General features: G+C 35.8%; 46 protein-coding genes and 1 riboswitch (1 of these 47 running past the window's edge). Of the genes, 20 read left to right on the top strand and 26 right to left on the bottom strand.

The window, feature by feature from the left end; genetic code table 11:
* On the bottom strand, window positions 1-961 hold the 5' portion of the coding sequence (locus tag M0051_RS09805; protein ID WP_306741357.1) for a Gfo/Idh/MocA family protein. 17 nt of this gene lie to the left of the window's left edge; only the first 961 of its 978 coding nucleotides appear in the window; the start codon lies at window positions 959-961; the stop codon falls past the left edge of the window.
* A 512-nt stretch (window positions 962-1,473) separates the two neighbouring features.
* Between M0051_RS09805 and M0051_RS09800 the strand changes: the two genes are divergently transcribed.
* A complete protein-coding gene (locus tag M0051_RS09800) occupies window positions 1,474-2,787 on the top strand; it encodes a cysteate synthase (RefSeq protein ID WP_306741356.1) in 1,314 nt (437 codons plus the stop codon).
* A gap of 52 nt (window positions 2,788-2,839) precedes the next feature.
* Here the strand turns inward: M0051_RS09800 and M0051_RS09795 are convergent, their stop codons facing one another.
* The 3 genes from M0051_RS09795 to acs all read right to left on the bottom strand — a co-directional run bounded on the left by M0051_RS09795 (window position 2,840) and on the right by acs (window position 6,129).
* On the bottom strand, window positions 2,840-3,280 hold the full coding sequence (locus M0051_RS09795) for a C-GCAxxG-C-C family protein (protein WP_306741355.1): 441 nt from the start codon (window positions 3,278-3,280) through the stop codon (window positions 2,840-2,842).
* Window positions 3,281-3,348: 68 nt separating this feature from the next.
* Window positions 3,349-4,104 (bottom strand): patatin-like phospholipase family protein, encoded by a 756-nt coding sequence (locus tag M0051_RS09790; protein ID WP_306741353.1) that lies wholly within the window; start codon window positions 4,102-4,104, stop codon window positions 3,349-3,351.
* Window positions 4,105-4,215: 111 nt separating this feature from the next.
* Window positions 4,216-6,129 carry an acetate--CoA ligase gene (gene acs, locus M0051_RS09785; protein ID WP_306741352.1) on the bottom strand — a complete coding sequence of 638 codons (1,914 nt, stop codon included), beginning with the start codon at window positions 6,127-6,129 and terminating at the stop codon, window positions 4,216-4,218.
* Window positions 6,130-6,277: 148 nt separating this feature from the next.
* Between acs and M0051_RS09780 the strand changes: the two genes are divergently transcribed.
* The 3 genes from M0051_RS09780 to M0051_RS09770 all read left to right on the top strand — a co-directional run bounded on the left by M0051_RS09780 (window position 6,278) and on the right by M0051_RS09770 (window position 7,767).
* Window positions 6,278-6,502, top strand: a complete 225-nt coding sequence (locus tag M0051_RS09780; RefSeq protein ID WP_306741351.1) for a hypothetical protein — start codon at window positions 6,278-6,280, stop codon at window positions 6,500-6,502.
* A 572-nt stretch (window positions 6,503-7,074) separates the two neighbouring features.
* Window positions 7,075-7,548 carry a hypothetical protein gene (locus M0051_RS09775; RefSeq protein ID WP_306741350.1) on the top strand — a complete coding sequence of 158 codons (474 nt, stop codon included), beginning with the start codon at window positions 7,075-7,077 and terminating at the stop codon, window positions 7,546-7,548.
* An 18-nt stretch (window positions 7,549-7,566) separates the two neighbouring features.
* Window positions 7,567-7,767 carry a helix-turn-helix transcriptional regulator gene (locus M0051_RS09770; protein WP_306741349.1) on the top strand — a complete coding sequence of 67 codons (201 nt, stop codon included), beginning with the start codon at window positions 7,567-7,569 and terminating at the stop codon, window positions 7,765-7,767.
* A 205-nt stretch (window positions 7,768-7,972) separates the two neighbouring features.
* On the opposite strand, the gene M0051_RS09765 is transcribed toward M0051_RS09770, so the two are convergent.
* Window positions 7,973-10,456, bottom strand: coding sequence for a CoA-disulfide reductase (locus M0051_RS09765; RefSeq protein WP_306741348.1), 2,484 nt, complete (start codon window positions 10,454-10,456; stop codon window positions 7,973-7,975).
* A gap of 512 nt (window positions 10,457-10,968) precedes the next feature.
* Between M0051_RS09765 and M0051_RS09760 the strand changes: the two genes are divergently transcribed.
* From M0051_RS09760 to M0051_RS09740, 5 genes are all read left to right on the top strand, one after another.
* A complete protein-coding gene (locus M0051_RS09760) occupies window positions 10,969-11,565 on the top strand; it encodes an ATP-binding cassette domain-containing protein (RefSeq protein ID WP_306741347.1) in 597 nt (198 codons plus the stop codon).
* 23 nt (window positions 11,566-11,588) lie between these two features.
* Window positions 11,589-12,386 carry an ABC transporter permease gene (locus M0051_RS09755; RefSeq protein WP_306741346.1) on the top strand — a complete coding sequence of 266 codons (798 nt, stop codon included), beginning with the start codon at window positions 11,589-11,591 and terminating at the stop codon, window positions 12,384-12,386.
* Window positions 12,387-12,836: 450 nt separating this feature from the next.
* Entirely contained in the window at window positions 12,837-14,462 is a 1,626-nt protein-coding gene (locus M0051_RS09750; protein ID WP_306741345.1) for a thiamine pyrophosphate-dependent enzyme, read from the top strand.
* Window positions 14,463-14,667: 205 nt separating this feature from the next.
* Complete coding sequence (locus tag M0051_RS09745; RefSeq protein ID WP_306741344.1) at window positions 14,668-15,252, top strand: indolepyruvate oxidoreductase subunit beta; 585 nt, start codon at window positions 14,668-14,670, stop codon at window positions 15,250-15,252.
* A gap of 421 nt (window positions 15,253-15,673) precedes the next feature.
* Complete coding sequence (locus M0051_RS09740; RefSeq protein ID WP_306741343.1) at window positions 15,674-16,765, top strand: hypothetical protein; 1,092 nt, start codon at window positions 15,674-15,676, stop codon at window positions 16,763-16,765.
* Window positions 16,766-16,858: 93 nt separating this feature from the next.
* On the opposite strand, the gene cobA is transcribed toward M0051_RS09740, so the two are convergent.
* The 3 genes from cobA to M0051_RS09725 form a co-directional block, all read right to left on the bottom strand.
* A complete protein-coding gene (gene cobA / locus M0051_RS09735) occupies window positions 16,859-17,635 on the bottom strand; it encodes a uroporphyrinogen-III C-methyltransferase (RefSeq protein WP_306741342.1) in 777 nt (258 codons plus the stop codon).
* An 89-nt stretch (window positions 17,636-17,724) separates the two neighbouring features.
* Window positions 17,725-18,555: an NAD(P)H-binding protein gene (locus M0051_RS09730; protein ID WP_306741341.1), complete on the bottom strand. Its 831-nt coding sequence runs from the start codon at window positions 18,553-18,555 to the stop codon at window positions 17,725-17,727.
* Between the two features lie 13 nt (window positions 18,556-18,568).
* Entirely contained in the window at window positions 18,569-19,000 is a 432-nt protein-coding gene (locus tag M0051_RS09725; protein ID WP_306741340.1) for a hypothetical protein, read from the bottom strand.
* A 135-nt stretch (window positions 19,001-19,135) separates the two neighbouring features.
* Between M0051_RS09725 and M0051_RS09720 the strand changes: the two genes are divergently transcribed.
* Together M0051_RS09720 and M0051_RS09715 are read left to right on the top strand one after the other, a co-directional pair.
* A complete protein-coding gene (locus tag M0051_RS09720) occupies window positions 19,136-20,434 on the top strand; it encodes a hypothetical protein (protein ID WP_306741339.1) in 1,299 nt (432 codons plus the stop codon).
* Between the two features lie 130 nt (window positions 20,435-20,564).
* The gene (locus M0051_RS09715; RefSeq protein WP_306741338.1) at window positions 20,565-20,918 is read left to right on the top strand and encodes a DUF1971 domain-containing protein; all 354 of its coding nucleotides are present in this window, start codon (window positions 20,565-20,567) and stop codon (window positions 20,916-20,918) included.
* A 51-nt stretch (window positions 20,919-20,969) separates the two neighbouring features.
* Here M0051_RS09715 and M0051_RS09710 read toward each other — a convergent pair whose 3' ends face one another.
* From M0051_RS09710 to thiS, 8 genes are all read right to left on the bottom strand, one after another.
* Window positions 20,970-23,099 (bottom strand): tetratricopeptide repeat-containing sensor histidine kinase, encoded by a 2,130-nt coding sequence (locus tag M0051_RS09710; protein WP_306741337.1) that lies wholly within the window; start codon window positions 23,097-23,099, stop codon window positions 20,970-20,972.
* A 134-nt stretch (window positions 23,100-23,233) separates the two neighbouring features.
* Window positions 23,234-23,935 (bottom strand): HesA/MoeB/ThiF family protein, encoded by a 702-nt coding sequence (locus tag M0051_RS09705; RefSeq protein ID WP_306741336.1) that lies wholly within the window; start codon window positions 23,933-23,935, stop codon window positions 23,234-23,236.
* Between the two features lie 4 nt (window positions 23,936-23,939).
* Complete coding sequence (gene thiH / locus M0051_RS09700) at window positions 23,940-25,052, bottom strand: 2-iminoacetate synthase ThiH (protein WP_306741335.1); 1,113 nt, start codon at window positions 25,050-25,052, stop codon at window positions 23,940-23,942.
* Window positions 25,053-25,070: 18 nt separating this feature from the next.
* The gene (locus M0051_RS09695; protein WP_306741334.1) at window positions 25,071-25,847 is read right to left on the bottom strand and encodes a thiazole synthase; all 777 of its coding nucleotides are present in this window, start codon (window positions 25,845-25,847) and stop codon (window positions 25,071-25,073) included.
* Complete coding sequence (locus M0051_RS09690; RefSeq protein ID WP_306741333.1) at window positions 25,840-26,448, bottom strand: thiamine phosphate synthase; 609 nt, start codon at window positions 26,446-26,448, stop codon at window positions 25,840-25,842. The genes M0051_RS09695 and M0051_RS09690 overlap by 8 nt, the downstream gene beginning before the upstream one ends.
* Window positions 26,429-27,076 (bottom strand): thiamine phosphate synthase, encoded by a 648-nt coding sequence (locus M0051_RS09685; protein ID WP_306741332.1) that lies wholly within the window; start codon window positions 27,074-27,076, stop codon window positions 26,429-26,431. Before M0051_RS09685 ends, M0051_RS09690 begins: the two co-directional genes overlap by 20 nt.
* Complete coding sequence (gene thiC / locus M0051_RS09680) at window positions 27,060-28,862, bottom strand: phosphomethylpyrimidine synthase ThiC (protein WP_306741331.1); 1,803 nt, start codon at window positions 28,860-28,862, stop codon at window positions 27,060-27,062. The genes M0051_RS09685 and thiC overlap by 17 nt, the downstream gene beginning before the upstream one ends.
* A 107-nt stretch (window positions 28,863-28,969) precedes the next feature.
* On the bottom strand, window positions 28,970-29,173 hold the full coding sequence (thiS, locus tag M0051_RS09675) for a sulfur carrier protein ThiS (protein ID WP_171593941.1): 204 nt from the start codon (window positions 29,171-29,173) through the stop codon (window positions 28,970-28,972).
* Between the two features lie 24 nt (window positions 29,174-29,197).
* Window positions 29,198-29,287, bottom strand: a riboswitch (TPP riboswitch).
* Between the two features lie 585 nt (window positions 29,288-29,872).
* Between thiS and M0051_RS09670 the strand changes: the two genes are divergently transcribed.
* From M0051_RS09670 to M0051_RS09630, 9 genes are all read left to right on the top strand, one after another.
* Window positions 29,873-30,988 carry an AraC family transcriptional regulator gene (locus M0051_RS09670; RefSeq protein ID WP_306741330.1) on the top strand — a complete coding sequence of 372 codons (1,116 nt, stop codon included), beginning with the start codon at window positions 29,873-29,875 and terminating at the stop codon, window positions 30,986-30,988.
* Between the two features lie 757 nt (window positions 30,989-31,745).
* Window positions 31,746-33,617 (top strand): 4Fe-4S binding protein, encoded by a 1,872-nt coding sequence (locus M0051_RS09665; RefSeq protein ID WP_306741329.1) that lies wholly within the window; start codon window positions 31,746-31,748, stop codon window positions 33,615-33,617.
* 31 nt (window positions 33,618-33,648) lie between these two features.
* Window positions 33,649-36,648, top strand: coding sequence for a SusC/RagA family TonB-linked outer membrane protein (locus M0051_RS09660; RefSeq protein ID WP_306741328.1), 3,000 nt, complete (start codon window positions 33,649-33,651; stop codon window positions 36,646-36,648).
* Between the two features lie 28 nt (window positions 36,649-36,676).
* Window positions 36,677-38,107: a RagB/SusD family nutrient uptake outer membrane protein gene (locus tag M0051_RS09655; RefSeq protein WP_306741327.1), complete on the top strand. Its 1,431-nt coding sequence runs from the start codon at window positions 36,677-36,679 to the stop codon at window positions 38,105-38,107.
* Window positions 38,108-38,192: 85 nt separating this feature from the next.
* Window positions 38,193-39,731 carry a hypothetical protein gene (locus tag M0051_RS09650; RefSeq protein ID WP_306741326.1) on the top strand — a complete coding sequence of 513 codons (1,539 nt, stop codon included), beginning with the start codon at window positions 38,193-38,195 and terminating at the stop codon, window positions 39,729-39,731.
* A gap of 90 nt (window positions 39,732-39,821) precedes the next feature.
* Entirely contained in the window at window positions 39,822-42,173 is a 2,352-nt protein-coding gene (locus M0051_RS09645) for a zinc-dependent metalloprotease (protein WP_306741325.1), read from the top strand.
* Between the two features lie 94 nt (window positions 42,174-42,267).
* Complete coding sequence (locus tag M0051_RS09640; protein WP_306741324.1) at window positions 42,268-44,427, top strand: S46 family peptidase; 2,160 nt, start codon at window positions 42,268-42,270, stop codon at window positions 44,425-44,427.
* Window positions 44,428-44,464: 37 nt separating this feature from the next.
* Window positions 44,465-45,304 (top strand): hypothetical protein, encoded by an 840-nt coding sequence (locus tag M0051_RS09635; RefSeq protein ID WP_306741323.1) that lies wholly within the window; start codon window positions 44,465-44,467, stop codon window positions 45,302-45,304.
* Window positions 45,305-45,468: 164 nt separating this feature from the next.
* The gene (locus M0051_RS09630; RefSeq protein WP_306741322.1) at window positions 45,469-47,814 is read left to right on the top strand and encodes a TonB-dependent receptor; all 2,346 of its coding nucleotides are present in this window, start codon (window positions 45,469-45,471) and stop codon (window positions 47,812-47,814) included.
* 198 nt (window positions 47,815-48,012) lie between these two features.
* On the opposite strand, the gene M0051_RS09625 is transcribed toward M0051_RS09630, so the two are convergent.
* The 10 genes from M0051_RS09625 to M0051_RS09580 all read right to left on the bottom strand — a co-directional run bounded on the left by M0051_RS09625 (window position 48,013) and on the right by M0051_RS09580 (window position 57,520).
* Complete coding sequence (locus M0051_RS09625; RefSeq protein WP_306741321.1) at window positions 48,013-48,390, bottom strand: DUF2200 domain-containing protein; 378 nt, start codon at window positions 48,388-48,390, stop codon at window positions 48,013-48,015.
* A gap of 210 nt (window positions 48,391-48,600) precedes the next feature.
* Window positions 48,601-49,140, bottom strand: coding sequence for a GNAT family N-acetyltransferase (locus tag M0051_RS09620; RefSeq protein ID WP_306741320.1), 540 nt, complete (start codon window positions 49,138-49,140; stop codon window positions 48,601-48,603).
* A 35-nt stretch (window positions 49,141-49,175) separates the two neighbouring features.
* Window positions 49,176-50,411, bottom strand: a complete 1,236-nt coding sequence (locus M0051_RS09615; protein ID WP_306741319.1) for a DUF3999 family protein — start codon at window positions 50,409-50,411, stop codon at window positions 49,176-49,178.
* Window positions 50,395-52,773: a DUF2339 domain-containing protein gene (locus M0051_RS09610; protein ID WP_306741318.1), complete on the bottom strand. Its 2,379-nt coding sequence runs from the start codon at window positions 52,771-52,773 to the stop codon at window positions 50,395-50,397. Before M0051_RS09610 ends, M0051_RS09615 begins: the two co-directional genes overlap by 17 nt.
* A 317-nt stretch (window positions 52,774-53,090) precedes the next feature.
* Window positions 53,091-53,723, bottom strand: coding sequence for a hypothetical protein (locus M0051_RS09605; protein WP_306741317.1), 633 nt, complete (start codon window positions 53,721-53,723; stop codon window positions 53,091-53,093).
* A gap of 42 nt (window positions 53,724-53,765) precedes the next feature.
* Window positions 53,766-54,392 carry an energy transducer TonB gene (locus M0051_RS09600; protein ID WP_306741316.1) on the bottom strand — a complete coding sequence of 209 codons (627 nt, stop codon included), beginning with the start codon at window positions 54,390-54,392 and terminating at the stop codon, window positions 53,766-53,768.
* A 132-nt stretch (window positions 54,393-54,524) separates the two neighbouring features.
* Window positions 54,525-55,157 (bottom strand): hypothetical protein, encoded by a 633-nt coding sequence (locus tag M0051_RS09595; RefSeq protein WP_306741315.1) that lies wholly within the window; start codon window positions 55,155-55,157, stop codon window positions 54,525-54,527.
* A gap of 126 nt (window positions 55,158-55,283) precedes the next feature.
* Complete coding sequence (locus tag M0051_RS09590) at window positions 55,284-55,844, bottom strand: hypothetical protein (RefSeq protein ID WP_306741314.1); 561 nt, start codon at window positions 55,842-55,844, stop codon at window positions 55,284-55,286.
* A 296-nt stretch (window positions 55,845-56,140) separates the two neighbouring features.
* Entirely contained in the window at window positions 56,141-56,839 is a 699-nt protein-coding gene (locus M0051_RS09585; RefSeq protein ID WP_306741313.1) for a DNA-binding domain-containing protein, read from the bottom strand.
* Between the two features lie 222 nt (window positions 56,840-57,061).
* Window positions 57,062-57,520 carry a PPC domain-containing DNA-binding protein gene (locus M0051_RS09580; protein WP_306741312.1) on the bottom strand — a complete coding sequence of 153 codons (459 nt, stop codon included), beginning with the start codon at window positions 57,518-57,520 and terminating at the stop codon, window positions 57,062-57,064.
* Window positions 57,521-57,671: the final 151 nt, after the last annotated feature.

The following is a 57,671-nucleotide window of genomic DNA, read 5'->3' as shown; positions in this document are numbered from 1 at the left end:
ATTTTAATTTGATCTGATCTCTAATTTTATCAAGAGTTGATAATGTTTTTTTGCTCTTCCAAATAGGAATAACAGAACTTTCCAATCTGCCTTTTTTAATTAGTTCTCCAACTGCATAGGCTTCGTAGTTATAACCCATCTCTTTACTTTCATCTTCAAACTCCAATACTTCATCAGCAACAATTAGCTTAGATGTTTTTGCCATCCAAAACTTAGGAATCTCAATACGACCTTTGGTACCATAAATAACCGCTTCATTCTTCATATTAGAGAGAAATGAACTCGAAATTTGTGCTAACCCACCATTCATATACTTCAGCTGTATGCTATTGTATTCGTCAACACCAGTATTACCAATATGGGCTAAACTTTGAATGCTTTCTATTTTGTCATTAAAAACCAGCTCAGAAATCGCAACACCGTAAATTCCTATATCAAGTAATGCACCTCCGGCTAAATCAGGATTTGCCAGCCTGCCTTCTTTGTTCAGATTACCCACGAAGCCAAAACTTACCTGCAATTGTAGCACATCACCAATTTTACCCGAATGTATCCATTCCATTGTTTTTAATATGGCAGGTAAATAATAGGTCCATATGCCTTCCATAAAGAATAAGTTCTTTTCTTTTGCCAAGCGACTTAAGGCTTCAAATTCTTCGGAGTTAACACAAACTGGCTTTTCGCATAATACAGCTTTGCCATTGTTAAGACATAGGCTAGCATGTTCAAAATGAAAGTTGTGAGGAGTGGCTACGTAAACAACTTGAATATCCGGATTCTCCATCATCTTTTCGTAGGATGAGTAAGAGTGTTCGATATTATATTGACTTGCAAAATGATTTGCTTTTGCTTCTGAACGAGAAGCTATAGCAATGATTTTACCGTTTGGTACAACTTTAAAGTCATTTGCAAATTTGCCAGCTATCTTTCCAGCCCCTAATATTCCCCAGTTTACTGTCATTGTTCTTTATTTTGATTATTAAAGATATGATTTTGCAAAAAAATTAAGTATGAAATCCGAAAAAATATTTTGGTTCTATAAGATTTTTAGTGGTGAGTTACAAAATAGTACTTAAAATACTTAAAGTGCCTTAAGTACATAAAATGTATGGTATAAACATTACAATCACTCATTTAAGCTTGTATTGAATAAACTGATTAAAAAAAATTATCGTACTAATACTTTAAGTACTCCAAGTATTCTAAGTACTTTAGGCACTTTTTTAGAGTTACCCATTATAAATCATACAGCACCTTTTATTTTTAATAATTCTTCTAATTTAATCTTAAAAGTTTTGGAATATTGAAGATGAAGGAAGAAAAAGGCAAGATAAATTAAATGTAATTTAAAAAAACTGTTCATCAATTCGTTTTCCGAGTAATCCAGATCCAAGAACAGTAAAAAGAGGATAAAAACTTTATCAATACAGTAAAATCACTATTTTTACATCTTCAAAATCAATACAAGTAAAAATGGCAAAAGATTTTCGACCAACCGACTATATTTTGGAGTCGCTAGAAACGGGTAAGAGATTTGAGGACGAAGGATGGACTCTTGATGCTCCCGGTGAAGATAAACCTTGTTTAATTAGAGCAATTTACGATAAAAAACAGATTGAAGTAAAGGATAATTCTTTAGGGATTTATAAATTTTCCGATTGGTTGCCAGTTCACAAAACATTGGAAGGATCTTCTGCGCCTGCAACTTATAGGAGTGAAGGTTTGGCAAAGTACCTTGGTTTGAATAATCTTTACATCACTTTTAGTGGATATTGGCCTGAAAAAGGAGCTAACTTCAGAACTTGCTCCTTCAAGGAGACTGAAGCTTATTCGGTTGGTGGTCGTTTAGATGATGATAATAATATTTTGGTCGTTGCATCGGCAGGTAATACGGCAAGAGCATTTGCCAGAGTATGTTCAGATAATAATATTCCATTGTTATTGTGTGTGCCGGAAGATAACATTAATGCACTATGGTTTGATGAACCAATTAAAGACAATGTAAGACTTGTGGTAACCAAATCTGGAAGCGATTATTTCGATGCAATTCATCTTTCGAATTTAGCTTGCCAGCTTGATGGGTTTATTGCTGAAGGAGGTGCAAAAAATGTAGCTCGTCGCGATGGTATGGCATGTACAGTTAATTCAGCAGTTACTGAAATAGGGAAAATTCCTGATTACTATTTCCAGGCAGTTGGATCGGGAACAGGTGCCATTGCAGCTTGGGAAGCAAACCTACGTTTTATTGAAGACGGAAGATTTGGTTCTAACAAAATGAAATTAATGGTTTCTCAAAATACTCCTTTCTTGCCAATGCACGACGCATGGAAAGAAGATTCAAGAGAAATGTTGCCATTGGATGATAATTTGGCGAGAAAACAAGTTGAGGAAATTGTAGCCAAAGTATTGTCGAATCGTAAGCCTCCATACTCTATTATAGGTGGATTGTACGATGCAATGAAAGATGCAGGTGGAGATGTTCTTAAAGCTACAAATGAAGAAGCTGCTGAAGCTGCCAGAATTTTTGAGGAAACAGAAGGTAATGATATTCATCCAGCAGCAGCTATTGCAACAGCAACTCTTATCAATTATGCCAAAGAGGGCAAGTTGGACAAGGATGATTATGTAATGCTTAATATTACAGGAGGAGGAGAAGAACGCTTTAAAAGAGAAAAAGAGGTGGTTTATTTGAAACCTTCCCATGTTTTCGATATCAATCCTGACTTGAGTGATGTGAAGGATGTGATGGAAAAACTTTTCAAATTGAAAATTGACACTACAGTATAATATAAAGAAAGCAGGCTTTAAGCCTGCTTTCTTTATATGGATTTTTCTTCTTTTAGTTGATAAGAGAATGTACAATATCAATTGAATCGCTTATGCATTTTGAGCAAATGGATTCTTTGGTATTGTTATCCTTACAATATTGTTGGCCTTCTTCTGTATTTAAATCACATTTTATAATATCTCTACAATCCAAAGATTCATGCAGTTGTGTAAATCTGCGATTAAACTCCTGTATCATTGACCTGTTATTATCGGTTTGTAAGCTGTGATTGGAACACTTCTCGCAATTATGAATGCCGATAAGCATAAAAGCACCGGTTACAGCACCACAGGTTTTTTGCAGTCGTCCCATTCCCCCTCCAAAACCACTGGAGAGTTGAAAGGCCAAATTGTCGTCGAATTTGTATTGATCTGAGAATGCAAGTAGAACGGACTGAGCACAGTTCATTCCAGATTTAAAGCTTTCAAGCGCTTTTTCCTTTGTTGTAATCATAGTGGGGTTTATTACTTGTTTTTTTGGTTAACTAATTGGTTGTTTAAAGATAGCTTTATTGATTGGTATTAAAGTTCCTCTAAGGGAGGAATTTCCAAATTTTTTGTGTATTCATATCCTAATTTGAAAATTTCCTGAGCCTTATTTCCATTCAATATTTCATAATCGCGCAATCCGGTAGGTTCAATAAGTAACGAACATTTATTTTTATGCCTGATTACATTGGAGTGAACGCCTAACTGAAAAGTGCGTGAAGCTACTTGAACCAGATTATCAAACTTTTCTATTTTTTGAATTGGACTTACATTCACGGCAATAATAATATCGCACTTATTGATTAGAGGTGATATGGGAAGGTTGTCAAATAGGCCACCATCAACATACATGATATTGTCCATCTTAACAGGAGAAAATAATACGGGAATACTCACTGAGGCCAATAAATATTTTAGCAAATCCCCTTCTTTTATATATTCAACTCTGCCATCATTTAAATTGGATACTGCAATGAACAAAGGAATTTTAAGATTTTCAATTTTCTTGGTTTTGATGTGCTTTTTTATCTCCTTTTCAAGTCCAATCAAGCTAAATAATTCATGTCGAGGGTATTGCCATTTTGAATAGGCCATTACACCCTTGTTTTTTAAAGCTTTTAATATTTTAGAATAAGAAAAACCTGAGGCAATAAAGGCTCCAATTAGTGCACCAGCACTAACACCTGAGATAATATCAGGTGTAATTCCTTTTTCTTCCAATGCTTTTAAAACACCTAGATGAGCAAATCCTCTTGCCCCACCACCTCCAAGAGCAATCCCAATTTTCATGTGCGTATAAGTTGAATTATAAACTTAAAATAACAAATTGCGATTAGATTATCTAATCTTTGTGCAAGATTTATAAAAAAGATCATTCAACTGAATGATCTTTTTAGTCTATTAATCTTTAACATCTTCTAATGCTCCTTTTATGATTTCTTCCACAACCGAGGTGTCGAGAAGAGTTGATATATCCCCAAAATTGCTATAGTCTCCTTGTGCAATTTTTCTTAAAATTCTTCTCATGATTTTGCCTGATCGTGTTTTAGGCAAGCCTCTAACCAATTGAATTTTATCTGGTTTTGCAATGGGCCCAATAATTTTAGTAACACCTTTACGAATACTGGTTTTAATACCTTCTTCACCACCGGTCGAAAGATCACCGCAAACTACAAAAGCGTAAATACCTTGACCTTTGATATCGTGAGGGAATCCTACAACGGCAGATTCATTTACCAATGGATGCTCATTAATGGCATTTTCTACTTCAGCAGTTCCCATTCTGTGCCCCGATACGTTGATCACATCGTCAACTCTTCCAAGTATTCGGTAGTACCCATCTTCATCTCTTTTAACACCATCGCCAGAAAAGTAGAGGTTTTCAAAAGTACCAAAGTAGGTTTTCTTGAACCTTTCATGGTCTCCCCAGATTGTTCTTAACATTCCCGGCCAAGGATATTTAATACATAAATTACCTTCTACACTCTTTCCGGATAATTCATTTCCATCCCCATCAACAATGATTGGTTGAATTCCCGGTTGTGGGAGAGTGGCAAAACCAGGTTTTGTAGGAATGATCCCTGCGATAGGACTAATGGAAATTCCTCCTGTCTCGGTTTGCCACCAGGTATCAACAATTGGACAACGGTTTTTACCAACATGATCATGATACCAGTGCCAGGCTTCTTCATTAATTGGCTCTCCAACTGTTCCTAAAACCTTCAAACTTGACAAATCTTTATTTTCTACATATTCTTGTCCCATCGAAATTAAAGAACGAATGGCAGTAGGTGCAGTGTAAAATTGGGCAATACCATATTTGTTTACAATGTCCCAATATCTACCAGCATCAGGATAGGTAGGAATACCTTCGAACATTACCGTTGTAGCTCCATTTAACAAAGGCCCATATACAATGTAGGAGTGACCGGTAATCCATCCAATATCTGCAGAGCAGAAGTAAACGTCGCCATCGCTGTATTGAAATACATTTTTAAATGTGTAGGCAGAATAAACCATATAGCCACCGCAGGTATGAACAATACCTTTTGGCTTATCTGTGGAGCCAGATGTGTAAAGTATAAATAGAGTATCTTCCGCATCCATTAGTTCAGCTTTATTGTCTTCATCAGCATTGGCCATGATTTCGTGCCACCACATGTCTCTTGAATCATGAAAAGCAACCTCAGTATTGGTTCTTTGAACCATTACTACCTTTTCAACCGATGAGCAGTTTTCCAGAGCTTCATCAACAATATCTTTTATTGGAATAATTTTACTGCCTCGAAAAGCGCCATCCGAAGTAATTACCAGTTTGGCTTCGGCATCATTAATTCTATCGGCAAGCGAGTTTGCCGAGAAGCCTGCAAAAACAATGGAATGTATTGCGCCAATTCTTGCACAAGCCAGCATGGCAATTGCCAATTCAGGAACCATTGGCATATAAATGGCAACTCTGTCGCCCTTACCAACGCCAAGCTTTAGCATTACATTGGCAAACTTTTTTACTTCTAAAAATAGTTCATTGTAAGTTAATACTCTGTTCTCATCATTAGGTTCATTGGGTTCCCAAATAATTGCAGGTTGATCGCCGCGAGTAAACAAATGACGTTCGAATATATTTTCGGTAATGTTCAGTTTCCCGTTTAAAAACCAATTGATTTTTGGTTCTGTAAAATTCCAATCCAGAATTTTATCCCATTTTTTACGCCAAAAGAAACTTTCTGCAATTCTACTCCAAAATGCCTGTGGGTTTTCTACACTTTTCTGATATTCGTGTATGTAGCCACCCAGAGTACTAATCTTATCAATCATGATCTTTTAATTTGGTTATCAGTTTAAATCTAAATAACTAAATATATGAAATTCTAGATTGATTGTCCAGATGTAATTTCTATTCAAAAAGGTGATGCTATATTTCTTTGGAAAGATAGTATCTTCACACTATAAAAATTAAAAACGGATGAAAAACAAAAAAACGTTACTAATTATTCTTCTAGTTGTCTTGTTAATCTCAGTTGGTTCAATTCTACTGATTAACAATACCGAATTACTTGTCAATCTTGAGGCCAATGCAGTATCCTTAATAAAGCAATATCTTAAAGTGATTGGATTCTTAAGTATTATGGGCTTGGTGTATTTGCGCATGAAAAAAGGAAATGAAACTACAAGTGAAGAGATAGAATAATGAACCGGCAGAATTTTTCTGATAAAGGGACTACGGAAAAATTCTGCCGCTTCGGCTAACCACTAACCACTACCAATGTAGTACTTTTGTTCCTGTTCGGAATTTATGCTGATTAATATCAAGGAACGAGATACAGGAGAATATCGTTACTTGTGAAATCCAGATACAATTGCATGGTTGAGCTTACAGATTGATGCAATTAACCCAGATTTTCAAATTTATATCCACTTTTTAGGAATATCTAATTTACGAAATTGTCAGACGAATGTCCACTTTTTATAGAGCTTTTCTTACTCACTAAAACAACTAATTTACATGCGTTTAAGATAATCTAACAGCATGATAATAATTGTAATTCCTTAGGTTAAGATTTTATAATCTTGAATCTTTCAAAGAGTTAATTTTCCAAGTTAAATTATAGTACTAACAATGAATAGAGTATGTAATACATTACAATTATTAAGTCTCGCATATAGGACTAAAGAATTAAATACTTGTCAAAATGTAAATAATACTTTACATTTGTTTTGTGCACAAAATAAATGTTTAAGTAGAACTTATAATTTTGAAGAATGAAAACTTATTTTCCGTATTATTTTAAAAGAATTGGAATCCTATTTGTATTTGTTGCTTTTATTTTATCCTGTTTTGGCAATATTGATGATTTTAATAGAGGTTGGTTAAGTGCGGATAAAGATTTGCCTTTTAATAGTATAGGTAATCCAGAATTAGATAAGATTTTGAATTATACTCCATATTTTACCAAGAAGGAAGCCAAACCATGGTTGAACGGAAGCCTAATTTTATCCTTACTTGGTTTTACTTTATATCTATTTTCGAAAGAAAAAATTGAGGATGAATTTTATCAACAATTAAGAGCTAAATCCCTAATGCAAGCTTTGTTTGTTACATGGATCTTTACTGGTTTGGTGTATTGGTTAATACCAGAGTTTGAATTAGAAGGGTTTTATATTTTACAATTGCACCTTATATTTTTTACAATGATTTATTCATACAACAGAAAGGTGAAATTTGGAACTGAATAGCCTCTAAAATAAAGAAACGTGAAGAATACAATTAAAGTAGAAAGAGCAAAAAAAGATATTACTCAAGCAGGATTGGCTGAGCAATTAGGAGTTTCCAGGCAAACCATTAATGCTATTGAGAAAGGAAAGTTTGTGCCCTCAACAGTTTTAGCACTTAAAATGGCTCGTTTTTTCGAATGTAAGGTTGAGGATATTTTTCTTTTGGAAGAAGAGGATTAAGTAAACGAGTCATTTATCAATAATTATATCTTATTTGCTCCTAGGGTAGCCCCGCTATGCCTGTACTGTGCCTGTACGGTGTCCGTACTAGTGGAAAAATGAGAAATTATGCACATAAATTGAAAATAAAATGGACTAAAATATGATAATAAAAAACCAGACAGAATATTGAAAACTGTCTGGTTTGAATCATATCATTATTCGTTTAAATAAACAAGTTCAAGTTCGATTGCTCCGCTTCCGAAAGGTAAGTTGCAACACCACCAATCTGAACGCCATCCAATAATTCTTCTTTGTCTACGCCCATTACGTCCATTGACATTTGGCAGGCAATCATTTCAACACCATTCTCCATGGCACTTTGAAGCATATCTTCCAACGAATCTACTTTTTTGGCAAGCATTCTCTTCTTCATCATTTTGGAACCAAGTCCCATCATGTTCATTTTGGAAAGCTTCAAGTCATCAGCTCCACTAGCCATCATTTTACCAAACATTTTGCCCATCATATCTTTTTCGACCTTAGGTTTTTGAGCTTTCTTGATGATATTCAATCCCCAGAAAGTAAAGAAGAGAGTCACTTTATTTCCAGTAGCAGCCGCTCCATTGGCAATAACCAGTGAAGCCAAAGCACGGTCCATATCATCAGAGAATACCACCATGGTTTTGTTTTTAGGTAGATTGCCAGCAGTAACAGGGCATGCTTCTTTATTGGCTTGTTTCTCAATCAAAGCGGTATAAATTCCTTTCTCAGAATCCACAGAAATTAATTGGTTACCAGTCATTTTGCACCATGCTTCTACATCTTTGGCAAATCCTGGATCGGTAACCTTCTGTTGTAAGCGTTGCCCATTTTCCAATTGATCCATTTCTTTTTTCAATTTGATAATTGGACCTGGGCATTGTAAACCGCAAGCATCAACTTCTATTACCTTTGTATCTGTGTTGGTTCCTTTATTTTCAGATTTAGGTTTCCCTCTGTAGATATGACTGTCTCTCGCAATGTAACTCGACTCAAAAATGTCTTCATTGCTTTGCTTGCAGGTAGCATGCTCGTAGGTTTTGTACCCACCACTTAGGTTGTATACTTCTGAAAATCCTTTCTGCATCAAAATACGTGCAGCAAAGTATCCTCTCAGCCCAACACCACAATAAATAATGATCTTTTTATCTCTAGGGATTTCATCCAAGCGATTTCTGATCTGATCAACTTCGATATTTACCGATCCCTCAATGTTTCCCAATTCATATTCATCTGGAGTTCTAACATCCAGAATGAAGTTGTTTGGAGCATGAAGTTTATAAAGCTCATCCCAATGCATGATTTTTACCAATCCTTCAATGATATTTCCTGCAGTAAAACCAGCTTGATTTACAGGATCTTTTGCTGACGAGTAGGGAGGAGCATAGGCATGTTCAATTTCCTGAAGATCGTAAATGGTGCCATTGTTTTGAAGCACAGTAGCAATCATATCTGTACGTTTATCAACACCTTCGTAACCTAATACTTGTGCCCCATAAAGTTTTCCAGTTTCTGGATGGAACATCAGTTTAATACTGGTAGGAGTTGCCCCCGGATAATATCCGGCATGCGATCCACCATGAGTGATATTTGAGATGTAATTGATTCCTTCCTTTTTCAATACTTTTTCTGCTAAGCCAGTTGAACCAACAGTCAAATCGAATACTTTAGCGATTGCTGTTGCAATTGCACCTTTGTATTCATATTTGTGACCCAATACCAAGTTGTTAGCAAGCAAACGTCCTTGCTTATTAGCGGGACCAGCCAAATAAGCATTGGTATATTTGCCAGTAATTGGGTGAGGAAACGCAATGGCATCTCCCAAAGCATAAATGTGCTCATCACTGGTTTGTAGGTATTTATTAACTTGGATGCCACCATTGGGTGCTAGATCAATTCCAGCTTCTTTAATTAATTTTGTCTCAGGACGAACACCTATTGATAGAATAACCATATCGGCTTCAATTTTTCTTCCCGATTGTAAACGAATTTCAAGATAATCACCTTTGCGATCAAATTCACTTACTCCATCCTTTAGAAAAAACTCTACGTTTTTAGTTTTCAGATGCTGATGAACTACTGCTGCCATTTCATAGTCCAATGGAGTCATTACTTGTTCTGCCATTTCAACTATAGTAACCATCATTCCCAGGTGATGAAGGTTTTCTGCCATTTCAAGTCCAATGAAGCCTGCACCCACTACAACGGCTTTTTGTGGCTTATTTTCATTGTAATAGGCTTTTATTTTATCTGTATCCTTTACATTTCTTACAGTGAAAATTGCAGAATCGTTGATGCCAGGAATAGGAGGCTTAATTGGTTCAGCTCCTGGAGAAACAATCAGTTTATCGTATGTTTCTGTATATACAGTGTTGCTTTTTAAATCTTTTACTTCTACTTCTTTCTTCTCTCTGTTGATTTTAATTACTTCATTAAGTATTCTCACATCAACATTCAGCCTTTTGTTGAAACTTTCAGGAGTTTGTAGTAGTAGATTTTCCCTTTCTGTGATTATATCTCCTACATAGTAAGGCAATCCACAGTTTGCATATGAAATGTGTTCACCTCTTTCAAACATGATTATCTCTGCTGACTCATCCATCCTTCGAAGACGGGCAGCCGTTGTTGCACCTCCTGCAACTCCACCAACAATTAAATATTTCGCCATTGTATATCTTGTAATAATTAGATCTGTATAAAAATAAACATCCAGATATCTAGATGTAATAGGTGCAAATGTAAGATTTGATTTAATGGATACAAGACTTCTGTACAGTTTTGAGATGTGTTTTATAGCATGTTTTCGATTGGTAGGGTTGTTAGTTGTTGAATATCTGTGATATATGTAGAGTGTGATATATTTCACACTGTATTTATTTGAGAATTATCTCAATATTATTAAGGTGGAATTTAACTTACTCCTCAAGTAATGAGTATCTAGAGCATTACAAAAGATCAGGCATGAGAAAATCTATCAGCAAAATAAATGTGCTAAATGAACAGGTAAAAAGGTAAAATAGACTTATTTTCGTTTCAAGGATAATACCGATAATTAATTAGTAAGCGCCATTTGTTCGTATCACTCCAAATGTCGAACTATTTATATATCGGCATTTTAATTTAATATTTCATAGTTTCGCTTAAAGCCAACTCTGAAATTTAAATGATGTAGATTTCGACATGATAAAATTTGATAATGTAAGCTTAAAATTCTCAGATCAAATTATTTGTGAGAGACTTAATTTCGATGTAAAATGTGGTGAGTCATTTTGTTTGAGTGGGCCTTCTGGTAAAGGAAAATCGACTCTGTTGAAATTGATGCTTGGGATTATTTTACCTGATTCTGGTGACATATACATAGATGGTCACAAACTTGCTCCTGATAATGTTGAAGAACTCAGAAAACAAATGAGCTGGCTTCCTCAAAATGTTCATCTACCTGTTGATTCGGGACAAGAACTGATAGAATTACTGAAGTTGAATGAAAAACAAGTAGAAATGTTTAAGCATTATCTGCAGCAGCTTGAAATATATAATGGAGAGCAGGAGAGAGTCTTTACTGAAATTAGTGGTGGCCAAAAGCAGAGAATTGTATTGGCAGCAAGTCTGAGTCTGCAAAAGCCAATTATATTATTAGATGAACCAACTTCTGCTTTGGATGAAGAATCAATTGACCTTGTGATTCAACTGGTGAATGGCCTTAAGGATAGAACCATTGTGTCTACATCCCACAATAGCAAATGGGTGGAGAGTTGCTCAAATGTATTTGAATTGTAATGATTTGATAAAATCAATCTGACATGCAAGAAATAGCTGATATTGGAATAATACACCTAATTGTAGGAGCTTTTTTAATGGTAATCCCTATTGTGGGATTTTTGTATTTCAAGCTTAAAATTATCAAAGAAACTTTGATTGCAATGATTCGAATGATAATTCAACTATCATTGGTGGCACTTTATCTTGAATATATTTTTGAATGGAACAATGCGTTCATTAATTCTGCCTGGGTAATTGCCATGGTGTTGGTTGGCTCTTTCACTACCATTAAACGAACGGGCTTATCTTACAAGCATTTTGTACTCCCGTTTTTTATTTCCGGATTGACCAGCATATTTATAGTAGATACATTTTTTCTTGGTTTCATAATTCAATTGGATTACGTGTTTGATGCCCGCTATTTCATTCCTATCTCAGGTATGATTTTAGGAAATGCTTTAAATCACAATATTGTTGGAATTAGCAATTACTTTACACGATTGCATAAAGAACAAGAATTGTATTTCTTTCTCTTGGTGAATACCAATAGCCAAAAACACTCCTTGTTACCATATATCCAATCAGCCATTAAGAGTGGTCTGAACCCTTTAATTGCAACCATGTCGGTATTGGGCTTGATTTCCTTACCAGGAATGATGACAGGACAAATTTTGGGAGGTAGTTCTCCAGTGATAGCCATAAAATATCAGATTCTAATCATGATCGCCATATTTGTTGGTTGTTCTTTTAATTTGATGGTAAGTATCATCTTGACCAATCGTTTTGTATTTGATTCTTACGGTAGATTTAAACCCGGTATTTTTGCAGCTAAGAAATAACTTTTTGCCTTATGATGTGGTAGATAGATTAGTCTTGTGATATCTACGCAACCGTTTTCGTTATTTGAAATGAATCTAAAAAATCTCTGGGGAATATTTTTTTATTGGCTTTAATCCAAATAATGGTATTTTAGCAGCAAATAAAAGTAGAAAGCTCATTTGAGTTACAATCTATAAGCAGAAATGAAAGATTATTTTGAATTTTACTTTTACGTTCTCGCATACCTAGTATGTTTTTTTGAAATCTTCGGTGGATTATAAAATCTGCCTCTTACCGCGATCCTTAAATTTTAGGGTCCGTTTTCCTATACACAATATTTTGTAACTGAGTTTTTGAATTTGAAGTGTTATTTTACTTCAAATCGTAATATCACATCTCTCACATACCTGCAATTTTAGATTGCAAGTTGTCTGAACACATAGAAAACTAAATAGTTAAACAAATATAACATGCAAAAGTCTTTACTATTAGGTGTAGAAGCCATTGCACAAGGTGCAATCGATGGCGGAATGTCTGGGGTTTATGCTTATCCAGGAACACCTTCAACCGAAATTACAGAGTACATTCAACACTCTAAGCAAGCACAACAATTAAATATTCACAGAGACTGGGCAGCCAATGAAAAGACTGCTATGGAATCTGCATTGGGAATGTCATATGCTGGTAAGCGTTCTATGGTGTGTATGAAACACGTAGGTTTGAACGTTGCAGCTGACTGTTTCATGAATGCAGCTATCACTGGTGCAAACGGTGGTATGTTGATCGTTGTTGCTGATGACCCATCAATGCACTCTTCTCAGAACGAGCAGGATTCACGTGTATATGGTAAGTTTGCAATGATGCCAATCTTGGAGCCATCGAACCAGCAAGAAGCATATGATATGGCTCGTTTCGGATTCGAATTGTCTGAAGCTTGCGAGATTCCAGTGTTAATGAGAATTACTACTCGTTTGGCTCACTCTCGTGCAGGTGTTACTCGCGCTGCTGAAGTTGTTGCTCAAAACGATATGAAATTACCAGAAGACAAAGTACAGTTCGTATTGCTACCAGGTATCGCTCGTAAGCGTTACAAGTTGTTGTTGAACAACCAGGCAAAATTCGAAACTGCCTCTGAAGAATCACCATATAACAGCTACACCGAAGGTACTGATAAATCAATGGGTATCATCGCTTGTGGATTAGGTTACAACTACTTAATGGAAAACTATCCAAACGGTGATTGTCCATATCCAGTTGTAAAAATTAGCCAGTACCCAATTCCTCGCACAATGATTCAAAAAATCACCAGCGAGTGTGATAAGGTAATGGTATTGGAAGAAGGATATCCTGTAGTTGAAGAAATGTTGAAAGGATATTTGGAAAAAGAAGCTGTAATCGGTCGTTTGGATGGTACTTTGTCTCGCGACGGTGAGTTGAAGCCTGAAATGGTTGGTAGAGCTTTAGGATTTGATGTTGAAGAAGGTGCTGAAGTTCCTAACTTGGTATCTGCTCGTCCACCAGCATTGTGTGTTGGATGTTCGCACATTGATGTATATACTGCATTGAACGAAGTTGTTGCTGAATACGGTGAAGGTCGCGTATTTGCAGATATAGGTTGTTACACTCTAGGTGCATTGCCTCCATTTAATGCGATCAACTCTTGTGTTGATATGGGTGCTTCTGTAACTATGGCTAAAGGTGCTGCTGATGCAGGATTGATTCCATCGGTTGCAGTAATTGGTGACTCTACATTTACTCACTCAGGTATGACTGGTTTATTGGATGCTGTTAACGAAAAAACTCCAATTACAGTAATTATTTCTGATAACGAGTCTATCTCGATGACTGGTGGTCAGCATTCATCTGCTAAAGGTAAATTGGAATCAATTTGTGAAGGTTTAGGTGTTGAGCCAGAACATTTACATGTATTAACTGCTGTACCTAAGAAGCGTGATGATTTAAAAGATCTTCTTCGCAAAGAATTCGAATACCAAGGGGTATCAGTAATTATTCCTCGTCGTGTTTGTGTTCAGAAGAACGTTCGCGATCAGAAAATCAAGAAAGCCGCTAAAGCAAAAGCAGCTGCTAAAGCTTAAATTGGAGCAAAGCGATTGGAATTGAGGCAAGCCTGCAAGTACTTAAAATACTTGAAGTGCCTAAAGTACTTAAAGTGATCTCGGATTTTATCAGTTATAACTTTAAGTACTAATAAATACTTTAAGTACTTATAACTTGTTGATTAGCTCTATTCAGTTCGCACCATGCTCTTATATGTTATTAATCGAAAAAACAAAGTAAGATATGAAAACAGATATGGTCATAGCAGGTGTTGGTGGTCAAGGGATTTTATCCATTGCTGCTGCTTTAGGATCTGCTGCTCTAGAAAATGATTTATATATGAAGCAAGCTGAAACTCACGGTATGAGTCAGCGTGGTGGTGATGTTCAGTCATTCATGAGAATTTCTGACAAGCCTATTTATTCAGATTTGATTCCAGCTGGTGGTGCTGATATTATTCTTTCAGTTGAGCCAATGGAAGCACTTCGCTATCTTCCTTACTTAAAGAAAGGTGGATACGTAGTAACCAATTCAACTCCATTTGTAAACATTCCTGATTACCCGGAGATGGAAAAGTTAGAGAAGACAATTAAAGATCTTCCAAACTATGTATTGATCGATGCTGATAAGATTGCTGAGGAAACAACTGGTTCTAAGCGTGCTTTCAACTTCGTAATGTTGGGTGCTGCTTCACCATTTATCGATGTTCCTTTCGAGTATCTTGAAGCAGGTATCCGTAAGATTTTCGAAAGAAAAGGAGAGGAAGTAATCGAAATGAATATCAAAGCACTTCACGCAGGACGTAAGTTTGCTGAAGAAAACAAATAGTATTTGTACCTAACCTAGACTACTATAACTCAGAATCCCCGTCAGGAATTTTCCTTTCGGGGATTTTTTTATTGCAATTGCATCAATTGTATTTTTTTAGGCCTTACTCCCAAACATTTTTCACGTACTAGTCCGAGTCCTTCCCTCACGTGAGGAAAATGTTTTCCCTCGTACCTGTCTGAAACTTTCCCTGCCTAGAGGGAAAAGCTTTGCCTGTATGCAGGGAAATGTTCTGCCCGTATAGGGGAATTGGTTTATTGAATAGAATTTTCTTTCAAAAAGAAGTAAGGAAGGCGAAACTTGCATTGAATTGTTTATAATAATGTTTTACTTTGCGCAAAAAATAATACCGATTACTATTCAATCCCGAAAGCATTCGGGAGCGCCTTTAGTGCGTTTCACTTCTAAAAGCACTTTGAATATGTATCGGCATTATACCAGCGCATTTAAATGGTATAAAACTTTGGCAAGAAAGAAGAAAAATAAACTGTTAAGTTGGATGTGGTACTTTGTTGTGGTGCTAATTGTTTTTGGCATTGGCTTTAACCTTCCTTCTTTAACCTGGTTAGAATTCAATTTAAAATTGGCCTTACAAATCATCATTACCACAAGCATTGCAAGTTTTATAGGTAATCTTATCGAGGAGAGAAACTGGTCGCAATTGATCAAGCGATTTACGAGTCCGATTACCCGATGGGCAAAACTGCCAAATGTTTCCGCTACCGCTATATTTAGTTCATTTTTCTCTTTGGTTACTGCAAACAGTATGCTTACATCCGCTTACGAAAGCAATCAGATGAGTCGCAAGCAACTCCGTGTAAGTGCCATGTGTACTTCCTTTATGAGTTATTTGTATCATAGCCTTAGAATCATGTATCCAACCATTGCAGCAGTGGGAGTGGTGGGAGCCACTTATTTTGGATTACTTTTCGGATTGGGTTTTCTTGTAGTTTTTATAGCCTTGTTGGTATCGAGGTATAGCAAAACGATTCCTGATATTCAGAATGATATTTTCGTTGAGAAAGAGGAGAGAAGTGCTGATACCTGGAGGGTGAGCATAGAGAAAGCTCGCAAAAAAACTTACTTGGTGGTGAATAGGATGTTTCTTATTGCAATTCCGATGTTTTTGTTTTTCTCTTTTTTAAACGAAATTGGTTTCTTCGATTTATCGGATAGTTTGTTTAAATCTTCAAGTTTAAGAGAGTACTTTCCTCCAGAATCTCTTGCAGTGGCAAGTTCTATGTTGGGTGGTATTTTAAGTGCAGCTACTGTAGCGGCAGGCTTTTTAAAGACAGGAAGCTTGCAGACTTCACATGTATTGATAGCTTTGTTAATGGGCAATATCATTTCACTTCCCATAAGAAGTTTAAGAAGGAGTTTGCCTTCAGCAATGAGTGTTTTTCCTGCTAAAGAAGCACTTGTAATTGTATTGCTAAATCAAGGAAGTAGGTTGGTGAGCAATATTTTATTGTTAGGTGCAATATTACTACTGATGTATTATCATATCATTTAAAAAGCAGGTTGCTTGTACTTATTTCGGTAAGTTTTAATGGTACATAAATTGCTTTTGACTCAGGCCATTCACCTGAGTCTTTTGATCGAATCATTAATTACAATCAGAGCATTGGTTTAGCAATTCATCCGCCTCTTCGAGCATAGGCATTATATTTTCACCAATAAGCATAATGGTTGGCATTTCAAGAGGATTTTGCTCTAGCTTACTCATGAAATTGCTTAAGTTTCCAAACAACATCTTTTCGTCGGGATAGGATACTTTCGAGATGGCACAAATGGAAGTGTCTGCTTTAACACCATTGCCAATTAGTTTATCGATGATACTACCAAGGTTGTTCAATCCCATGTATATCATAACAGGAGTGCCCAATTGAATCATGCTTGAAACGGCATCGAACTGTTTCATGTCGCCATCCAAAGTAGTGCCTGTGCAAAATAATAAGGTGCGGTTTATCGAACGCTCGGTAATTGGAATTTGACAATGGTTGGCAGCTGCAATACCAGCGGTAATTCCAGGAACAAGTTTATAATCAATCTTCTCGTTTCGAAGAAAGCGAACTTCTTCAATTCCTCGACCAAAGATTAGTGGGTCGCCGGTTTTTAAACGAACAACACGTTTGCCTTCTTCAACACCTTTTTTCATTAAGGCATTGATTCTGCACATGCGCTTTATTTGATCCTGCTGATCTTTATAAGTTTTCCCAACATAGATTTTTTCACAACTCTCAGGAAGCATTTCAAGAATTTGTTTTCCAAGCAAAGCATCGAATAATACCATGTCTGCCTCCATTAAAACCCTGTGAGCTTTTACAGTTAATAAATCCGGATCTCCAGGTCCTGCCCCTACAATGTACAATCTATGTTGCATTTCAGTTCTCTTATATGATCAATTCTACTTCTGTGATTTATAGGATCACAAAAGTAGAATATTCTTAAAGAACCTCAAGTAAATTCAGTTTAAATTGTGTCAAGAGGACTTGTGTAAATAAATTTATAATTCAATTTCTTGATTAATTTAGATGAATCAACCCATTTGTAAGCCATTTGTTCATCTTCTAGAAATTCAGGTTCGGGCAGATTGGCTGCACGAGCTGCTTTTTGGTAAAAATCTTTTCGAGTTGGATGCTCAGGAGAGCAAGCATTAAAAACCTCTCCCCAAGCATCTTGCCTGATAATCTCAGATATGATTTTCACACAATCATCCTGATGAATTAGATTTACCGGAACCAAACCATTCTTTAATTTCTTTTTGTTCGATAGAAATCTTCCTGGATGGCGATCATAGCCAATTAAACCACCAAAACGTAATATGGTAGTTTCAAAATCATTTGATTGAGAGAGTATTTCTTCCGCCTTTACTAAAGCTTTACCACTTGCCTTTTCAGGAGTTAATTGAAGCTCTTCGGTAACTTTTTCAAGTGTATTTGGATAAACGGAGGTACTACTAATAAAAAGTACTTTTTTTATGCCATGCTTTTGCACCTCCTGTTTAAGTGACTCTATTTGCTGAGGATAAAAGTTCTCGATATCATCTCGTCGTTTAGGGGGGATACTGCATATAATAATGTCAGTATCAAAAAAGTCATCATCACTACACACCTCTAAATGTGGATTTAATACTACTTGATATGCTTTTATTCCTATTTCCCTTAATTCATGCAGATTTTCCTTTTGCATTATCGATCCTTTTACATCAAAGCCTTGTGAAAGCAGCTTTTTTGCCAAAGCCAAACCTAGCCATCCACAACCAAGTATTGAGATGCGCTTCAAATTAGAAGTGTCTGTCATAGTTCAATGGATTTTATGAATTAGGTTTGTTTTCGTCCAGAATTTCAGTAATGCTCACCAAACAGTTTGCAATTTCACGTTTAAAAGGATGATTTGGCATAATACCACTTTCGGCATCCAAGCCATTTAATATTCCCATCCAAATTGCACTAATTCCGAAACCAACCAAAATGTCTTTCTGATAATTTTTTACAAATACCTGTCTAAACTCTTCAGTAAAATTGTTGAATTTAACCGCGATCTGAAATGCATAACTAGAATCGGTATTATTTTTATTTTCGGTATGATAGTTAATTGTTTCAACAAATGCTGTGGCAAGTTGATTGGATCCAATTTCAATCTCGTCTCGCTTGTCTTGATTGATATCCATGTCATTAACTCCTTTTAGAATCAGATCATTGATATCCTTTGTATTTAGTGAATCCTTTAATAATATAGCGTCCATATTGTATTTGTATTTTATAAGAGGATCTAAAATAGTAGAAAAAACTGTGACTTCGATATTATTTATTTTACAAATGCTTTATTAATTTTGGTTCATACTTAAAATAAACACTATTATAACCTTTAAAATTCACAGATGAAGAAATTATTATCACTTGTTATATTAGGCAGCATTATTGCATCGTGTACCCAAAAACCAGATGTAAATTTGAAAATGAATCAAGTTGCCGAAAGTTACGTGAAAACCGTATTGGAGATTGGTCTTTACGATCCATTGTATGTAGATGCCTACTATGGCCCAAAAGAGTGGAAAGATGAGGTGGAGCAGCGAAAAATGGATCAAATTCCATCGGCTAAGCTTTTGAAACGAATTGAAGAGTTAAGTGAAAAAGTGAAGATGCTTGATGTTTCGGAAAAAGACGAAATGTTGAAATTGCGTAAACAATACCTGTTAAAGCAATTTATTGCAGTAAAAGCAAGAGTTGAAATGCTATCAGGAAAGGAATTTACATTTAATGAAGAATCAAATGCATTATATGATGCTGTTGTTCCTGATTTCGAAGATGAGCATTTTGCAGAAATTATTAATCAATTGGAAAAAGTACTTCCTGGGAAAGGCAATTTAATTGATCGCTTGGCCAAATTTCAAAAGGATTTTGTAATTCCTAAAGATAAGGTAGATGCTGTATTTAGAGCTGCAATTGAAGAATCGAGAAAGAGAACAAAACAACATATTACTTTGCCGGAAAATGAAAATTTCGAATTGGAATATGTTACCGATAAGGCTTGGGCCGGTTACAATTGGTACAAGGGAAACAACTTTAGCTTGATTCAGGTTAATATCGATTTTCCGATTCTTATCGATAGAGCCATTGATTTGGCAAGTCATGAGGGATATCCGGGACATCATGTATACAATTCGTTGTTAGAAAGTAATTTGGTGAAGAAAAGAGGATGGGTTGAGTTTTCGGTATATCCATTATTTAGCCCTCAATCATTAATTGCAGAAGGAACTGCAAATTATGGTATTAACGTGGTTTTTCCACGTGAGGAAAGGATGAAGTTCGAGAAAGAAGTTCTGTTTCCTTTGGCAGGTTTAGATACCGAAAAAGTTGATATGTATTACCAAGTTCAAGAATTAACGCACGAATTGACTTATGCCAGAACTTCTGCCATGAGAAATTATCTGGATGGAAAATGGACAAAAGAGGAAACGGGTAAATGGATGGAAAAATATGCTTTGCGCAAAGCAAATGAATCAACTTTCAGATTTCCAGAAACTTATCGTAGTTATATCATCAACTACAATTGGGGACAAGATTTAGTGAAAGAATACGTTGAGAAAAGAGGAGGAGTGGAAACCAATCCCGATAAGCGTTGGGAGATTTTTACGCATTTAATTTCGACACCTCAGGTTCCAACTAATTTAAAATAACTAGAAACAATCATACAACGCCATTGAAATTCATCAATGGCGTTTTTCTTTTAAAATCACTACAAGTAGGTATATGTTGTTTGGCTGATAAAAACTAGTTTTGAGTAAAATGATTTTTAATGCTAAGCTTATGAATTACCAAAATGAAGAATTGCCAAAAGGTGCAATAAAAGTGGGTAGCACTCCTAGTATGAGTGAGGAGACAGTAAAGCCTGCCATACTAAAATCACATTTAGCCCCCAAAGGTAAAATTGGTTTGTTGGTGGTAGAAGAGGGGCATTGCCAATATGTATGGGAAGATGAAGAAGGACCTGCTTTAGATGCTGACCCGCAACATCCGATTGTGATTTATCCTGAAAGATATCATCATGTAGTAATAACCGGACCGGTAAAGTTTAGAGTGGAGTTTTATACTTTATTGGATAAAGTGATTGATGTAAAACACCCAGAAGAGAAGAAAAGACCGGGACAAGATTTTTTATAATCAAAAGATAATAGGAAAGCCATTAATACAATTTTAATGGCTTTTTATTTACTACTCTTGATATAATGGGAACGAAAATGCAAAGCATGCACCTTTCTGAGAGTCATTGCAAAACCATATTTCTCCTCCGTTCATTTCTATAAATTCTTTACAGAGAACAAGACCTAGTCCTGAACCTTTTTCCTGATTGGTTCCTGTTGACGTATAGGCTTCACCTTTTTTAAAGATTTTCTCGGCAGCTTCATCCGAAAGACCAGTGCCAGAATCTTTTACTTTTACAACAGCCATATCATTTTGTATTTCGCTTGAAATCGATATGGAACCTCCGAAAGGAGTAAATTTAATAGCATTGCTAACAAGATTTCCTAATATCAATTCTATAGAATATTGATCTGCAATGACACTTAGTAGATTACTGTATTCATAATTTAATTCAATCTCCTTTAATTTTGCTGAGCTCATATAATTGTTCACAGATGTTTCGATGAGCTTGTTTAAAGGTAGAATTTCAGGTTTTACTTTGATATTTCCTTGCTGAATTCTTGCCCAAGTTAAAAGGTTTTCCAATAGGTTAAACGCACTATGTGAGGCATTTTTGATATCTAAAATCTGTAATTTTCTTTCATGATCATTTAAGCTGTCGTAATCATTATGGAGAAAGTCACTAAATCCAATAATTGTATTAAAAGGGGATCTTAAATCGTGTGCAATAATTGAAAATAGTTTATCCTTTGTTGTATTGGAAACTTCAAGTTCATTTTTCTGTTGTTCAATGATTTGATGAGCTATTTTCTTAATTCTTGCTCTGTTAAGAAGGATACCAATTAAAACGATAACCAGAAAAGCGAACGCAATTAGAAAATTTCTAATTTGTGTTTGTTTGGAAGTATTTAATTGCTGTAAGGATAAATCTTTTTTTAAGTTTTCATTTTCTTTTTCTTTTAGCTGAGTTTTAAATTTGGTTTCTAGCTCAGCAATTTGCTTTTGTTTGCTTTCATTGAAAATACTGTCTCTGTGAATCAATTCAAGCTCTTTATATTCTAAGGCTTTTTCAAAATTATTTACACTGGAATAATAATAACTATAAGCTTTTAATAAATCACTTTTATTGTAATTGATATTGTATGTTTTGCTTAGTTCCTTGGCTTCTTGTAATGATTCTTTTGCCTTGGCAAACTCCTTTTTTATTATTTGTAAGCGCGCTAGAATAATTAAATTGACAATGAGCTGATTGGATAAATTGTTTTCCCGGTTAATCTTAACAGCTTCATTTAAGTAATAACTTGCATCCTCTATGTTATTTAAAAAGTAGTTAGACTGCCCAAGATTTGCATATGCTTGAGCAATCTGAAAACGATTATTAAGTCTTATGAATGCAGGTAATGCTTTTTCGAAGTAGCTTATGGCTTTTTCATGATCTGCCATTCTACTGTAACATGCTCCAATGTTATTATAGGCAGTAGCGACAGCTATATTCATTTGATTCAGGTCAGAAAGTGCAAGTACCTTTTCAAAATATTGAATTGCCTGTTCTAAATCTTCATTGTAAAGTAGGGTTGTACCAATGTTTAGTGATATATTAAGCAGTTGCTTTTCATTTTTAATACTATCGGCAATATGATAAGCACAGGTGAATTTGTTCAATGCTTTATTATAATCTCCTTGGTTGAGATAATTGGCAGCTATAATATTTAAACATCTTAACTTTAAAAATGGATCATTCATTAGGGAAGCTCCATTGTAAGCTTTACCCAGATAAACAAAAGAACTATCAGCAACTCCTCCCGAATAATAATAATACCCTTTAAAATAGGTTGCATAGTAAGTCTCTTTTATCAGTCTTTTTTCTTTAGCTATTGTTAAAGCTTTATTATTAAAATCCAGCGCTTGTTTTCTTTTTCCTGAATTTATATAAGCATAACACAAATGATTCAAAGCCTTAATTCTTGTTGAATCAATTTGATAAATTACTGCCAAGGAATCTGCTTTGCGAGCATAAAAAATTAGCTGCTTCAAATCCTTGTAATAATATTCTTTAGCCAACTGGCTGTAAATGTCAGCTTTTTGGTCATCCTTAGTGGTAGAAAGTAGCTTGTTTAAGCTATCTACTTTATTTTGGGCTGTACTATAATTTGAAAGGCTTAAACCTATTAAAAGAAACAGTAGGATAAATTTATTCATGAAACCATCATTTGATATCAATTTCTCTATACGCAAATATTGACAACTGGTTTAAGAATTACTACAGAAAATCTAAGATGCCATCTTCGAGGTATGATTATTTATTCCCGGAAGATCGCATTGTTCAAATGTCACTATGAAAATCGTATGATGTTAGTATCATGCGTTAGTGCATCATAAACCATTAATTTTCCTGATAGAACTTCACCAATTTCAAGAATGATTTTAATTGTCTCACAAGCTTGCATACTGCCTATGATTCCGGGCAAAACGCCCAAAACTCCCAATGGGAGGCTTGCTTCCTCTGGTGTTTCAGGAAACAAATCGAGATAGGAGGGTCCATTTTTATAATTAAAGACAGCAACTTGCCCTTCGAATTCTCCAATGGATGCATGAACAAATGCTTTTCCTTGTTTTTTTGTCACCTTATCAATGCATTTTCGTGAGTTAAAATTATCCGTTGCACCTACTACAATATCATATTTAGAAATGATTTCATGTGCATTATCATCATCCAGCATGACTGGATAGCAGTATATTTTCACATCAGAATTCAATTGATTTAATGTTGCTTTGGCTTGCTCAGCTTTCGATTTACCAATTTCATTTTCTCGGTAAAGGATTTGTCTTTGAAGGTTGGAAAGACTTACATTATCAGCATCAACAATACCAATGTTACCCACTCCTGCAGCCACAAGGTATTGAAGGACCGGAGCTCCTAAACCTCCGGCACCTACTACCAATATTTTTGCATTCAATAATTTTTCCTGTCCTTTTTCGCCAATTTCAGACAGAATGATGTGTCTGTTGTATCGTTCTCTTTGAATTTCGTTCATATGGTTACAGTTGCATAAAATTGTCCCAGTCCTTCCAAACTACTTCATATCCTTTGGATTGAATCATTTTTGCAATTTCAGAAGGGCTACGATCATCATTGATTGAGAATTGCTCTAATGATTCTTCCTTGTTCGAATATCCACCCGGATTGGTTTTAGAGCCGGCACTAAATGATGTAGCACCCAGTTGTAGCATATTGTCCCTGAACTCTTCGCTTTCACGTGTTGATAATGAAATCTCAACATGATGATTCAAGATCCGATATGCAGTGATCAACTGTGCCAAGTCCTTTTGAGTGGTTTCATAATTAGGCTGAAATCCACCGGCGTGAGGACGAAGACGAGGGAAGGAGATGGAATATTTACTCTTCCAGAATTTTTTCTCAAGATACTGAAGGTGAAGTGCGGTAAAGAAAGTATCAACGCGCCAATCTTCTAATCCAAGCAAACAACCCAAGCCAATCTTGTGCACACTGGCTTCCCCCAATCTGTCAGGAGTTTCCAAGCGGTATTGGTAATTCGATTTTTTCCCTGCCGGATGATATTTTTTGTAATTGGCTTCGTTGTAAGTTTCCTGATAAATGTAAACTGTATTCAATCCCTTGTGAGTCAATTTCTCATACTCATCTGTTGATAAAGGTTGTGCTTCAAGCGAAATCAATGAGAATTGATCTTTTATGCTATCCATCATTTCCCCAATATAATCGCATCCGCAGTTTTTTTGATCTTCACCACTTACCAATAGAATGTGTTCAAAACCTAACTTTTTAATCTCTTCAGCTTCCTGTTTAATCTCGTTAGAGGTCAGGATTTTGCGATCAAATTTATTTTTGTGATTGAATCCACAATAAACGCAAGTGTTGGTGCAAGAGTTTGAGATGTACAAAGGAATGTACATTTGGATGCACTTGCCAAATCGCTTTTGAGTGAGCTGTTTGCTTTTTTGTGCCATGGCTTCCAAATAAGTAGTAGCAGCAGGTGAAATAAGCGCTTGAAAATCTTGCAAATCAATTTTCTCTTTTTCCAGAGCTCTTTTTACATCAGCTTCCGTTTTTGAGTAGATCTGTTTCCTGACTTCTTCCCAATTGTATTTTTGTATTTCGTTATAGAAACTCATAAGTGTAAGATTAGTTGATTAGTCCAAATCATCAAGAAAAGCAGTTAAAGGACTGCTGGCATTGGCACCAACCGATCGTTCTGCTAACTTTGCTTCATAAGCCATTCTTCCTGCTTCTACAGCCATTTTGAATGCTTTTGCCATTTCTACCGGGTTTGGAGATACAGCGATTGCAGTGTTTACAAGCACAGCATCGGCACCAAGTTCCATGGCAGCTGCAGCATGAGAAGGAGCTCCAATTCCCGCATCAACCACTACCGGCACATTGCTTTGTTCAATGATGATTTTCAAGAAATCGATGGTTTGCAAGCCATTGTTTGAACCAATTGGAGATCCTAAAGGCATTACAGCTGCAGTTCCAACCTCTTCCAGTTTTTTACAAAGAACAGGATCAGCTTGTACATAGGGTAAAACATGAAATCCTAGTTTCACCAATTCTTCGGCTGCTTTTAAAGTTTCTTCTCCATCAGGAAGTAGGTATTTGGGATCGGGATGAATTTCCAATTTAAGCCAGTTGGTTTCCAGCGCTTCTCGTGCCAATTGAGCTGCAAATATGGCTTCTTTTGCATTTCGCACTCCAGAAGTGTTTGGTAACAAATTAACTCCAGGAACATTTAAATGCTGCAACATGTTGTCATTGGCATCTTCAATGTCAATTCTTTTTAGTGCCATGGTTACCAGTTCCGATCCGGAAGCTTCAATGGCTTGTTTCATGATTTCGTTTGAACTGAACTTTCCGGTTCCTGTGAACAAACGAGATTTGAATATTTTATCTCCTAATTTTAAATCATTCATGAGTTTGGTTGTTTAGTGTTTTTAATAAAGCTCCAGAAATGGCAACTCCATACAGTCCTTCTTTGCTTAGCATTTCAATTTCATCCAATAGGATTCCACCAACGGCAATTATTGGAATATGGATCTTCTTTTCATTCATCTGTTTGATGATTTCCTTGTATCCATCAACTCCTACTATGGGACTTAAATTCTTTTTGGTAGTGGTGTGTCTGTATGGGCCCAGTCCAATATAATCTGCACCTCTTGATCTTTGAAGAAGAATATCCTCCATTGTATTGGCAGTTCCTCCAATGATGATATCATCACCTAAAATTTTTCTTGCTTCATTAATAGTCGTATCATTTAATCCCAGATGAACAGCATGAGCACCAATTTCTTTAGCGATATCTATGGAATCGTTAATGATTAAAGTGCGATTAAATTGATTGGCGTATTTCAAAGCCAGGGCAGCTTCTTTTAAGATATCATGCGAGCAACTATCTTTCATTCTAATTTGCACAGCTTCCATTCCTTGTTCAAAAGCCAGTCGCGCTTGATCAGAATGAGATAATTTTGGATGATCTTGTGTTATGTATTGAATTTTAGGAATTGCTCTTTTCATATAAGTTATGAATTGTTGAATGTATTTCTCTGAAATTTGATGATATCAAATCTTGATTTTTAAATGGATCTCTCGTCCAAACTGCTCCCAATACAACAAGCCCATCGAATTGCAATTCTTTTACTGTTGATACCTTGCTTGTCTCTATGCCTCCAAGTGCATAGATTTGGATTGATCTGGATTCTTTCAGAAACATCTTAATTTCTTCCATATTCAGATTTCCCTGGTATCCTGGTTTTGAAATGCTTTCAAAAAGCGGACTCAAATAAACATAGTCGAATGCCTTGTCTAAAGATTTGATTTCCCGAATGGAATGACATGAGGTTCCTTTTCGGATACCTGTTGTAAACTGTTTTGCATGCTCTCTTTTTGCTCCCGAGAAATGCATTCCCTTCAGCTTGAAGTTTGAAAAGACTTCTGTTTCGTTGTGCAATACAATTTTTGCATGCAGCGCTTCCGGGATTTCATCCAGGTAATCAATCAATTCCTGTTCCGAAGCTTCAGGTTTACGAAGATGAAAGGTAAAGTTATAACGATCCAGTAAAGAGGAAACAATTACGGTTTCCCCTTTAAAAAATTCAGGATATGATATCAAACTCAAATCCATTTCCTTAGCTGTACAGTTCATTACCTGCTTGCTCAAATTCTTTGGCTTTTTCTTCAGCCTTTTCAGCCAACTCACGTATCTCCATGGTAGCGCGCATCGAACAGAAGTTCTCTCCACACATGGAGCAGAAGTGAGTGGATTTGTAACCTTCATCAGGAAGTGTTTCATCGTGAAACTTCATGGCTTTTTCACTATCCAATGCCAATGAGAATTGATCTCTCCAACGGAATTCAAAACGCGCCTTACTCATTGCGTTGTCGCGATATTGAGCTCCAGGAAATCCTTTGGCCAAATCGGCTGCATGGGCTGCCAATTTAAAAGTGATAACACCTTCTTTTACATCGTCACGATTTGGTAAGCCCAGGTGCTCTTTCTGAGTTACGTAGCATAGCATGGCGGTACCGTGCCAGGCAATCATTGCGCCTCCAATTGCGGAGGTGATATGGTCATAACCAGGAGCAATATCAGTAACCAATGGGCCTAAGGTGTAGAAAGGAGCCTCGTCGCAATGCTTCAATTGCTCATCCATATTTTCTTTAATCATGTGCATTGGTACATGACCGGGACCTTCAATGATAACTTGCACGAAATTTTCGCGCGCAATTTTGGTAAGATGTCCTAATGCTTCCAACTCACCAAACTGTGCTTTGTCGTTGGCATCAGCCAAACATCCTGGTCGTAATCCATCTCCCAAAGAAACTGCCACATCGTATTTTGCCAGAATCTTACAGATATCTTCAAAATGAGTATAAAGGAAATTCTCTTTGTGATGATGCAGAATCCATTTCGCCAGAATCGATCCACCACGTGATACAATCCCGGTGGTTCTGTGGATGGTCATCGGAATGTGTTTCCATAGCAAACCTGCATGAATGGTAAAGTAATCAACACCTTGTTCGCATTGTTCAATTAAAGTGTCTTTGTAAATTTCCCAACTTAGATCTTCAACCTTTCCATTCACTTTTTCAAGTGCCTGATACAATGGAACGGTTCCTACTGGCACCGGACTATTTCTAACAATCCATTCTCTGGTTTCGTGAATGTTCTCACCAGTAGATAGATCCATAATGGTATCTGCGCCCCAGCGGAATGCCCATACAGCTTTATCAACCTCTTCTTCTATGCTTGATGTAGTAGGTGAGTTTCCAATGTTTCCATTGATCTTTACCAAAAAGTTTCTACCAATAATCATTGGTTCTGCTTCTGGATGGTTGATGTTTGCAGGTAGAATGGCACGTCCCTTGGCAATTTCATCGCGTACAAATTCCGGACTAATGTGGGTTTCAGGAATCTGAGCACCCATGGGACAACCTTTGTGCTGAGCGTATTTTTCCTTGATCTCATCGATGCGTTGGTTTTCACGAATGGCAACATACTCCATTTCCGGCGTGATGATTCCCTTTTTGGCATAGTAGTATTGCGATACATACTTTCCTTCCTTCGCCTTTAATGGTTGGGTACTTACATGATCGAAACGCAAATGATCCAGACTCTCATCCGTCAAACGCATGCGCCCATAATCAGAAGACAAACCTTCCAGTTCTTCTACATCCTCACGATCCAGAATCCACTGCTTGCGAAGTTTAGGCAATCCCTTTTCAAGATTTACCTCAATATTTTCATCCGTATAAGGACCTGAGGTATCATATACCGTAACCGGATGGTTTTTAATTACATTTCCATTTTTATCAGTGGTATCCGCCAATTCAATTTCGCGCATTGCCACATCTATGTTGTGGATTTTACCTTTTACATAGACCTTTTTGGAGTTTGGAAATCCTCCTTGTGTAATGTTTTTAGTTTTCAATGTATTATGTGTTTAATTGATTCTTCTTGATCTAAGAAGGAGCAATTAAACGACAATAATGTATTGCTTATCTCTCCAATAAAGCTGTTGATTTTTTGCTAAAAAAATCATCCTCCTTTGGTTGCTGAAACAATCAAAACTTTGTCGTTTTCCTGAAGTTGGTGAGATTCCCAATCCTGTTTTTTGATTACACAATTGTTCACAGCCACTGCAATACCTTTTTGGTTCACGTATTCAGTCACCGATAGTAGTGTAAATAGCGAAGTACAATCATCCAAAGCAATTGGATTACCATTACAAAAAATGTTCATTTTAAAAAAGATTGCAGGAGTAGAAACAGGAGATACATACATCCCTTGGCAGCATTACTTGCCCAGGTTCATAGGGTATAATCTCAGCCGTTACAGGCACCCCTTGTTAATAATGTTGACAAACTTAAATGAAATATTTTGAATTTCTACTGTAAACGATTGAAAAAATTATTAGAATGATTTTATTGTGGTGATATTCAGCGTGATAAAATGTTATTTATTTTATTCTTTCCCCTTCTTCAATTTATCTTGCTTTGGATAAAGTGTGGTCACCAAACCTAACTGAGAATTCTGTTTGATATCATGGATAATTTCCTCCTTTACTGATAGATGTGTTAAAAATTTCTTAAAAATAATTTATAGTTATTCTAATTTATCAAACATTACACCTATGCTTATTTATGGAATTATTGTAAAAAATAATTGGAAATAAAATTGGTAATACCAAATATCCGTAAAAAAAATTACTTACACATACAACTTATAACGACAAGTTTACATGCTTTTTGTGGGTAAACTTATCTGTGGATCTTATAAATATAAGATTGTTCAAAAAATCACAAATTATGTTTTTATAAGCTTGATCTATCGGGTGTTATGTATGTCTGGAATTTGTGTTTTAAGTTGTTAAAATGCTTAAAAATAGGTAAAATTGCTTATCAAATAAGGATAGCAGTTATTAAGAGGAGGTGGTAGAGTATGGATTATTTGTTTGTGATTTGTTTGGCCATATTGGGGTTTTTTATGGTTTCTATCCTGTCGCGTAAGGCAAACCATTTATCTGATAAGATTTTTACCATTTGGCTTTTTCTTGTTGCTATAGCTGAACTAACCTTCTTTTTATCTTCACAGAATCTATTTCACGATTTTCATTGGTTTTATGAATTAGCATGTGCCAGTCATGTGATGCATGGTGCCGTTTTCTATTTTTATATTTTAAGTCTTGTCGACCCAAACTTTGGTTTTTGCAAGAAGCATTTATTACACCTTATTCCTTTTGCTGTGTATATGGGGTACAAAACAACTACCAAATCATTAGGATTGGTAGATTGTCTTGGGGAAGGTGGTTGTTCTCATTCCGATAATATCTATGCCATTATTTCTGTTTATATGAAATTCTTGATCATTTTGGCCTACGTGGTAGTCGGTTACTTAATGATCTTAAAAGTTCAGAAAAGTGAGACAGTTTTAGGAGGAAATCCGTATCGGTTAAAATGGATCAGTAGTATTGGAAATGGTGTAATAATATTGCTTTCGGCAGTTTTCCTGATAAAATTACTAGGTGTTTTAGGCGTTCATTTTGTAATTGATCAGGTAATGCTGATTAATATTATCGTATCGGTATTCGTAATATCATTTGTTTATATCTATAGTAAGTACTCCTACATATTTGCATATCCTATGAATAATAACGTTGCGATTCCTAAATCTGAGAATACCAATTCAGGGAGCAATTCAGTAGGGGAGAATCCATATGATGAGCAGTTTCAGAAAATTTGCAATTTTATTGAAACAAAAGAAGTGTATAAAGATGGTGATTTAACACTACGAAAATTGTCTGATATGATTGATATGCCAGAACATATCATATCCCAGGCAATCAACCGCAATGCAAATCGATCTTATTCTGATTTTGTGAATTCTTATCGTATTAACTATTTCATCCAACTGATAGATCAAAAAGCTCACAAAGATAAAACCCTACTTTACCTGGCTTTCGATTGTGGATTCAATTCCAAATCTTCATTCAATCGTGTTTTCAAGCAATTCCATGAAATTACCCCTACGGAGTATATCAAGTCCAGGAGTTGTTAATTGCTTTTCTTTGATAAGTGATTTCCTTGACCAAGTTCGTCATCAGCAAGACAAAAGACAGTGCCAGCAAGACTGGCTGGAAGATTCTCCAAGACACAAAAAGAGAACTCCAAGCTCCTCATAAGGTGCTCCAAGACCCAGAAGAAACTTTTCCAAGACAAAAGGCAAGTGCAAAAAGACAGGCTGGTAAAACCTCCAAGACAAGTTTAACTCTTTCCAAGGCCTGAGTCTGAGTTTGACTTTTGTCTTTCCCGTCTTAGCATGTGTCGTGCAAATACAAAAAAGAGGGAATCCATTGATTCCCTCGCATCTGCTAAGTTATATATGTGTCTCTTCTGAATAAATTAGCTTACTGCTTCTTCCTGGGTGTTTTCTTCTTCTTCTTTTTTTCCTGAAACGGTATTCGGCTTTTTTGTGGAAAATCCTAAAACCAAGCGATTACATACTCGAACCCATACAGACAATTTTGCAAGCAGAAGGTTAATTGTGTGAGGTAATCATGCTGAAAAAAGAAAGCCTCAGGTGATTGTCAAAAGTGAATAATCTTTTGAGTTGTGTAGAATGATTCAAAACAGTAGGATGTCATACATATTTTAGAGCGAATCCAATTAAAATCATAAGCGACAGAAAAAGAGAGTGGTAAAAGTGTCAGAAGCCAAAATGATACGGTAGCAAAAGTCCCATATTCCAAAATGCAGCGTGTAGGATTGCATCATTTCCCACTTTTCGGTTGAAATCAAAAATCAATCTAAATCTTATGAGTAAAAAACGAGTTAGCCTATTCAGAAACATTTTGCAGTTTTCTGTTCTTTCTCTGATCATCCTATTCTTTATTGGAAATCAAGTAGGCTTAAGTGTAGTCGATTTTGAGACTTATTGTCCGATGGGGGGAATTCAAGCCATTCTTACTTTAATGAAAGATGGTCTTATTGCTTGTAACATGACCGTAACACAAATGGTTCTTGGAGCAATTTTTATATTCTGCATATTGGTTCTTGGAAAATTGTTCTGTAGTCACCTTTGTCCTTTAGGTACAGTTTCAGAAGCTATTGGAAAAGTAGCTGATAAATTTAAAATCAGAAGAGATATTAATGGTGTTACCGATAAAGTATTAAGAAGTTTAAAATACATTCTTTTATTTTTTACGCTTACCATTACCCTTGAAACCGGAGAATTGTTCTGCAAGACATACGATCCATTTTATGGTTCTGTTACCATGTTTGGGCACAGAGTAAACTTTTTGTTTGCAACAATCTCGATTTCTGTATTTATACTAGGTTCCATCATTTTCAGATTGTTCTGGTGTAAGTATTTGTGTCCGCTGGGAGCAATCTCAAACATTTTCAAATATTGGATTGGAGTTGGAGTTGTTGTTGCCGTATTGTCTTCGATGTACTTTTTCGAGGTAGGTGTTGATATCAGCATTATTGTTGGAATTATCTGCTTGATAGGATACGCTTTGGAGATTCTTAAAATTCAAACAAAACAACAGTCCGTTTTAAAAATAACTCGTCACACACATACTTGTATCGATTGTGGCCTGTGTTCAAGAACTTGTCCACAAGGAATTGATGTAGCTGATTTGGAGACGGTAAAACATCCTGATTGTAACCTTTGTGGCGATTGCGTTTCTGCATGCCCAAAAGATGGTGCACTTACATTAAACGAAAAGATGAACGTGAAATGGTTGCCTTCTGTATTGGTAGTGGTATTGTTCATTTCGGGATTACTAATTGCAAGTCAATATAACTTACCAACAGTTTCTAAGGCTTGGGGAAGCAAGGAAGATATAGAGAGATCAAAGGAATTCACCATTAATCACATGAGTCACTTGACTTGCTTTAGTAGTTCTATGGGATTTGTGCGTCAGATGAAAGAAGTGGATGGAGTTTTGGCTGTTAATACTTATATCAGCGATCACAAAGCGGAGATTACCTACGATACTACAAAAATTGATGAGCTGAGCATCAGAAAAATGCTTTATACCAGATCAAAACAATTTGTGAAGGCTCCACAATTGGATCAGGAGTTGACAGTTCACAAACTTCGTGTTGCCAAGTATCTTACAGAGGCAGACTTGAAGATTATGGCGGAGGCTCTTAAAGATGAAGATGTTTACCAATTGGAGACTCAATTTGATACTGAGGTTAGATTATTGGCATTCTGTGATGCTGATATGAGTGAATCAAAAATTGAGACTTTGATTACTACCATTAGGCATCGCAGAAGTTACCCATACGAAGTGAAGGATGTTGTTGAATCTAATGTGCCAATTAATGGAATGGGTTTGATGAAAAGAACATTTAAGAAGCATGAGGCAATCTTCAACAACTTTAAATCTTATCCAAGAGAGCAGTTAAGATCGGTAATGTTGGTATTGGAGGATTTTCCTAAAAATGAGAACAAGTTTAAGGAGTTGTCAAACCACGTTGCTAAGAAATACAAGGGAGTAGTTGGTATTCAGGCCGATTACAAAGCACAACCAACCGTTCGATTCTTCTACATTCAGAATATGGTCGATCCTCAGGAAATCATCGATTGGATGAGTCAGCCGCAAATGACATTGGTCTACACCAATGGTGAAACCGAGCAGGTTGCAAATCCATACAAATTTAAACTTACAAACTAACCCATACTAAAATCAATTAAATAATAAGTCTATGAAAAGAATTTATTTAATAGCATTTCTTGTTTTACTTCAGTTCCAGCTTTTTGCGCAGGGACTGACAGTAACGGGAACGGTAAGCGATGCAGGTGATAAGCTTGGTATACCAGGTGTTACTGTGCTTGAAAAAGGAACATCGAATGGGGTAACCACTAATTTCGATGGAAAATTTACTTTAAAAGTAACAAAATCGGATGCTGAACTGATGTTTTCATTTATTGGTTATGAAACCCAATTTATTGCGGTAAAAGGTCAGAAAGTGATTAATGTACAATTAAAATCCGCCGACCAAAAACTAAGCGAAGTAGTTGTTCTTGGTTACGGTAGCGTAAAATCACGTGAGGCTGTGGTTGGTTCGGTAGAGCAGGTAAAATCTGATGAATTGCTAAAGCACAGTAACGCTCAAAGTGTTGACCAAATGTTGGAAGGTCAGGTTGCTGGTGTGTATTTGGAATCGGATGACGGAAATCCGAATAGTCCGGTAAGGGTTCGTATTCGTGGTAATAACTCTTTACCAGATTTGGGTGATAATATTACAGCTTCGAGTGAACCATTGTATATTTTGGATGGTGTACCCTTGATTGATGCTTTAAATCCTAACATTGATGACAAAAGAGGTGGAGCCGGTGATGAGCAAATTGTTATCAATCCGTTGGCATTGATTAACCCTGAAGATATTGAATCAGTATCCATTTTGAAAGATGCTTCAGCTGCAGCAATTTATGGTGCTAACGCAGCAAACGGTGTGGTAATTATTACCACAAAAAAAGGAGTAAAGGGTAAAACGAGAGTTTCATTATCACACAAAACTTTACTAAGCAGTCCGATTAATAAAATTCAATATTTAAATACGGATCAATATGTTGAATTGGCATCTGAATGGTATCGTAATTCAACAAATTATACTGAAGATAGAATTGCAGAAGAGATTGGACGTACTGATGTTTATACCAATTGGCGAGACTTAACTCTTCAAAATTCTGTTTCGCATCAAACCAACTTGAGTATTTCTGGAGGATCAGATAAGGTAACCTATCGTCTTTCCTTAGGTTATAAAGATAATGAGACGACGACTAAAGGGAATGATTCGGAAAGTATTACCTCTCGCTTAAGTTTAGATGCAGAATTGGCTAAAGGGATCAGATTATCATATAGTGGTGGTATTACTAGTTTTAAGTCTCATAAATATGCAGCTTTTGCAACATATGCATTTAAACCAAATATCCCGATTTATGATGAAAATGGTGATTATACAAAGGTTGAATTCTATGCAAATCCATTAGCTGATTTAGATCAAAACATTAATGAATCTGATAAATTCTATACGAACAATAGTTTAAGGCTTGATATTAAATTATCGAAAAACATCAAGTCAGAGAGTATGTTTGGTTTGGATTATACCAACACAAAGCAATTTACCTTCTATTCTAAAGAAAATGGCCGAGGTGACGATGATGGGGGTAAAATTAAGGAGACCAGAAAAGAAAACAACAACTGGGTTACATATACACAATTGGTATACAATGGAGAATATAAGAATCACTCTTTTGGGGCAACTGCAGGTATTCAGTTAAAGCATGAGGAAAGCTCAAGTACAACAGCTTACGAAACCAATTTACTTACTGAGAAAATTAAAGTTTTAGGACTTGCTCCAGAAGATGAATATAGTAAGGTGAGATCTTCTGAAAGTGAAGATGCCACCAGGTCATATTACGGAAGGTTTAATTATGATTTTAAGAAAAGATACTTTCTTTCAGTTAATTATAGATCAGATGCTTCATCGTACTTTGGAGGAGACCAACAAGTAGAAAACTTTGCTTCGGTGGGAGGATCATGGACCATCTCGAAAGAAAATTTTTGGAAGGAGAATGATATTATTAATTTCTTAAAGTTAAAGGCATCCTATGGTAAGCTGGGAAATGCTAAGGTTGGATCATTCTCGGCACGAGGATTATATAGCTATGGTATTAGTTCAAGTTACAATGGAAAAATTATAGCAACTCCGTATGCTGCTGCCAATGAAGATTTAGGATGGCAAACTACCTGGAAGTTTAATGTAGGTTTAACTGCTAAGATTCTGAAAAAATTAAATTTTGAAGCGGAATATTATAACAACAAAACCAAAGATGGGATTTTATCATTGAATGTTTCTCCTGAAACAGGTTGGAATAACATTTCTGTAAATACTGCTGATTTTACTAATTCTGGTTTCGAATTTACACTAAAGGCAAGCAATATTAATTTAGGTCCGGTAAAATGGACATCGAATTTCAATATTGGATTTAATGAGAATAAATTGGATAAATTGTCTGCTTATGCTGATCAATTTACTTCAGGGAATGCAGCGCTTATTGTTGGCGAATCTACTTCATTAATAATGGGCAATCGATATGCGGGAGTTAATCCGAATAATGGAAATCCTATGTGGTATACCAAAGATGGTGTGATTACTGAAGATTATAGCGTGTTAAGTAACAATAGTAATTCACAAAAAACCATTATCGGTAAGCGTTCTCCAGATTTTTCCGGTGGATTCTCTAATAGTTTTGGATATAAAGGTTTCAATCTAAACTTTATGATTTCCTATGAGTATGGGGCGGATAAAATGATGCCATATCCTGCTCGCGATATGGAAAAAGAGAAAAACCTAGACATTTATAATAAAAGTATAAACCTCTTAGACAGATGGCAAAATCCTGGTGATATTACTGACATTCCAAGATTAGCCAAAGATGTTTCATTCAATCAAAATAGTTCACGCTATCTGTTCGATCAAACAAATATTGCGTTAAAATCTGTTTCTCTGAATTACAATTTTCCAAAACACATTTGTGAAAGGGTAAAATTGGCAAATGTTTCAGTGGGAGTAAATGTTTCAAATGTTTATACATGGTATAAAGACGACAGCAAATCAGGTAGAAATGGTTTGGCAGAATACCGTTATCCATTCCCGCAGTCACGAACATTTGCCTTTCAGTTAAAACTTGGAATTTAATTAGTCATCTAAAAAAGAAGATACAAAAATGAAAAATATCACATACATAGGACTATTGGTTTTGGGTTTAGCTTCTTGTTCTGATTTTCTGGATATTGAAGATGAAACCAAAATTTCCAATGATAAGTTGTTCTCTACTTTGAATGGAGCAGATGAGGCACTTAATGGAACGTATTATGAGTTAGGTAACGGAAGTTATTATGGAAAAGATATGATTATTGCACCGGAAATTAAGGGAGGAAACCTTAAGGTAAATAACATTTCTTTCGAAAATGCTAAATCATATAATTATCTCCCATCATTCGAGTTTACACATACCGTAAAGGGAGAGGCTGATTACATGAGTAATTTCTATAAACATTTGTACAGAGTAATCAGCTATGCGAATAATGTAATCGAAAATATTGAAAATGTAGCAGATGCAACTGAGCAAGAAAAGGCACAAATTGAGGCTGAAGCAAGGGCCATCCGGGCTTTGGCACATTTTGATTTAACTCGTTTTTATGCTCAGCCATACTCGTATACTGCAAATGCACAACACCTGGGTGTTCCTTATATGCTTAGAAATATACGATATGATGAATTGGTGACTCGTGATTTATTATTTGATAATTATGAAAATATTATTGCAGATTTGGTTTATGCTGAAGGAAATTTAGGTACTGCAATTGGAAATGTAGGAGCAAGTTATTCAAAAGCATATATGTCAAAGCTTGCTGCACAAGCTTTATTGGCAAGAGTTTACTTGTATAAAGGTGATTGGGAGAGAGCAAGACAATATGCAACAAAAGTTATAGAAGATGGAGAGGTATCTCTATTATCTACAGCAGAGTTTGTAGAATCATTTTCAAAACAAGAACCAAGTCGAGAAGATATTTTTATTGTTGATAATAGTGGTAGGAAAATTGGAGCTCCACTTTCGGATATTATAGGAATCTCTGAAGCTCGAACTTCTTTATACTTACTTCCTACAAATGATATTATTGAATTATATAATGATGGAGATGTTCGTGGAGAGTTATTTGATGTTCAAATGGAAGCTCAGTTAACTAAAAAATGGGTAGAGTTTGCTGATCAAGACAATCATATTTCTGTTCTTCGTTTAGCTGAAATGTTCCTAATTCGTGCTGAGGCTTCTTTAAATTTACCAGTTAGAGATGAGGTTCAAGCACGTGCAGACTTAGATGTGATTCGTAAACGTGCTAACCCAAATGCCGAAAATCTACAATTATCAGGTTTTGCTTTGGATGAAGAGCTTTTTAATGAAAGAAGAAGAGAATTGGCATTCGAAGGTCACCTATTCTTTGATATTGCTAGAATGGGAAGAAATTTGCACCGCGTAGATTGTAATGCGCGTGAGAATATAAATATTGACTATCCAAATAATTTGTTTGTTCTTCCTATTCCTGAGGATGCGATTGAATTCAATGACCAAATGGAGCAAAATCCAGGATACTAAACATTGAGAGATAATTAATTTTAATAAAGGATCTTTCCGATACCCCTTGGGAAGATCCAACCATAACCAAAAATCTATTAACAAGATGAAGAAAAATTTTTTGAACATGTTGTGGCTAATGGTAGCCGCACTAATCTTGGCAAGCTGTAGTAATGATGATGATCCTATTATCCCTAAACTTTCAATCACTGCGGATGCAATTGAAATTTCGGAAACTGCTACTTCTGCCCTGGTGGTAAAAGTAAATGCTGATGCTCCACTTGGAACAGCTTATAATGTGGGCATTGCTATATCGGGTACCGCTGTTGAAGGAGTGAACTATCAGGAAATTGCAAAGACTGTAACCATTCCTGCCAACCAAACTTCAGCAAACATATTTGTTACACCTATAAATGTTTCGGCAATTGAGGACAGTAAAGTTGTAAATATTGAATTGCAAGCAGGTACAGGTTATGAATTGTCTACTCCTGCAAATGTAGACATAATAATTGTAGACAATGCAAATCCTCCTTCGGATGCACCTGAAGTATCGTTTGCAACTTCTAACATTGTTACCAATCCATACATGGAGGAGGTAAAAACCATTACTGTTGGTTTGAGCAAAACATTTGCTACTGATTTGGTAATTCCATTGACAATTACAGGAGATTTAGTTGCTGATACGGATTACGAAATTGCTGGTTTAACTAATGATGCAATTACTATTCCTGCAGGTAATGTTTCTGCTGATTTTACTGTAACGATGAAGTATACTGGTAATATTGGAATGGACAAAACAGTAACTTTCGGTTTTGAGACACCATCTGTAACTGACTATGCGGTAAAAGCAACGGAAAATACTGTAGCAATTAATGCTGTTGATCCACAGGTTGATTTTACAAAATGGTTTAATGATCTAAATACTTACGATTACTTTTTCGCAGGTGGTGGAGCTTATGAAGGAACTATGCCTCCATACAGAACTGATTTGGAGGTTTATAGGGTAAAATCTTTATATTGGAACAATGTTGATGCAAAATACTCATCAATGAGTACTTTGAATTTCTTTGCTGCCAATGCTGATGACAGTAACCAATGGAAAGAAGTGATCAATCACTACAATAAAGAATTAGGCTATAAGAATGTTGATATTATAGAACAAGAAAGACATGAAGTTCAGTGTGGAGATATTTTTGGTTTAACAAAGTTCTTCTCTAATGAAGCTACTTATTCAAGAAGTGAAATAAAGACGGATGGTTGGTTAAGATTTGTTTCAACCGATGCTTCAGCATCAGAAGGTACAGTTGTTGTTCCAGAGCAAACTATTACCCTTTACAAGATAAAAGATGGGGTAGATTGGAAAGCTAAAACTACAGTTGATGTTGAAGGTGGAACAGAAAGCTATTATTTCTGGTACGAAGATTCAAGAAATACACAAGGCGATATTTCTCAGTCTTCAAATGTAACTCCAGTTGAAGTTCAAATTCAGAAGACTGTAGGTACTTACAATTTAGCAACAGGAATAGTGGATATTGATGTTGTATTTACATGTGCAGATGCTGACATAGTTGTTGATGAAAAATATGCAACAAAAGATGGGGATACTTATACTATAAAGTTACAGTACACATTCTACGCAGAATAATTAACGAAAGAAAGTGATCGGCATTAGCCGATCGCTTTTATCTATTCGCTTTAAAACAGAAACAACCCACACAATTCTAAATAAAAACAGATGTTTCGACTTAAATTATCATTTCTCTTATTGATTCTTGCGCTAAGCTTTTCGGCAAGTGCACAAATGAATAATGCAGCATTAGCTAAAAAATATCAAGCTTTGATAAACAAAGCTGAAATCAGCGATAGCGGGTTTATCAGCATTCATATGAATGACGGTAAATTGTGGTTTGAAATTCCCGATAGCATTATGGGGAGAGATTTGTTGATTGGTAGCAGGGTAGAAGAAATTAGCTCTACCAAAAATGCAGTTGCTGGTCAAATGATGCACAATCCAATCTTGGTAAGATTCAGCCAGGATGATAAGAGCGTATATCTGCATATAATAGATACTGAAAAGGTAATGGATGCCAAGGATCCTATTAGTATTTCTTTCGATCGAAACAACATTCAAACCATTTATACTGCTTTCAAAAAGGAAGCACGAAACGCAAGGAATAGCTCATCGGTAATTGATGTTACCAAATTCTTTAACAATCAAATTCCTCAAATTTCACCATTTGGTGGTGGTAGCAGGGGAAAAGTAATACCTGAAGCTACAAAAACCATTGACGCAAGAGCATATGATGGCAATGTTGAAATTGTAACTCAAATGGGATTTATGGGAAAGCGCAGTCAATTTATGTGTTCATTGCACCGCTCAATTGTTTTACTTCCCAAAGAACCTATGCGTCCTCGTTTAGCAAGTGCCCAAATTAACTACTACGAAGAAGTAAGAAAAGAATTATCATCTGAATATATGGATGTAAAATCCTACTCATATATTAGAAGATGGAGACTAGAACCTAAAAAGGAAGACATTCAAAACCATAAGAATGGCAAATTGGTTGAACCTAAGAAACCAATTGTATTTTACGTAGACAATTCGATTCCTGAAAAATGGAAATCATATATTAAGACTGGTATTGAAGATTGGCAAATGGCATTTGAGAAAATAGGATTCAAGAATGCAATTATTGCTAAGGATTATCCGGTAAACGATACCTCTTTTCACGCCAACGATTTTACAAACAATTGCTTTAGATACATTACTACTGAAAAAGCAAATGCTATGGGTAACCATTGGATTGATCCTCGTTCCGGAGAAATCTTACAGGGTGATGTGCTTTTTTATCACAATGTGATTAGCAAACTGTACCAGTGGCGTTTTTCTCAGACAGCTGCAAACGATCCTGCCATTAGAGGAAATATGAATGATATTTCAGATGAAATTTTAGGAGAGTTAATTCGTTACGCTGCTGCACATGAAATTGGACACTGTTTGGGCATGAAGCATAATTATAGAGCATCTTATGCTTTCCCTGTAGACTCATTACGATCGCCAAGCTTCACCAAGAAATATGGAACTGCCGCTTCAATTATGGATTATGCTCGAAACAATTACATTACTCAGGCTAAAGACAAAGGAGTAAGCCTAACTCCACCTTTACTGGGAGTGTATGATTATTTCGCAATTAAATGGGCATACCAACCTATTTACGAAGTAAATACAACAGAAGAAGAAATTGTAACATTGAACAAATGGTTCCAAGAGCGTAGCAAAGATGATATGTATTTGTTTGGTGCTAAAAATGGTATGGGAGATGGAACTTTAGATCCTTCTGTTTTAACGGAATCCTTAGGAAATGATGTAGTGAAAGCAAGTCGCTACGGTGCAGTAAATGCAAAGCTAATCATGAAGAATCTGATTGAATGGTCTGCTGCTGATGAGCTTGGAGATGATCATTTGCGATGGATGTACGATGGTGTAATCAAACAGTACAACAGGTACTTTAAACATGTTGAAGCCAGATTAGGAGGTGTTTTCGAATTTGATGTTACCAATGAGACTCATCCCGAAAAATATGTGGCAGTAAGTTGCAAAAAGCAAAAGGAAGCTGTGGACTATATCATGGATGAATTGCTTGCCCAATTTGATTGGATGAAGAGTGAAGATTTAGAGAGAAGACTGGGAAGTCTGGATCGCGAAATCATGAATTCGCAAGGCAAAAAGATTGAAGACCTGTTGAACAGAGCTGTTCTGGTTAGAATGTATACATGCACAACTGAATCAAAAGACTCATATACAGTGGGTGAATATTTAGCAGACATTACAGATAGATTATTTAATGTATCGGCTAAAAAGCAACAAACAGACTGGATGAGAAATATGCAGGTAGAATATGTAAAAGGTCTGCAAAAATTATTGAAAGATAATGCCGATAAAGGTGGTCATGTGTTTAATAATTTAATCATGGCTGACATTAAAGCAGAATTAGAATCTATTAAGAACATTTCGATCAAACGAGCTGAAAAGGGAAATGAAAACATCAAAAAACATTTCACCTTCCTTAAATATATTTTGAACTAAATCATAGTTCAGTAGAGTAAAGAATAAATTGAATTAAAAAGATAATTGATGAATGTAAATTCATCAAATGGGGAGACCTACAACTGAATTTAAAATGCTTAGACTAAAATTATTGTTTATTTGCTTGGTGCTGTCAGTAGCATCAGTAAAGGCAGACGAAGGAATGTGGATTCCATCGCTATTAAAAAAATACAATATCAAGGACATGAAAAAGGCAGGATTTAAACTGTCTGCTAATGATGTTTATGATATCAATAAAATTTGCCTGAAAGATGCTATTGTTGGATTAGGATCGAAGAGTAATCCTACAACTTTCACAGGAAGCGGATCTTTCATTTCGGAATCAGGATTGGTATTAACCAATCATCATACTGTGGTATCTTATTTACATAAGCATAGTAGCGAAGAGCATAACTATTTGAGAAATGGTTTTTATGCTCAAAACCAACAAGATGAGTTGCCAGCTAAGGGATTAACCCTGTCGAGATTGGTTCGCTTGCAAGATGTTACCGAGGATCTTTTGAACCGAACAGAGACTTTGTCGGACATCGAAAAGAGTCGATTAATTAATAAGAGAGCCAAGGAAATTACTGCTAAGGCTAAGGAAGGAAACCATTATCAAACAAAGATAAAATCCTACTTTGGTGGAACTCAATATTTTCTTGAAGTATATGAAATCTATCGCGATGTAAGAATTGTTGCAATGCCTCCTTTGACATTGGGAAAGTTTGGAGGAGAAACCGATAACTGGAAATGGCCTCGTCAATCGGCAGACTTTGCGATACTTCGCGTTTATGCGAATTCTAACAATGAATCATTAAAATATTCAATTGCAAATGAGCCGATCAAACCGGTAAATCACTTGGAATTATCATTAAAAGGATACAAAGATGGTGATTTTGCAATGGTATATGGTTTTCCGGGTAGTACAAAGCAATATGTAACGGCCAGAGCAATTGAACAGGTTGTTGATGTTACAAATTACCATGGAATCAAGATCAGAGATGCCAAAATGGAGATTATTAAAGAAGCCATGAATAAAAATGAAGATTTATGGTTGAAATATTCCGATTTCATGGCGAAAACATCTAACCGTTTGTTACGCTGGAAAGCAGAACTTCGCGGAATTGAAAAATTAGATTTGATCAAACTGAAAAAGAAGGAAGAAGAAGAATTTACAGCTTGGCTTAATTCATCAGAAGATCGTAGAGAAAAATATGCAGATATCATTCCTGGCATTGAATCGTGTGTTGCACGTTTAGATACTATTGAAAAATTGAATATGTATGTGTTCGAGGGCGGTATTAGAGGTGGAAATTTTGTTGCTTTTGCAGGTAAGTTTGATATGCTGAATGCCATAAGTTCTCGTAAAAATGTGAACGAAAAACGCCTGAACAAAGAGTTGAGAAAGCTGAGAGTTGAAGCCTCAAACTTCTACAATGCTTATGATGTTGAAACAGAGAAGACCTTCTTAAAAACACTTGTAGCCTTATACGATAAAAATGTTGGTGATCAGTACAAGCCAGCTGCTATTGTAAATGCAAGAACCAAATACAATGGTGATTTCAACAAGTATATTGATGATATTTTTAGTCAATCATTGTTTGCATCCAAGGAAAGCTTAATTGAGTTTCTAAAATATTTCACAAAAGAGGACCGAGAAAAATTAGCGAACGACCCAGTATTCGACTTATGCTTGAGCTACTTCCTAATCAACAAAGACATGGTATACATGCAACGGGCTACCATCAGAAAAGAGTACGGCAAATATCATAAAAGATATTTACAAGCAGTAAAAGCAATGAAAGGTGACGAAAAAATCATCGCTGATGCAAACAGAAGTCTTAGAGTATCATATGGAAATATTGTTGGGATTAATGATGAAGGAATTGAATACTCATATATGTCTGACTTAAATGATTTGGTTGAGAAAAGTAAGAAAGACGCTAAAACTTATGAAGTGCCAAATGGATATCTTGAGTCTTGCGAAAAGGCAATTCAGGAATCGAAGAAAACAATTCCCACTTGTTTTATCAGCAACTGCCACACCACGGGAGGAAATTCAGGTAGTCCTGTTTTAGATGCCAAAGGGAGATTGATTGGTTTGAACTTCGATAGTGCAGGTAACGGATTAGTAGGCGATTACAAGTTTATGCCTGAACTTACCCGTCAGATCTCCGTTGACATTCGCTATGTGCGATTTGTATTGGAACATCAATTAAAAGCAAAAGCTTTGTTGGAGGAGTGGAAGTAATACTTTGACGAAACTTAAGAAATAAAAACATTTACTTATGAAACATTCACATTATCTAATCTTGATTGTACTGCTGTTATCAGCTTGTAATTCTTACGATCATGAGTCCTATATAGCTCAATTTAAAGCTGATTTTGATAATGAAATTAACAATTATCAGGTGAGTGCACAGGATTCTGCTCGTCTTCTTAAAACAAATGGGCAAAGTATTCAGGAATTTAGAACGGAAAAGATTGCCAACGACCGTTTCTATATTGATAATTACTCCTGGTATCAGTTGGGTAAAAACCTGATGTTATCACCAAAGGAAGCGCAAGTAGAAGCCAATAAATATGGTTTTAATCGTCCCTATTACTTTCTGGAATTTTTAAAGAGCAAAGACACCAAAGGTCCAGTTAAAAGGCAGGCAATGAATGATGTGCGCAATCGCTTGTATAATAAGCATGGTAAAGATTCCGTTCAAATTTTTGGATGTGATGCTTCTGATTTGTTTCGAGCTGTGAAAAGACATGAGAAATACGAATACTTCTTTTTCTTGAAGGTTGATTTTGAAAAGGTGAAAAATGCCAGTGACAAACAGAAGAAAGTAGCTGCACAAATGATGGGTGGTGCATTAAACAGATTAACAGAAAAATTAGAGGTTAAAGATAACAGGTATTATTTGACTATTTCAAAAGGTGAGGAAATAGGTATCTCTGAAAATCTATTTACAGTTGGTAAAAATATTTACATTAAAATGAATGAGCATCTGGATTCATTGGAAGAAACAAATCCTGAATTTGTGGAGAAAGTTGACTTAGGAACACAAAATGCAAAGTTTCGAATCAACAAATGGGAAGATGCTTTAAAAATGTATGAATATTATATTGACAAATAAAAAGCATTAGGTATTCTAATTGTTGGTAATTAGAACATCTGATTTAGTTAGTGTTATTGAAGAGAGCCCTTACCGGGGCTCTTTTTTTTGTTTAAATGATAAATAAGAGGAAACATATTTATATCTTGATTGTTTGTATAGACAAATAAGAATGATACAACAAAATGAGAAAACTACTATCCATCCTTTTTATACTCCTTGCTATTAATTGCTATTCGCAAATTAGTACTTCCATATCAGGATATGTAACAGATGAGACAGGAATGGCCTTAATTGGTGCATCAGTTTATCTTGAAAACACAACGCAAGGTGCCATTACCAACGAAAATGGTTATTACCAGATTGAAAAGGTAAAGCCCGGATCCTATAATTTGGTAGCAAGCTATTTGGGATACAAAAGTCAAACGCGTTACAATATCGATGTTAAATCGGTAGGAAATCAAGAATACAATTTTGTTTTGGAAGAAGCCCCAACCAACTTGTCTGAAGTAATTGTTTCCAATCAGAATAAGATTACACGCCCAAGAGAAACACCGCTTTCAACACAATCCTTATCAGCAGTTGAGATTGCCACCTATCCTGGTGGAAATAATGATGTGGTACGTGTGGCACAAACATTTCCAGGCATTTCGCCATCGCCGGGAGGTTTTCGAAATGATTTGATCATTCGTGGTGGAGCACCCAACGAATCGGTTTATTATTTGGATGGAATAGAGATTCCCAATATCAATCACTTTAGTACGCAGGGGAGCTCGGGTGGTCCGGTTGGGATGTTGAACGTATCCTTTATTGATGATGTAATGCTTTCGACCTCGGCATTTGGCAGTCAGTATGATAATGCGCTATCGGGAGTTTTACAATTCAGCCAGCGAGAAGGAAGCCGCTCTTCCTATCACACCAATTTTAGATTGAGTGCCAGCGAGGCTGCCTTAACTCATGAAGGTCCCCTGTTTAAAAAGGGAAAAGAGCAGAGCAAAACCAGTTATATGGTTTCTGTACGACGTTCTTATCTTCAGTTTTTATTCGAACTGATAGGATTGCCAATACGTCCCGACTATTGGGATTATCAATACAAAGTCACACATAGAATCGACAAATACAATACCTTAAACTTAATTGGATTGGGATCGATTGACGATTTTGCTGTAGATGACAGTGGAGATATTGAAGGAGATGAACTATCCATACTGGAGCAAGCTCCTTTTATCGAGCAGCAGAGTAATACCATAGGCCTAAGTTGGAAACACCGATTTAAAACGGGAAAGGGATTTATGCAGACAAGTCTTAGCAACAACTCGTTAAAGAATGATTTTTCTCGTTATGAAGACAATCGAAACCAAACGGGGCTTTACTTTAGAAATGATTCGCGCGAAAAAGAAACCAAACTTCGTTGGGCAGTAACAACCTTTAAAAATGATTGGAAGATTCAAACTGGTTTAAATATGCAGTACAGCGATTATGAAAACAAAACCCTTGATTTGAACGACAATTATGCCTACAAAACCGAAATTGATTTCATGAAGTATGGTGGATTTGCCAATATCACGCGAAGCTTTCTGGATGAGCGAATGGATCTTTCTTTTGGCCTGCGAGTGGATGGAGACAGTTTTACCAAAGGAAATTCTTTGCTTTCGACTTTATCGCCTCGTATGGCTTTATCTTACGAGTTTGTGGATGATTGGAAACTGAAAGCATCAGTAGGAAGATATTACAAAATAGCACCCTATACCATTTTGGGATACCAGGAAAATGGAAGCTTTGTGAATCAGGATGCGGATTACACCAGAAGTGATCATTTTGTTCTTGGACTGGAAAGAATACTAGGACCAGCAGCCAGCATCAGTTTAGAGGCATTTTACAAGAGGTATAGCGATTATCCGGTATCCATAGCAGATCAGGTATCCCTGGCCAATAAAGGTGCCGATTTCGAGGTACTGGGTAACGAAGCGGTTGAGACCCTTGGAAAGGGAAGAAGTTATGGACTGGAATTGCAGTTTCAGCAAAAGCTAAGCAAGCGATTCTACGGTTTGTTTGCCTATACCTTTTTCTATAGTGAGTTTACGGGATTCGATCGCAGCAAATATTTGCCATCGGTATGGGACAGTCGTCACCTTTTGTCATTCACCGGAGGATACAAACTCAAGAAAAACTGGGAGGTTAGTGCACGCTACCGTTTTGCAGGTGAAACACCAATTGTGCCAACCAATCTGGACGAAACTTTGAATCGCTATCCCGAAATTGTTTTGGATTACAGCAGAATGGGAGAGGATAAACTGGGTGTTTTCAGCGAACTGGATGTGCGAATTGATAAAAAGTACAATTTCAAGAAGTTATCTCTGGAGTTTTTCCTGGAGATTCAAAATCTACTCATGCATAAAACCCCCGAAGCGCCCGAGTACATTCTGGCAAGAGATGAGAATGGAATGATCACCGAACCTCGAAGCTTGGAGCAGGTAGTGGAAGAGGAAGGATCACCAATTCCTACCATTGGTATTGTGATTGATTTTTAATTTGGGAAGAGCTTCCTAATTCTTTTCTTATTTTGAGGATAATACAAAAAGAGGATGTCCAAAAAGTTCAATATTATTGTCATTCTGATCCCGAAGGCTCGGGAGAAGAATCTGTCCCTTCGATAAGCAGATGTTTCACTTCATTCAACATGACATTATGTTCGATTGAACTTACTTTTTGGACAGCCTCTTTGCTTATTATTTCTTCTCTTCTCGTAAAATTTTCTCCATTTTACGACCTTTGGCCAATTCATCAATCAGCTTTTCCATTTGTCTACATTGTCTGTACAGTTCAAATTCATCCTCGATTTCTTCAATTCGATAGCCACAAACAACTCCTTTAATCAAGTGTGCGTTGGGATGTATTTTAGCTCTTTGAAAAAAACTTTCAAATGTTACCTTCTCATCAATAAGCTCTTGCAATTTCTGTTCATCAAAACCGGTAAACCATTCTATTACCTGGTTGAGTTCTTCTTTGGTTCTGCCATTCTTTACCAACCTATCCAGGTAAAGTGGATAAATGCTTGCAAAGATCATTTTGGCAACTTGTTCATTCTTTTTCGCGGTGACTTTCATGTTCTAGGATTTGTATCAATAGCTGTCTGTGAATGTACAAAACAATCAAACCATTACAAAGGCATCCTATTTATTTAAGCTGGGTGAGGGGAGAGACACGCTACCACACGAGACTCTTCTTGTGCTTACAATTTACCAATGAAGTGCAAATGAATCGCTCACCGATAGTGAGTTGGATTAGCAATTCTAACTAAGCTTTAATCTCCTTTATTATTTGTCAGATTTTAATTTGCTGTAGATTTCTAAATCGGTAAATACATTTCCTGTTAGCAGTTCTCCATCTCTTTCTACTCCTTCAAATTTGAATCCTAACCTTTGAGGAATTTTTGTACTTGGTTTATTACCAACAGCACATTTTATTTGGATTCTATTGATCCCTTGTTGGTTGAAAGCAAAATCGCACAGTTTTTCTACTGATTTTGTTATAATTCCTTGTTTTTGATGTTTTTCGGAAAGCCAATAACCAATTTCTGTCTTTTGATTTAGTTTATCAGTGTCTTTAAATCCAATAAGACCAATGAATTCGTTCTGTATCCGAATTACGAATACATATTCAAACCTCTCTTCCGGTGCGTTGACAGCAGAAGATACAAATTTGTCGGTATCTGATACCTCTTTGGTAAACTCTACAAAAGGAAGCCATTTTCCTAGGTATTCCCTTTGGCTGTCAATCATTTCAAAAATAGCTTTCGAATCCGATTGTTCTAATTGTTTTAGTTCAATTTCCGTATCAACTTTTATTATTATCATCTTGTATCATTTTTGCATGGTGTTGCCGCAGCTTGTTAATTTTTTTTGATCATATTTACTGAAAACCATCCGAGTAATGTTATTATTACGATCATGATCACCCACAGCCATATCTTATTTTTGAAAAGAGGCTCTGCCACTTGAATTTCCTTTTTTGCTATTGTCATTTCCTCACCCAATTCTAATGTCATTAATGTCTCAGGAATATTGTTGGTAAATCGCTTAATGTCATAATTGGGACTTGCCGCACTTTTATTTCCGTAGGTCAGGAAATAGGTCGCAGGGATTGTGAAACGAGCAACCAATTCATGAATGTATCCTTTCACTTCGATTGTATCAATCGTTAAAGCTTGATTGTCGCGATTGTCAATAAAAATTTTTAGTTTTTGAACCGTTTTGCTGTTGAAGTTAAACTCGTTTTTCTCTAAGGAATTTAATATTCCAGAGGTCAATGTGCTGTAATTGTATTTCCATCCTTGCTCTGTCCTAAAACTGTCTGTCAAACATTTTATTGTCACAGGTCTGTAATAGTCATAAGCATCTGAAACGCCTATGTTGATTTGGCTTACACGAACAGGCAATTGCAGCTCAATATCAATTTCAGTCTGTTTGCTTTGTTTGTTTTCTTGAGTATTGATTTTCTTGATATTGTATTTTCTGAATTTGCCATCCGTAATTTCGTGTTGTTCAATACTCGCAGCACTCAGTTCAGGTTTCTCTTTACTGTGAATGAGCAGTCGGAAAAAACGATACTTTGAACTCGGGAAGGTTACATTCGTGAATTGAAAATCAGTATGGTCATTTTTGATGGATAAAATTCTGTAATTTTCAACCAGTTTGAACCATTTCTGTTGGTCTTGACTCCCTTCCAAGCTAATTCGCCAGTCAAAGTTTTCTTGCGCAAAGTTCAGCTTCATCTGATTGATGGATTCTATGCTGGGAATTTCAAAAGTGAAATAATAGCCCTTTTTGTTATGAGAAGCATTGAGTGTTTTAAATGCTACCTCTTTACGTGATATTTTTTCGGTGATTTCTCGCAAGAGAAAAGGAGCTTCAATAGTATCATTACTTGCTGTTAATCCAAAAATCCTTATGTCTGAGAGGTCTTGCGAAGTTTTTTCGAAAATTTCATTTGGTAGAATTATCTTACTCCATTGCTCTGAAACTGCGTTTAATTCTTGCTTGTAATTGTACTCAGCCATCTGCCCATAAGAAAATGAACATGCCACAATGAGGAACAAAAAACATGATATTCTAATTGGGTACTTCATCCGAAATAATGTGTTTGTATTTGTTGTATAAAAATGAAATTATCAGTAGCAGAACACCTAAAGACACGAATACAACGGTTTTTGCGATAGTGTCGAGATGTGAAATATCATAGAAAAATAGCTTGACAAGGGTTACACCGAACAGTGCAATGGCTCCGATTCTCAAATGCTTTTTCTTTTTCCAGATTCCCAATACAATTAGGAATAGTGAGTAAACTCCCCAAAGAATGCTCAATCCAAGTTTGTACGATTGTGATGATTCGGCTATGTCCATCCAATTGATTAACTCGCTGCTGGCAATCCACAAAATAGCTGTGTGCAGCAAGAAATCAAAGGCCATCCTAAGATCTCTTTGCATAAACTCTTGTCGAAGATATTTATAGCAGGCAAACAGTGCCATAGATACAAATGCGAATGAAACGTATCTTATTCCTATATTGAAAATGCCCCTTTGATAATATTGCGATAAAGCCTGTTCCAAATAGCTTTCCCGTAATTCGCTTAAGACATATAGCCCCTGAATTAAGAATACGACTAGCGTTAAAGTAATCAAGCCGAGATTAATGAGTCCCAATTTTTGATTTTTTAGTTTCCTGAAATTCACGAAAGCAAGCAATGAAACGAACAGAAGGGAGTAATTGATTATCCAGATTGTTTTGAACTTGATCAAATCGTAATTCCAATAGTAATTTGCGTACTGCTCACCGTCAGCATTAATGGTTAATGCGGAGTCTTTATAAAGCTGATGCCAGTAATTTGCAATTTCTATGCGGAAAGCATAGTAAATGGTGAAAAGCAGTATTGTCGGTATTGAAAAGGAAATGATTTTTGAAAGTCTTTTATGCGATATCAATGCAGAAGCATGGTTCTTGTTTCGATTCAGTATGTTGATGAAACCGAAAGCTGTAATAAACAATATTGAGCTTAAGAAATTGATATTGATCAAAGGAGTTATTCTTGTTTCAGCCATTTCAGGATAATAGCTATTATATACTATCATCCAGTCGTGGACAATGCTGAAAAATGCCAAAAACATAAGCGGATACGACAACTTTTCGTAGACCGGAATATTTTTCGTCCTGCCAATCCAAAACAAGAAAGCAGCTTCGCCTGCCCACAACAATGTAACCCAGTTTCCGTCTAGTTGAACAGGGATGGCAATGGTGATAAAAACCAACACCAGGCCTGAAACCAGGTAGAATAGGTTTCGATCAGCAAGTTTTTGACGATAAATTATTGCGCTTACAATAAAGTGCACAATGGCATTACAAAGTGTAAATACACCTAATAATTGCTCACCGGTATTGTGCTTGTTAAGAATTACATAGCCAATTCCATAAAAGATAAATGAGTTGGTAAGCAGCAAGATAATATCGTCAATTTTAAACTGTTCCTTTTGGAGCAACTTGTAGGCAAGAAACATCAGGTAAAAGATGACAAAAAATAGGGAAAGGAATGCCAGGGCCAAACCAAAGTATTCATCGATTCGATATTTAGATACATACCATATTAAATACATCAACCATGTTAGCCCGAATGAAGAATAGTAGAGTGGTTTCCAGTACTTTTTGAAGGCAATGACAAGAATCCCTATATTAATAATTGCCATGTAGGCAAACAAGATAGCTACCTTCCCTGAACCTTCACTCAGCAAGAACGGAACCGCATAAGCACCTACCAATCCAATATGAGCAATTACCTGTCTGTTGTAATTTATGGCTGCTATTACTGTGAAAGCCGTAAAAACAACCATCATTGCAAAAGCAATGCCTTGCGGAATCAAGTCATAAAAACTGTAGGCGGAATAGGTGATGAAATACAATATAGCCATTGCTCCACTGACAAGAACAGCACTATAATTCTCATATTTTTTCTTCAATTTTATTCCGAATCCTAAAAGCCCTAGTCCTGACAAATAGCCTAAGATTATTCTTGTTAGCGGACTGATTAAATCGTGTTCGATAGAATATTTTGCACCGATTGCAACGCCAATAACGGTAATCGCAATTCCGATTTTGTTGATTAAATTTTCACCAATGAATTTTTCAAGGTCGGACTTCACTTTCGGTGTTTTGATAACAGGTGGAGCAGTCTGTTTTGGAGGTTTTTGCTTTTGCTGTTCCTGTTGACGATAATCATACTTAGGCGTTACCTTTTCCTTTTTCAATTCAAAGTTTGTGTCGGTTACAGGTAAGTCCAGCTCCGTTTCTTCTTTTTCAACGGTCTGCTCAGTCTCGGTGGTTTTCAGTTTATCTATCTCAGTTCTCAGATGATTGATTTCTCTGGAAAAGTCATCTTGTCTTTTCAAAAGAGAGTCCAGCTTGTCAAGGAGCTGATTTATTTTGTCTTGATTGTCAGTCATATTGTTTTTTCAATGTGGAAACGTATGTATAAACGCAATGTAGCATATATTTCTCTTCTATCGCTTATTGCACAATACATACCATATGGGGATGTATTGTGCAATTATAGTTTGTGAATGTACAAAACAATAATCCCATTACAAAAGTATCATATTATTATTTAAACTTGGGAGATGGGAGGGAGTCACTTTCGCACGATTCCTCTTGTATGGTTAAATTTTTCAATAAACAACTAGAAAACTGCCATTGACAGGAGACCTGCGGAATCTAGGAAGGATTCGTGCGGCAGCGTGGGGGTAGCTTTGGGATTAATTAACTATTCAACCCAGATCGATTCACTATTTTTTATTATCCATTTGCTATTTACTTTTTGTATTGTCACTAAATCTCCATGCTGATATGAATCGTAAGTAAAATATCCCAAATTATATTCTTTGTTAAATATAATTCTTGAAAAAATAAAATGTATGCCGATTCTGTTTCCTTTATAACTAGAAAGTTTTTTCAACTTAAAAGCATTTACATTTTTAATTTGGTAAAGATCAAATTTGCGAGGAGTACCAAGTACATGCTTCAATAATTCAGATTTTGAAAAATTAATATCTCTATTGAATTTTATTAAAGTGTCATGCACGTATAGTTTTATTGGCTTATAATATGAAGTATCAATGATACCTCTTTTCTTTTCCTCTAATTTCTGCTTATGGAACTTTAACTCATTTTCAAAGCGAATAGAATCATTTTTAGTGGCATTTTTTGGTAGTGGAGCAGGAGGAGGGCCGGGACTGTATCCGTCTCTTAAAAATTCTCCAAATAAATGGACAAAAACGTCATTTAAAGCTTTAATTTCTTCCTTTTCATAAATGGTCTTCTCTCGTTGAGATTCTTTATCTCCACAAGAAAATGTTAATGATAGAAATAAAATGAATGTCAATTGTTTCAGTTTCATTTTTTTGAGTTTTTCACAAATACCACAGCAGTAGGTGCAATATTATTCTATTTCTAAATGTATTGGAATTGTAAAGAGTTGCCTAATCCTCTTTCCATATAAGTAAGCTGGCTTCCAATTGGGCATTTTTTCAGCAAGTTCAATAACTCTATTATCAATCTGCTTATTAATCCCTCTCATTATTTTTGGATTTATAACTTTTCCTGTTGAATCGATCTCAATTTGAAGAATTACTCTAGTTTTTATTGCTTCAAGATTGATTGAATCTATGCTTAGGTTTGAATAAATAAACTTGAAAAGTTCTTTTTGGCCACCAGGGTAGCTCGCATCTCTTTTCCAGTTTTTGGTCTGATCTAAACTATCTGCAATTACTCTTGCTTTATTAAGGAAGTCTAATCCATATTTATTCTTTAGTAGTTTTATCATTACAGAATCATAACAATTGTAGTAATCCAAAGAATCTGTGAAATACCATTTTATATTATAATATTTATCAAGAACATAGGTATAAGTATTTTCTACAGGTAAGAATTCTAAAGAATGAAAAGAATATTCAGATTTGGCAAAAGCATTTTTCGCTTTTCTTATTGCTTTTTCTCTTAATGTTTGTGAAAAAGAAGAGGAAAAGCTTATAAGCAAAGCCAATATTATTAATATTACCGTCTTCATCTGTTATATATGAAAAGAGATTTATTGATTTGGGTTTTATAATGAACGCTAACGGTCCTGCTTAATTTTTGGGGCATTATATAACTACAGCCTTATCAAATACCACTTGTGTTTATTTTTTTTGTTACATTATTAATTAGGCCTTACCATTTTGATCTTTTTCATACTTCCTATCATTTTTTCATAATCTGTAAAATAAGAAAGGCCATAAAGAATAATAACTAAATCATCAATTTCTACAGCTAAAATTGATAGTGCTAGTTCTATATTTTTAAATTTCGAATTATTAAAGTTAATTACAGTTCCTCCACAGGCCGCAAAATATTCGTTAATCTTAAATTGTTTCACTGTGTTTCTGCCAAAACCGTTTTTGTTTATTTTTTCGAAAATCCAACTACTCCACATTATTTCGTATTTGACAATGCTTCTTGGTTTCAAGTTGTGGCCATTTTTCAAACTTTGTCCTTGAAAAGCACAAAAGCTGATACTCATTGGAAAATCATAAGAAGTATCCCTAATCGTTATTATAGGTTTAGGAATAGTTGAAATTAGTTTCTCTGGAGTTGTATTGGACTCTTTGGAAAAGTCAGATGGAAATATGTAGTTGTTAAGATTGCTAATTACTTCGTTGTCATGTAACACTTCCCATTCTTCTGTTAAGGGAAAAGAAATGTTAGTATTTTTAAATTGTATTTTATCTTCAAATACTTCCGCTTCCAGACAATTTTCCCCTCTTGATTTTATTTCATTTATTAACTGACTCATTTTTCTTTTATGGGTGGCAACATTTCGTGGATATGGCGTGATGCTACCGATTAAGCAGGTTTGTTGTTTAATTTACTCTCGTTAAAATCTCAATTATGTATTTATCTTGGTAAATTTCGGCATGCATTATGACTTGCTGTTAACTGCAGTTTTTTCTCTTTCCAGTTCTTGCTTTTCTAGTTCAATCATTAATTCTTCGATACGTTCTTCAGTCACGCCAAGCCTGTCTAGATAATTTTTGTAATAACCGTATAGTCTCTTATCGATGTCTTTTGAATCATCAATAAAATTACAGAAATATTTGATGATTTCTTTTCTACCATAGTCTGAGTACATTTTATCAATCTCTAATTTAAAGAATTTATGTACCAGATAATTTCGTCTCTCTAATATTATTTCTAATTCTTTTTCAAGAGGTTCAGGGAGATTGTAGCTTTGTTTGATTTCATTGATGAAATTTCCCATTGTCTTTTTCGAATTCTCAACACTTTCAATTATTGTATTGACCTCTTTTTTTGTTTTTATTTTCTTCTTGAAAATCCGATCAGTCCATAACATTATAGAGAAGGTTTCTTCTAGACACTGGCTTGAATAAACTGCGTTACCGAAATGAGCAAGTACTAATTTTTGTTTACCTTCATCATCCTCAAGTTCGTACTCGAGTATTGCATTGTCGTATTGTTTCATTCTAATTGCAGTTAACGTAGAAGTGTATTTACCTACCTGAATTAGGAAGTATGGTACACTTATTATGTTTCTGCCTGTGAATGTACAAAACAATAATTCCATTACAAAAGTATCATATTATTATTTAAGGAAGAATGAGAGAGTATCTCCAATACGGAACAGATCCTCACGTAACTTTTGTTTTATGGCTTAGGGTATAGTAATCATTCTTGTCGAAGTATAGAAAGTTTCTCGTCGAAAAATATTGTAAACCTCGACGAAGAAAGTTAAAGTTCTCGACGAAAAAGTTATAGGTATCAATAGAGGGTGAAGCGATCGGGATGCCTACCAATTCTAAGTTGACTGGCATTGGGAAACATACATCTAACTTCAAGAATAAATTGGTTGCCATTAATCTTTTCGGGCACAATAAATATAAGTTCCGATGGTTTGTTTTTAATCAGGTTATCCATTCTAAATTCCGAACCATCTTCATTAACAAAGAAAATACCTTGATTTGGGTCTTGCTGATCAAATTTTAGTCTTTTGCCACGAATCGAAATAACATGATTGGCTGAGAATCGCTGCTCTGATTCCTTGGTGTGTAAATTTTGAATGGTGAGGAGTAGGGGGACATTATCATTTAAACTTATTTTTTCAAGTTTGATATTTTCCACGCATTGTTTTAGCCTATTGCCAGCCTTAATATTAATTTGAATGGAATGTTGTTTGGGATCAAAAATCTCTTTTTCACTTTCGAATACTCCTTTAATGGCAGCATGAATTTTATACATCCGAGTGTTTACATTCTTGCCTTCCTCTACTGCCTTACAAACAGCGGCTTCGTACTCTTCTATAACAGCCAATGCCTCGGCTCTGCTAACTGTTGATCCTTTGGCAATCATTGCTTCAATAATTTCCTTTTCGGATACAGTTTCGTTATCAGTAATTACAGCTGTGTATTTGTTTTTGCTATTGTTTAAAAGGAATGGTCTCAATCCAAATCGTAGTGTCATTGCCAAAAGTGTTAATGATTTTATCCATTTTGAATTTAAGAATAATTCTATTATGATCTGCTACCTGGTGAAAAATTAAGTTTCAGTATTCGATATATTTCAAAATACCATTAGCCTGGCGATAAAGGATTAAAAGCATGCTTGTATAAAAAAATCGCCACCAGATGAAGGATGACGATTTCTTAAGCTGGAAGTTTATAGGTGCATTGTGCCAATTCTCTTTTAGTTCACCTTTAGTTCGTAGTAGGTGGTTTCAGGATCTATTTCGCGGGTAAACTCGATGTTGGTGTTGTTTAAAAATACAATTTCAGCAGTGGTGTAAATCAGGTTTCCATCCACCAAATGTCCGCCAATGGTGTAGCCAGTGCTATCGGATACCGAAATGTGAATGTGCTCGCCTTTGTCGGCAAAAGTTCCGCTTAGCGATACAATTTCGAAATGTCCTTTCAAATGCAAAAGCTCTTTTTGGTTGGCAGGACGAATTTTTAGCTCTCTTAAACTACCTACACAGGTAGAGATTGATGCGGATTGCAATTCTCTTTTCTTTACAAATTGTGCCATTTCCTGCTTTAAATCCATTCCTGGCTTTAGTCGCATTGCGTAGCTTTCTACACGATTTGGCTGACAGGAAAACAAAGCAATAAAAGCTACAAGAATAAGGGAGCTGTATAATTTAAACATGTTTAATTGGTTTGAAAGTTAAGGATACAGAAGGAATTCCAAATTCCATAGCTATGGGATCAAGATGAAAACTTGAGGGGAGTGTATGTTTCAAGCATAAATTTTAGAAAGTCTGAATAGGAAAAACTCAATTTCCCTCACACCTCTAAAA

This window comes from Marinifilum sp. D714, from assembly GCF_030851345.1.
Taxonomy (GTDB): Bacteria; Bacteroidota; Bacteroidia; order Bacteroidales; family Marinifilaceae; genus Marinifilum.
This window is presented reverse-complemented; position numbering and strand designations above follow the sequence as displayed.

Bases quoted from the DNA above. Each gene is read 5' to 3' on its own strand.
- M0051_RS09800 (WP_306741356.1), top strand. From the start codon at position 1,474: ATGGCAAAAGATTTTCGACCAACCGACTATATTTTGGAGTCGCTAGAA.
- M0051_RS09795 (WP_306741355.1), bottom strand. From the start codon at position 3,280: ATGATTACAACAAAGGAAAAAGCGCTTGAAAGCTTTAAATCTGGAATG.
- M0051_RS09790 (WP_306741353.1), bottom strand. From the start codon at position 4,104: ATGAAAATTGGGATTGCTCTTGGAGGTGGTGGGGCAAGAGGATTTGCT.
- acs (WP_306741352.1), bottom strand. From the start codon at position 6,129: ATGATTGATAAGATTAGTACTCTGGGTGGCTACATACACGAATATCAG.
- M0051_RS09780 (WP_306741351.1), top strand. From the start codon at position 6,278: ATGAAAAACAAAAAAACGTTACTAATTATTCTTCTAGTTGTCTTGTTA.
- M0051_RS09775 (WP_306741350.1), top strand. From the start codon at position 7,075: ATGAAAACTTATTTTCCGTATTATTTTAAAAGAATTGGAATCCTATTT.
- M0051_RS09765 (WP_306741348.1), bottom strand. From the start codon at position 10,456: ATGGCGAAATATTTAATTGTTGGTGGAGTTGCAGGAGGTGCAACAACG.
- M0051_RS09760 (WP_306741347.1), top strand. From the start codon at position 10,969: ATGATAAAATTTGATAATGTAAGCTTAAAATTCTCAGATCAAATTATT.
- M0051_RS09755 (WP_306741346.1), top strand. From the start codon at position 11,589: ATGCAAGAAATAGCTGATATTGGAATAATACACCTAATTGTAGGAGCT.
- M0051_RS09750 (WP_306741345.1), top strand. From the start codon at position 12,837: ATGCAAAAGTCTTTACTATTAGGTGTAGAAGCCATTGCACAAGGTGCA.
- M0051_RS09745 (WP_306741344.1), top strand. From the start codon at position 14,668: ATGAAAACAGATATGGTCATAGCAGGTGTTGGTGGTCAAGGGATTTTA.
- M0051_RS09740 (WP_306741343.1), top strand. From the start codon at position 15,674: ATGTATCGGCATTATACCAGCGCATTTAAATGGTATAAAACTTTGGCA.
- cobA (WP_306741342.1), bottom strand. From the start codon at position 17,635: ATGCAACATAGATTGTACATTGTAGGGGCAGGACCTGGAGATCCGGAT.
- M0051_RS09730 (WP_306741341.1), bottom strand. From the start codon at position 18,555: ATGACAGACACTTCTAATTTGAAGCGCATCTCAATACTTGGTTGTGGA.
- M0051_RS09725 (WP_306741340.1), bottom strand. From the start codon at position 19,000: ATGGACGCTATATTATTAAAGGATTCACTAAATACAAAGGATATCAAT.
- M0051_RS09720 (WP_306741339.1), top strand. From the start codon at position 19,136: ATGAAGAAATTATTATCACTTGTTATATTAGGCAGCATTATTGCATCG.
- M0051_RS09715 (WP_306741338.1), top strand. From the start codon at position 20,565: ATGAATTACCAAAATGAAGAATTGCCAAAAGGTGCAATAAAAGTGGGT.
- M0051_RS09710 (WP_306741337.1), bottom strand. From the start codon at position 23,099: ATGAATAAATTTATCCTACTGTTTCTTTTAATAGGTTTAAGCCTTTCA.
- M0051_RS09705 (WP_306741336.1), bottom strand. From the start codon at position 23,935: ATGAACGAAATTCAAAGAGAACGATACAACAGACACATCATTCTGTCT.
- thiH (WP_306741335.1), bottom strand. From the start codon at position 25,052: ATGAGTTTCTATAACGAAATACAAAAATACAATTGGGAAGAAGTCAGG.
- M0051_RS09695 (WP_306741334.1), bottom strand. From the start codon at position 25,847: ATGAATGATTTAAAATTAGGAGATAAAATATTCAAATCTCGTTTGTTC.
- M0051_RS09690 (WP_306741333.1), bottom strand. From the start codon at position 26,448: ATGAAAAGAGCAATTCCTAAAATTCAATACATAACACAAGATCATCCA.
- M0051_RS09685 (WP_306741332.1), bottom strand. From the start codon at position 27,076: ATGAACTGTACAGCTAAGGAAATGGATTTGAGTTTGATATCATATCCT.
- thiS (WP_171593941.1), bottom strand. From the start codon at position 29,173: ATGAACATTTTTTGTAATGGTAATCCAATTGCTTTGGATGATTGTACT.
- M0051_RS09670 (WP_306741330.1), top strand. From the start codon at position 29,873: ATGGATTATTTGTTTGTGATTTGTTTGGCCATATTGGGGTTTTTTATG.
- M0051_RS09665 (WP_306741329.1), top strand. From the start codon at position 31,746: ATGAGTAAAAAACGAGTTAGCCTATTCAGAAACATTTTGCAGTTTTCT.
- M0051_RS09660 (WP_306741328.1), top strand. From the start codon at position 33,649: ATGAAAAGAATTTATTTAATAGCATTTCTTGTTTTACTTCAGTTCCAG.
- M0051_RS09655 (WP_306741327.1), top strand. From the start codon at position 36,677: ATGAAAAATATCACATACATAGGACTATTGGTTTTGGGTTTAGCTTCT.
- M0051_RS09650 (WP_306741326.1), top strand. From the start codon at position 38,193: ATGAAGAAAAATTTTTTGAACATGTTGTGGCTAATGGTAGCCGCACTA.
- M0051_RS09645 (WP_306741325.1), top strand. From the start codon at position 39,822: ATGTTTCGACTTAAATTATCATTTCTCTTATTGATTCTTGCGCTAAGC.
- M0051_RS09640 (WP_306741324.1), top strand. From the start codon at position 42,268: ATGCTTAGACTAAAATTATTGTTTATTTGCTTGGTGCTGTCAGTAGCA.
- M0051_RS09635 (WP_306741323.1), top strand. From the start codon at position 44,465: ATGAAACATTCACATTATCTAATCTTGATTGTACTGCTGTTATCAGCT.
- M0051_RS09630 (WP_306741322.1), top strand. From the start codon at position 45,469: ATGAGAAAACTACTATCCATCCTTTTTATACTCCTTGCTATTAATTGC.
- M0051_RS09625 (WP_306741321.1), bottom strand. From the start codon at position 48,390: ATGAAAGTCACCGCGAAAAAGAATGAACAAGTTGCCAAAATGATCTTT.
- M0051_RS09620 (WP_306741320.1), bottom strand. From the start codon at position 49,140: ATGATAATAATAAAAGTTGATACGGAAATTGAACTAAAACAATTAGAA.
- M0051_RS09615 (WP_306741319.1), bottom strand. From the start codon at position 50,411: ATGAAGTACCCAATTAGAATATCATGTTTTTTGTTCCTCATTGTGGCA.
- M0051_RS09610 (WP_306741318.1), bottom strand. From the start codon at position 52,773: ATGACTGACAATCAAGACAAAATAAATCAGCTCCTTGACAAGCTGGAC.
- M0051_RS09605 (WP_306741317.1), bottom strand. From the start codon at position 53,723: ATGAAACTGAAACAATTGACATTCATTTTATTTCTATCATTAACATTT.
- M0051_RS09600 (WP_306741316.1), bottom strand. From the start codon at position 54,392: ATGAAGACGGTAATATTAATAATATTGGCTTTGCTTATAAGCTTTTCC.
- M0051_RS09595 (WP_306741315.1), bottom strand. From the start codon at position 55,157: ATGAGTCAGTTAATAAATGAAATAAAATCAAGAGGGGAAAATTGTCTG.
- M0051_RS09590 (WP_306741314.1), bottom strand. From the start codon at position 55,844: ATGAAACAATACGACAATGCAATACTCGAGTACGAACTTGAGGATGAT.
- M0051_RS09585 (WP_306741313.1), bottom strand. From the start codon at position 56,839: ATGACACTACGATTTGGATTGAGACCATTCCTTTTAAACAATAGCAAA.
- M0051_RS09580 (WP_306741312.1), bottom strand. From the start codon at position 57,520: ATGTTTAAATTATACAGCTCCCTTATTCTTGTAGCTTTTATTGCTTTG.